The following is a 57,671-nucleotide window of genomic DNA, read 5'->3' as shown; positions in this document are numbered from 1 at the left end:
TCTGGGACCGTAGTATTGGTAGTAATCCGTTTTGATCTTGCCGTTGTAAAGCTTGCGCTTTCTGTCCGCCTTCTTGCCGAAGCCCCGTTCAAAGCCTTCGTCCGCCGTAATAATGTAGTGGCTCCAGGTCGGCAATGACTTCGCCAATTCTCCGAGCTCGCGGTTTAGCGCCATAACCGATTCCCTGTCTTCGATCCGCACACCATAGGGCGGATTGGTAATGATCACGCCGTAGTCTCCGGCCAAATCCAGCTGCGCAATGTCTTTTTCCCTTAAGGTCACGTCGTCTAAAAAGCCAAGGGAATCTAAATTGATCCGCGCTGCTTCCAGGGCCTTGGGATCCACGTCGAAGCCGTAGAGCTCCAGCTTGCTGTCGTAGTCGATCATTTCAAAGGCTTCTTTTCGCACGGCCTTGTCCTGGGCGCCCTCTAAATTCCAGTACTCAAAGTCGAAGCGCCGGTTCAGCCCCGGAGCGATGTTTCGCCCCAAGAGGATCGCTTCGATTAAAATGGTACCGCTGCCGCAAAAAGGATCCACGAGCATGCGGCTTTTGTTCCAAAAACTGAGCTGCACCAGACCCGAAGCCAGGGTCTCCGTCAAAGGCGCCTTCACCGAGCGCTTTCTGTAGCCCCGATCGTGAAGGCCGTCGCCGGACGTGTCCAAATAAATCGTGGCCAAGTCGTCGACGATGCGCACGCCGATACGGTAGCGCGCTCCGTTTTTTTCAAACCATTCCGTTTTGTAGCGAGTCTGAAGCTTGTTGACCACGGCTTTTTCCGTGATTCTTTGAATATCCGACAGGGAAAAAAGCTGCGATTTCCTGCTCTTGGCCTCGGTAATAAAGTTTGCCGTCTTGGGCATAATGTCCGGCCAGGGCAAATCGTAGACGCCGTCGAAAAGCTCCGTAAAGCTTCGCGCCTCAAAGCGAGCCAGCACCCAGTGCACCCGCTCCGCCGTGCGCAAATGTAAATTTAATCGACTGATGTCTTCCGTTTTTCCTTCCATAGACACGAGACCGTCTTGCACGCGAATGTTTTTCATGCCCAAGGCCTGAGCTTCTCGTTTCAAAACGGCTTCCATGCCGATGTTTGCTGTCGCTTCCAAATAAATCATAGAACACCTCCACTCTATTATACTAAATTACGCCCTGTTTGAACATGATTCCCTCAAAAGCTCGGAATAAAAGATCGAATGACTGTTGTTTTTTTGAAATAGTGGGTATATAAACATCGTAAAGTAACATTCAGAATCACTGGGAGGTATTCATTCATGACAAAATTAACCGAAACCGTCAAATCCGGCGACTTTAAAAACGAAAAACACGTTCCCGAAATCGAAGCATCCTTCGAAGGCGGCTTAGTCAAAGTATCCGTTGCCGTAGGCAAGGAAATCGAACACCCCAACACATTGGAACACCATATTTCCTGGATCAAAGTCTTCTTCAAGGCTGAAGGCGCTGCAGCTCCCGTCGAAGTTGGCAGCTACGAATTCAACGCACACGGTGAAAGTGACGTCTTCACCGTTCCCGAAGTAAAAACCTGCTTCAAGAGCGAAAAGAAAGGCACCGTTTACGCACTGAGCATGTGCAACATTCACGGCCTTTGGGAAAATGTCGTCGAACTTTAATGATCGACTTCTGAATTGATCCCTCGCCCCCGCTTCGGGGGCTTTTTTTATTTGTACACAAATTCAATTCATAAAAATAGAAAAAGACCCTTCGGCTCGATCTTCCGAGCGTCTGAGGGTCTTTCTGCTTTCCCGTCGTCTTTCGATGCGGGATTCCATTCTATTGCTTCAGTTTTTTCTCGATCCACCCGAGCACCAGATCCGACACGATGGCCATGAGGGCCGTGGGAATGGCGCCGGCCAAGATAATGGCGGAGCCGTTTGCCACCACGGTGCCTCTGGTAATAATATCGCCGAGGCCCCCGGCGCCGATGAAGGTGCCGATGGCGGCGACGCCGATGCCCACGACCAATGCGTTTCGAATGCCGCCCATGATCACGGAAACGCTTAGGGGAAATTCAACCTTCATAACCTGTTGCACTTGGGTCATGCCCATGCCCTGTGCCGCGTCGATAATCCCCGGATCGATGGCGTCGATTCCGGTGATCGTATTTTTTATGATTGGCAAAAGGGCGTAGAGAAACACGGAAAGGACCACGGTATTTGCGCCGATTCCGATCACCATCATTAAAATGGCCAGCATGGCGAGGCCCGGTATGGTTTGAATGACGTTGACGATGCCGATGACGATGTTTCGGCTTTTTTCCTTACCTGAAACATAAAATCCCAGGGGAATGCCCACGATGCAGGCGAAGAGCACGCCGTAAATCGCGATGAGAAAGTGGCGGGAAAATTGTTCCGCAATGTAGCTGAAGTTTGCAGCGTAATAATTTATGAGCTCACTTAGCATTTACTTCACCTCTGATTCGTTCCAGTTCTTTTTGATCCACTTTTACATCGTCGAAATAATGATTCGCTTCCAAAAATTCTTTGGCCACGATATTGGGCTCGATTCGATCTTCCGACGCCAGTTTGTTTAATTCCTGCATCTTTTCGGAAGAGATGGTGCCCTTTAATTTCAACAGGATCTCGATAAGCTCCGGATGCTTCTTCAGTATCTCCACCGACGCCGCGGGAGAGCAGTCGTAGGCGGGGAAAAGCTGCAAATCGTCTTCCAAAAGGACGAGATTATAAGAATTGATTCTCCCGTCGGTGGAATAACCGAGAACCACGTCCATATTGCCGCTCGATAGGGCCGAGTATACCAGGCCGATGTCCATGGAGTAGAAGTTCGGGAATTCAAAGCCGTAAGTGGCCTTGAAGGCTTCGTAGCCGTCGCCGGGCCGATCAACCCAGGAGGAATCCACGCCGACTTTAATGTCTCCGGCGATGTCTTTCAGCTGAGACACTTTCGTTAAATTGTGGGCCTCGGCAAATTCTTTCGTCGCCATAAAGGCGTAGGTGTTGTCGAAACCGTAGGAGGGGAACCAGATCCGGTCAAACTTCTTTAAATAGCTTTCCCGAACCAATTCCATGGCTTTTTCGGGATCCCGCTCCGGTTCCATGCCGCATTCCCCGGTAAGGGAGGTTCCGGTATACATGCCGCCCACCACATTGAGGGATTTTTTCTCCATGGCGATGTGCGTCATGGTGGTGGATCCCAGGTTTTTAATCTGGGTCACCTTCAAATCCGTGTTGTGCTCCACCATTTGCGTCACGATCTCCGCCAACACCTGCCTTTCCGTGTAGGTGCCCGAAGCGACGATGACGTCATTTTCTACGGAGGAGGAAATCCCCGGCAGAGAGCATGCCGTTAACAGGACAGTGAAAAAAACGAGAAGAATTTTTTTGATTTTCTTCATTTTACTCACCTCCCTTGTATGGAGACAGGCGTTTTTCCAATCGGCCGAACAGGTGGTCGGTTAAAAGAGCCAAGGCCGTAATGGGAATCGTGCCCCATAAAATCATGGGCGGCACGTAATTGTTCAGTCCGTTGAAAATAAAGTCTCCCAGTCCCCCGGCGCCCACGTAAGCGGCGAGAGTGGTCCACGCCAGCACATAGACGGCGGACAGGCGAATCCCCGACATAATCACCGGCAGCGCCAAAGGAATCTTTACTTTCGTCAAAATTTGTCGCTCTTCCATGCCCATGCCCTTGGCCGCGTCGACGGCCGACGGGGTAACGGAGGTAAGGCCCAGAAATGTGTTCCGCAGAATCGGCAGTAGGGAGTAGATGAAAAGGGCGGCGATGGCCGTCTTTTTCCCGACGCCGAATACGGGAATCATCAGAGCCAGAAGAGCGAAAGAGGGAATGGTTTGAAGCACCGATGCCACGCCCATGACGCCGTTCGAAATCTTTTCATATTTGGACAGCAAAATACCCAAGGGCACGGCGACGACGATTCCCATGGCCAAAGAGACCACGGAAATGTAGAGATGCTCCAGTAGTTTTTCCCCGATGAGAAGGTAATTTTCTGCGAAGAAATTAAACATCCCCATCACCGCCAATAATGTTGTTATAAATCGTATCCACGACGGAAGCCCGCGTGACGATGCCGACTAGTTTCCCCTTCTCGTCTACCACCGGAAGGTTACGATAACCCAGCTCCACAATCAAGTGAATGGCCTCGATGATTTTCGTCGTGTTTTTTATGGAGACTGCATCGTTCATAATTTCTGAAACGTAAGTATCCACGCGGCCCAATTTCCCCAATTCGAAAATGCCCACGACGCCTTCGAGCACATTTTTCGCATCGGTTACAAAGAGGGTATCGACCCGCATCTTCCGCATTAATTTCAGCGCCTCGCGGGTGGTTTTTCCCTCGTTAATGTAAACGGGGTTTCGAATCATAATGGTTTCCACGGAATTATAGGATGTCTTCGCCTTGTTTAAGTTCTCCTCGCCCAAGAGTCCGCGGACGTAGTCGTTGGCCGGGTTTTTCAAAATATTTTCCGGCGTATCGAACTGCGCCATGTGCCCCATGTCCATGATCAAAATGCGATCGGCGAGATTTAAGGCCTCGTTCATGTCGTGGGTCACGAAGACCACCGTCTTGTTCATTTCTTTTTGAATGCTCTTAATTAAATTTTGAAGGGCTTCCCGGGTGATCGGATCCAGTGCGCCGAAGGGCTCGTCCATCAAAATAATGTTTTGATCCGCCGCCAGGGCCCGCACGACGCCGATCCGCTGTTGCTGACCCCCGCTCAATTGACTCGGATACTTGTCCAAATACTCCACGGGAAGATCCACCTTTTTGATCAGTTCCTCGGCGATGCTCCGCTTTTTCTCCTCGTCCCACTTTAAGAGGGACGGAACCAAGGTGATGTTTTCATAAATGGTCATATGGGGCAAAAGGCCGATTTGCTGGATCACGTATCCGATCTCTCGCCTCAGCTTCACAGGATTTTTCTCCATGATGTCTTCGCCGTCGATGAGTATTTTTCCCTTGGACGGTTCGGTCATGCGATTGATCATCCGCATAATCGTCGTCTTCCCCGATCCCGAGGTGCCGATGACACAGATAAATTCGCCGTCGTTTATTTTAAAGCTTATATTTTCAACTGCCGTTTGGGTTTTATAGATTTTCGCCACGTCGATAAATTCAATCATGCGTTCCCCCTTCTGATCGTTTGGATCTTGTCATTTAATGCTATCACAAAAACAGGTTGATTTGTATATTGCATTTTTTCATTCTATTACAATTATTTAATTTTATGCCCTCTTAAGGCCCTTTCCGCGACGCAAAAAACCCTCAGCCTTCGGTTGAATCCAAAGGTTAAGGGTTTTAAGAGAGTTCCTTTTTGTCATGTGAACAGTTTTTAAGCCAACGCGTAATTTCGCATATTTTCCATGCCTATGGCCACAGTGGACGAATTGTGCAACAACGACGACGTGGTGTTGGAGATCACGCCGAAATAGCCCAAGGCGATGAGCAAGGTATTAAAACCGATGATTTGGTTGTAATCCTTTTTAATCCGCTTGTCCAATTCCTTGGCGATTTTCACCACATCTACGATCGAAGCCAAGTCGTCGCTTCCGATGGCGATGTCTGCGATTTCTCGGGCGATGTCCGCGCCCTTGTGCATGGCGATGCCTACATCAGCGCCGGACAGGGCCACGGAATCGTTGATCCCGTCGCCGATCATGACAACTTTTCTGCCCATGGCTTTTTGCGATTGAATGTACTCCGCCTTGTCCTCGGGAAGGACTTGGGCGCGGTAGTAGTCCAGGCCCAATTCATTTGCCACGAAGCGGGCCGAATTTTCCGCATCGCCCGTCAGCATGGCGATGTTGGTAAAACCTAATTGACGCAGGGCATCCACCGTTTCTTTCGCATCATCGCGAATGGGATCGGCAATGCACAGCACGGCAATTAACTCGCCGTCATACGCCAGGTACAGAAGGGAATAATTTTCCTTGAGCTCTTCGATAACGGATTCTTTCGCCGGGGGCAAGTGCACATTTTCGTCATCGAAAATAAAGTGCGCCGAGCCGATGAGGGCGGTTTTTCCGTCGATCTTCGAAGAAATGCCGTGTGCCACAATGTATTCCGTCTCGGAATGCATTTCGTCGTGACGCAAATTCCGTTTAATGGCTGCATCTACAACGGCATTGGCGATGGAATGGGGGAAGTGTTCTTCCAGGCAGGCGGCAATTCGAAGGCATTCATCTTCCGAACGGCCGTCGAAGGCAATGACTTTTTCAACCGTCGGCGTAGACTTGGTCAACGTCCCGGTCTTGTCAAAGACAATGGTATCCGCTTGAGCTAAGTTTTCCAAATACTTGCCGCCTTTTACCAAAACGTCCATTTGTCCGGACTGGCTCATGGCTTTCATAACGGCAATGGGGATCGTAAGCTTCAGTGCGCAGGAAAAGTCTACCATTAAGAAGGCCTTAGCCTTATGCACAGAGCGGGTCAGGGCATAGGAAATAATCGCTCCGAGGAAGGAATACTTCACCAGAGAATCCGCCATGTTCTCCGCTTTTTTCTGTGCCATGGATTTATTCTTTTCGCTTTCGCCGATCATCTTAATGATGTTGTTGATGCGGCTTTCATTGTAAAGTTTTTCGGTCTTTACGTGCAACATGCCTTCTTCAAGGACCGTGCCCGCAAAGACGGTTTTGCCTTCTTCCTTTTTAACCGGCACACTTTCGCCGGTGAAGGAGGATTGGTTTACCGTACCCACGCCCTTGACGATGGTGCCGTCTACGGGAATGGTGGTACCCATGGTCACTTCTACAACATCGCCGATGGCGACGTCGCGAAGGTTTTTGACGTATTTTTCTTCTCCGTCTACGACAAAGACCTTGTCGATGTTTAATTCCAAGGTGCGAACCAAATCGCTTTGGGATTTCTTCAAGGTCCAATCTTCCAGTTTTTCCCCTAAATTCAACAGGAACATAATGGAAGAGGCCGCGCCGAAGTCGTTTGTAGCCAGGGATACACCGATGGCTGCAGCGTCTAAAACTTCCACATTGAGCTTACGTTCGTAAAGTGCGACCAAGCCACGTTTAATAAACCTGGATGCCCGTACCAAGGTCACGATGGTTCCTAAGGGGTAGGGCAAAAAGTTTTTCATGACGAAACGCACTTCGAAGGCGTCGCGCACGATGTGGAACAATTCTTTTTCTTCAAGGGGAATGTAGCTCGTGTCCTCGATTTCGAAATCATCTATGGACGCGAGCTTCAAATCTAACAGGGTGCGACAAGCTCTTTTTAATCCGGCGTCATCGTCGTGATTGACGATGATGCTGCCGGATACGGGAGATACTTTCGCATAAGATACCCCGGGCACTTGCTCCAAAAGATACTTGATCTTGTTGGCCCTTTCATAAGACAGTTGGTACGTCGTAGAAAAACGCGTACGACCCGGGATACGATGGGCAATGGCGACCTTCATCTTATTCCACTACGTCGCAAGCGACACAGTCAGATTCTTCTGCCGCGTTTGCTAAATCTTCAGCCGTTTCTTTTGCTTCTTCAGCTTCTCTTTTTGCTCGTTCGTCTTCTGCTTTTTTGACTTTTGCTTCAGCAACGACATCTTCGGCGTTTTCTTTCGCCTTTTCGATGGTCTTGTCGATGCCTTCTTTGACCTTCAGGCCTCCACTAACGGTGGAAACTGCCAAGTTCTTTACTGCATTGGATTTGAGAATTTTGTCTCCGACTACGCCAAGCACAACGCCGGCGCCTAAACTGATTAACTTCTTTTTCATAATAATCACCTCTTTGTTCCGTATCATATCACCTTTATTATCATTTATCAATACTATTTTTACAATTTCTTAAAATAAATTTTGCCCGCTATGTACAACTCTTGGTAATCTACTTATTTTCAACGTTTTCTTATATACGATTGTTTTGCGTTTTTAGGAATAATTGCCTTTAATGAATTACTAATTGATATTGATAAGCGTCTTCCTATATGATTTTCGGCTTTTTGCCTTTATTTCAAACGAACCCGTATCCGGTGTACGCTCGTCCAAAGGATCGTAAAATTTATATTAAAAGATAAATGTGACCGTTTAGCCCTTTTTGCTTCTGTACGTTTTTCCGCACCCCCGCTTCTTTTCTTCTTCCCCTTCGCAAAGTTTCATCTTATGAAATTTTTTAAACGATAATTATACTCATCTTATCAATTAAAAAATCGACGATTTCTCGTCGATGCTTTATTGGCCGTAGGTCTTCAGTTTTTCGAGAACTTCCTCGATTTTCTCTTCGGGAATGAATTGAATGGGCTTTTGCGTCGCCAGGGCGGTCATATACATAAAGGCGCAAAATTCCAAATCCCGGGTCAAACTCAGGGCTTCTTTTAAATTTCTTCCTCCGGCGATCAATCCGTGGTTGGCGAGGATCACTGCTTTGGAGCGCTCGCCCATGGCTTTTACCGCCGATTGAGCCAAGGCGTCGGTGCCGAAGGTTTCGTAAGGGGCCAAGGGTACGGATGCGGCCCCCGCCGATGCGATTAAATAACTCACCGCTCCCAAATCTTCGCCCAATGTAGAGAAGGCGCTGATGTAGTGACTGTGGCAGTGAATCAATGCGCGAATGTCGGGGCGCGCCCGGTAGATCGCCGCGTGCATATGCCACTCCGAGGAGGGTTTTCGCGAACCGCCGATCATGTTTCCCTCCAAATCCATGCGCACCAAATCGCTCTTTTTCAGGCAGTCGTAAGCCATGCCTGAAGGCGTGATAAAAAAGCTCTTGCTGTCGTCGCTCCTGACGGATAGATTTCCGCCGCTGCCGAAAGTAAGTCCCTCTTTCACCAGGGCCAAGCCGTATTGAATGAGGTCATTTCTGTCCTTTGTTTCCATAATTATTCCAGTCCTCCTTGCCACATTATACGCGGGCGATCATTCACCTGCAAGACAAAAAGCGTGTATAATAACGGTGGTGATACTATGAAAAACCATTGGTCCGTACGAAAGCTTGTCGCCCTCACCCTTCGAAGTGGCGACATCGACAGCGGCTTTTTGTCTCACAAGCGGGCGCAGGAAGGCATTCGCCTCCATCAAAAATTGCAAAGGGACTATCCCCCTTCTTTCCAATCGGAGGTGGAAATCACAGGCACCGTGGCCTACGACGGCGGCGAAATCCACTTGGAAGGCCGTATCGACGGCGTGGACGAAGACGCCAACCTTTTGGACGAAATCAAGTCCACGGTCTATACGAAAGAAGCCATCGACGCCCGGCCCGACGAACTCCACTGGGCTCAGCTCAAGTGCTACGGCTACCTTTACGCCAAGGCCAAAGGGCTGGATGAAGTGCATCTGCGTCTCACCTACATTCGCATCGAAGACGAAGACGTGTTTCGCTACGAAAAAACCATGGCCTTCGCCGAGTTGGACGCCTTTATGGACGAAGTGATGGCGCGGTTTCAGCGCATTCAAAAGCGCCTCGCCGATTTTGAAGCCCTGTCTCTCGCCTCGGCAAAGGCCCTCCGATTTCCCTACGACTATTTTCGCCCGGGCCAGCGGGACATGGCCGTGGCCGTTTACAACATGATTCAAAGCGAGGGCACCCTCCTCGTTCAGGCGCCGACGGGCATCGGCAAGACCATCGCCACCTTGTTTTCATCCATCAAGGCCATCGGCGAAGGATTGATCGGCGGCGTTTTTTACGCCACGGGCCGCTCCACGCAAAAAACCGTGGCCACGGATACCTTGGCCCTTTTAAAGGAGAAGGGCCTTCGCATCAAGAGCACGGAGCTCGTGGCCAAGGAGAAGGCCTGTTTAAACGATACGCTCAACTGCACGCCCGAGGCCTGCCCCTACGCCAAGGGCCACTTCGACCGCCTCCTCGACGGCATCGTGGATATTTACGATCACGCCGATTTATTCGACGGGCCCACCGTGGCCCGCTACGCCGAGATGCATCGCCTCTGTCCCTTTGAATTCGCCTTGGATCTCAGCAATCTTTCCCCGATTTTAATCGGCGACTACAATTACATCTTTCATCCGAAGAGCTATTTGGAGCGGCTCATGGAAGATCGGGATCGACTGAAATCCACCTGCCTTTTGGTGGACGAGGCCCACAATTTAATCGACCGGGGCCGGGACATGTACTCCTCGAGCCTGTCGGCGGAGGAGCTCGAGTCCGTGGATTATCCCACGAAAAAAATAAAATCCCTCGCCGAGGATTTGGCAGAGAAGATCCGCGCCGTGGCCGCCGTAGAAGATACGACCTACGATCGCTTGGATGACGAGTTTTCAGAAAGTGTAGAGGATTTCATCGACGCCGCGGCAAACTACCTCGCCCGGCTGAAGGCGGAGCCCGAGGAGGATTTTCTCGAGCTGTACTTTCGGCTCTTGGACTGGCAGAATTTAAATCTCTACTACGACGAGGACCGCTTCACTTTTTTTGTGCCGGAGAAAAACAAATTGCGCCTCGTGTGCTTGGATCCGTCCCGCGTCCTTTCCGCCCGTCGAGAGCTGTTTCGATCAGCGGTGTATTTTTCCGCCACCCTCTCTCCCATGGACTACCACAGCTACTGCTTGGGCGCCGGGGAGGATCGAAAGACCATGGTCTTGGACAGCCCCTTCGATCCCGCCCATCTGTTGATACTGCACCCACCCGGTCTTTCCACCAAGTACAAGGATCGGGCCCGCACCCTTCCCGAAATCAGCCGCTACTTACAGGCTTTTTCCACGACGCGAGAGGGAAATTTCATCCACTTCTTTCCCTCCTACGCCTACAAGGATCAGGTTTATGCCGCCTGCACGGAGTGGGAGGAATGCGGCCACGATCAAGCCCGCTCCATGACGGAAAAAGAGCGGGCCGATTACATCGACCGGTTCAGAAACGAGCGCCCGGTCCACGGCTACGGCGTCATGGGCGGCGCCTTTTCCGAAGGCGTGGATCTTTCCGGCGAAGCCCTTATGGGCGTAAGCATTCTCACCTTGTCCCTGCCGGGCCTCTCGAGGGAGCGTGAGCTCATTAAAAACCGCTTTAATCGCTTGGGAAAAGACGGCTACGCCTATGCCTACACCTACCCGGGGCTCACGAAGGTGGTGCAGGCCGCCGGGCGCATTATTCGCTCCCATAGCGACCGGGGCCAACTTCTTCTCTTAGACGACCGCTACCTGCGCCCCGACATTCGCGCCCTGCTCCCCGCCCATTGGCAAGTGGAAACCGTCGCGTCGGTGGACGACATGATAGAAAAAATAAACGCATTTTGGAGGTAATTATGACACTGCACATCTGTTTAGTTGAACCCGAGATTCCCCACAACACCGGCGCCATCGCCCGGAGCTGCGGCCTGACGAAAAGCGTCCTGCATTTGGTGCGTCCCCTGGGCTTTTCCGTGGACGACAAGCATTTGAAGCGCTGCGGCCTGGACTACTGGGATCTCGTGGACATCCGCTACCACGACAGCATCGAAGAGGTCATGGAAGAATACAAAGACCATCGCTTCTTTTTCGCTTCCACCAAAGCCCACAAGCGCTACTGCGACATCGAATTTCAAGACGGCGACTTTCTGGTCTTCGGCAAAGAAACCAAGGGCCTGCCCGAGCCCTTGTTAAAGGCCCACGACGAGACGGCCATTCGCATTCCCATGCTGAAAGATTTCGGCCGTAGCTTAAATTTATCCGTGTCCGTGAACATCATTCTCTTCGAAGCCCTGCGCCAATTGGATTATCCGGGGATGGCATGATGAAAAGCAAAGACTACATCTTAAAAGCACTGAAAGAAGCCGACGGCTACCTTTCCGGAGAAGACTTGGCACGGACACTGAACATTTCCCGCGCCGCCGTGTGGCAGGCAATTAAAGCCCTTAGGCAAGAGGGCTACCACATCGACGCCGTCACCAATCGAGGCTACCGCTTAAACGAAAACTACGAGGCATTAGATGCCGAGCGCATTCGAAGCCGCCTCACAGATGAATTAAAAGACGTGGCCGTGTCGGTCCTTGACCGCGTGGATTCCACCAACGACGCCATTTTCAGAGAAGATGCCGCCTCGCCCCTCCCCTCCTTTTCCTTTATGACGGCGGAGGAACAGACGGCGGGGAAAGGGCGCGTGGGAAAATCCTTCCTCTCCCCCTACGGCACGGGGCTTTATCTCTCGACGATCATTCATGCAGACGACGCCCCCGATCCGTCCCTCATCACCATGGCCGCCGCCGTGGCATTAAAAGAAGCGTTAATGGAGCAGACCTCCGACGACGTAAAGATCAAATGGGTCAACGACCTGTACTGCAATCATAAAAAAATTGCCGGCATTTTGACGGAAGCGGATTTCTCCCAAGGCAAGGCCCGCTACGTCATCGGCCTGGGAATCAACACCCACACACCTCAAGATCTCTTTGAAAAACAGGCCCTACCAACCGCCGGCTCCCTTACAGGCGATATTTCCAGAAATAAATTGGCGGCGGATTTAATGAATGCGCTCTATCGTTGGATTCAAAGGCCCGCCGATGAAATCTTAAATGCCTATCGGAAATACAATCTCACCATTGGAAAAACCATTCGCTTCGCCAAAGGCGACATCGAATACACCGGCGTGGCCGAGGCCATTGACGACGACGGTGCCCTTCTCGTCGCCGTGGAAGGGCGCACCCTTCGCCTATCAGCCGGCGCCATTTCCATCGAAGGCAGCTGGTGATTTTACAAATTAAAAACTTCCCCTTGACAAAAAACCGATTCGCCCGTATAATCATATACTGTAATCCAATGGAGAGATGGTTGAGTTGGTTTAAGGCGCTCGCCTGGAAAGCGGGTATACGTTAATAGCGTATCGGGGGTTCGAATCCCCCTCTCTCCGCCAGGAAAAGTTTGCCATGCTAGATGGGGAATTAGCGGCACCCTGTAACTTGTAATCCGCTACAACAAGATTGAATTCCCGATCCAGCGCATTTCTTTTGCGGCCTGCCCGAGAAAAGTGATGTTGAGGAGTGGGTCCTACGCAATAAGCCCTTGCGAACCGTGTCAGGTCTTGACGGAAGCAGCACTAAGTAAGTCCGCTTATGTGACGTAGATTCGCCTGCTCTGAGTTAACTCTCTCGGTAACGCGTGGAAGACTTGTGCAAAGTCGGGTGCATGGCTACATATAAAATTGCGGTTCTTCGGAACCGCTTTTTCTTTGGGCTCTATAATATCCATTGGGGAGTAAGCTCCTCAATGGATATTTTTGTGCAAAAAGATAGCACTTGTTTTCCCTATCACCTAAAATTAAATCACCACAAAATAATAAAGGAGGGCAAACAAGTGCAAAACAATATTACCACATTACTTTTAGGAATCCAAGATGTCGAGGTAACCGGTGCTACAAAAAAACGTTTTATAATAATAATGTGTGCCATTCACGAGCGGCTATGTCCCCATTGTAGTACCTTCCACATTCAAGGGGTGCAATTGCTTCAAGATGCCCGATGCGATAAAAACACGTGCTCCTGCTCACGGAAAAGTTACATTATTGTTCTAAAACTTTACAACCCTATCGCAGACTGACTCAAAAAACTCAACATCATGGGATATTATTAAAATCAGCTTGTCTTTTTCCTTAACTTTCTTTATGTTTTTAGCTACTATTTTCATATTTCTGTAGTCCAATCCACTGGTTGGCTCATCGAAAAATAGGATTTTCTTGTCGGATAGTAAAGCGGATAAAATAATCACTCTCTGTTTTTGTCCTCCTGACAAGGTGTGAGGATTTCTATCACCAATGTTTTTTAACTCCATGTCTTTTAGCCAAGTATCTAAAACATAATCATCTTTAATATTTGATGTTAATACTATTTCATCTTTAACGCTGTCTGTGAATAACTGATAGTTCACTTCTTGCATAATAAGCAGGCTCTCATTTAGCCTACTTTTTATATTTAAATTCTCACCATCTCTTAAAATTTTCCCTTTATTTTCTTTGTATAAGCCACATATGATTTTTGCTAATGTAGACTTCCCCTACAATGTCAAGCAATTGTTACATAAAATTAGACGATATTTCTATCGCCTAATTTATAAACAAAACTTTTATTTTAACTTTTTTATACGTTCACTTTCTGTTAGAATCCTCATTTGTTCAATAGCAATTGCATTTAATTTTTCTATCCTTTCAGTTGCATCCATTCCCTCATTTATAAAAACAGCATTTAAGTTCTCAAGATTTGATAAACACACTAATTGTGATATATCAGCATAGTCTCTCATATTTCCTTTTAACTCCGAATTACTTTCACGCCATTCTTTTGCTGTCATTCCAAACAAAGCTACATTTAATATATCTGCTTCACTTGCATAGATATAGTTTATTCTTTCCTTTGATAATTTTTCAGGGACAAGTTTATTCTTAATTGCATCTGTATGAATTTTGTAATTTATTTTAGCTAAATTCCTCTTGATATCCCACCCTAATTGTTTTTGTTCTTCTTCTTTTAAGCGCTCAAACTCTTTAATAAGATAGAGCTTAAAATAAGGTGATACCCAAGACGCAAATTCAAAAGCTATGTCTTTATGTGCATATGTTCCACCATATCTTCCTGCTTTGGCAATAATTCCGATAGAATTCGTCTTGTTGACCCATTGTTTAACCGATAAAATAAAACGATTAAAACCTGCTTCATTTTTAATTCCCTCGAATTCGGTGGAATTAAAATTCGCATTATACATTTCTTCCCATATTCCTAAAAATTCAATTGTATTTTTATTCCTTAGCCATTTTTCTATCAGTGCCACACCATTTTCAACATTTCTAACCATATCGGTTAAAGAAATATAATCTCTATTATCTATGGCAATAATGCTAATTTCTGATCCTTCTACATTTATTTTAGACACAAAAATCACCTCACAATATCTCATTTTAACTATAATTATATCATTTTTTTGTTTGTTCCTAAATATTTACCCTATCGTCTCATAATAAACAGTACTATTTATTTTCTCGAATTTTCTCGTCATTATTTTCATTTTGGCGTATTAAAATTAAAGTTGGCGAGATTATGAGTTACTTTTAATGCTATTCATCTATTTTTCTACAATTTCTATTTCTCCACTTCTTGATACAATTATCTTATCAATTTTATTGTCTAAATAAGCCTTCAATAAACTTTCTTCGTCTAAGACTGTAATATCCGTTTCTTTCCTTGGATCAATCTTCTCTGACTTCAATTTTTCCAATTTACTCTCCAATAATATCTTTTTATCTTGGATAAAAGTTTTTTTCTTTAAATAGTCCTCTTTTGAAATATTTTTCTTTTTATAGTTTTCATAGATGATTTGTAAATTGCTGTTTAATATGGATATTTCCTTTAGAATCTCTTCTTTTACATTTTTGTGTTCTATAACTTTCTCTTTATTTAATGTGTTTTGAATCTTAAAATCTTTTAATTTAGGTTTTATAAGTTCAATAATATCTTTCTCTTTGATATTGTTTGGTTTTTTCTCAGCTTTACATAAATTACAATAATAACTTTTATACTTGTATATTTTATCAGAATTCTTCTTTTGTCTACTGTCACATCGAAAACTCATAGGTCTACCACATTCTTTACAAAATATCTTACCAGAAAAAATAGAGCGATTTTTCTTTCCTGTATAAACATAAAATTTCCTTTTTTCTTTTATTGACTTAACCTCATCAAAGACCTCTCTTGAAATAATTGCTTCATGAGTATTATGGATTACTTTCCACTCTTCTTCAGGAAGTAATATCTTTTTTCGCCTACCAATTCTTGTTTCTTTATACTTGTTATATACATAATCTCCTGTATATAATTCATTTCTTGTAATTTGTGATATGCAAACACTTGTCCAAACTCTTTTCTTTACTCTACTTCCTGTAATTAAATTTCCAGTATAATCAGAAAGTTTCAGTTCTTCTTTTCGCTCAGAGCGAGTTATATAGCCTTTTTCATTAAAAATATTAGCAATTTTAGTACAAGAATACCCTCTTAAAATTAAATCAAATGCTTCTTTTACTATAAATGCTGTCTTTTTATCAATGATGATATGATATTTATTATTTGGATCTTTGATGTATCCAAAAGGTGCTGCCCAGTTTGTATTCTTCCCCTGTGATTTAATTTGTTTTAAAGAATTGCTTACCTTCTCAGATAATTCTTTACTGAATAAATCATAATACAAGGTCTTAAACTGCATATCCATATCTAAGCCATTTCCATTTTCGTTTATGGAATCATAACAATCATTGATAGCTATAAATCGTATTTTTAAAAATGGAAATATATTGCTCAAATAATCCCCAAGCAAGATATAATCTCTTGAAAACCTCGACATATCCTTTACTATGATAGTCTTTACTCTTCCTTCTTTTACATCATCAATAAGTCTTAAAAATGCAGGTCTGTTTGTATTCGTTCCCGAATACCCATCATCTACATATTCCTTTATTTCACAACTCTTTAAAGATGATTCATTTTCAATATAATTTCTTATATAATCTCTCTGATTTACTATGCTTATACTTTCATCCATTTTGTTATAATCTTCGTCTGAGAGTCTTAGATAAATAGCCACATTATTCATACTCTACCTCCAACTTCTCTTTTATATCTTTATCAAGATTAAACTTAAAATTTATGGTTACTTTCTTATTATGTGAAATTTCTATATGGTTAATGAGAGTATCAACCAATCCTTTATCCACTTCTATACTCTTATCAGCATCTAAGCAGCAAAAGAGAGCTTCTATGAATTTTTTAAGTTCCCTTTTCCTTTTCTTTATATTTCTTTTATTCTCCTCCAAAACTTTTATTTCATTTTTTATCGTTTTTATTTGTCTATCTACCTGCTTACTTTCTGCTTTAAATTCACTTAAAAGAATCTCTCCCTTAACATAGCTTTCATAATGTGCTTGTAATTTAACTCTAAGAGAATCTATCTTTTTATTATCTGTATCTATTTTTAAAGAAACTTGATTTAGCTTTTCAGCACTCACACTATTCAGATAGGTTTTAAGGTGGTGTCTTTTATCCTCTTGATAAACATTTGAAAAAATTCGTTTTAAAGTATCCATTAAAATCTTATCTAAGTCTGTTTCGTATATTCTTACATGAGATTTTTCTAAGTTTAATCTGTCTCCACCTTTACAATAATAGCAATAGCAAATCTCATCATGATATTTCAGTCCTCGTGGTCCATATCGTTTTTTCAAATATCTGCCACAAACACTGCACTGTATGAGGTCGTCATACTTTCCTTCTTTTTTATAATCTCTTTGAATTTTTACTCCAACATTTTCTTTTCCGTCTTTTATTATGTTTTTCAGTGAATGGTAAGGTAGATAGTTTTGTTTTTTCTCCTTTATCTCTCTGATATTTTCAAATGTAGTTTTGTCTATCAAACCTTCGTGGGTGTTCTCTGTTATAATCCACTCTTCTTTATCACGAAACTTACTTTTCCTACTTGGATCATGTCTATTTGAGTATACTCTTTGAATCAAATTCCCGATATATACTTCATCAGAAAGCATTTTTGATATATGAGAAATATCCCATTGTTTTGTATCTTCTTTATCCTTAAAAATTTTACCTGTTCTCTTATATTCATCAGGTGTCGTATATTTTTTAGTCAATTCTCTTGCTATTTGCATATTGGATTTTCTTTGACTTGCCATATAAAAGATAAGTCTTACTACATCTGCTGCCTGTTCGTCCATCACCAGAACTCTTTTACCATCAATTTTATCAACCTTATAGCCATACGGAGCCATTGCTCCTATAAAAGACCCTTGTTTCATTTTTATTTCTTTAGAGGCTTTTATTTTCTTTGAAATATCTTTTGCGTATAAATCATTGAAGATATTTTTTATTGCTATTTCATAACTCTGATCTGATTTTATACCGTCTTTAGTATCCAGATTATCATTTACGGAAATAAATCGAACTCCCAAAAATGGAAATACTTTTTCGATATAGTTTGCGATTTCTAAATACTCTCTACCAAACCTTGACATATCTTTTACTATGATACAATTTATCCTGCCTGTTCGGATATCTTCCATCATTTCAATAAATGCAGGTCTTTTAAAATTTGTTCCAGAATATTCATAGTCCTTGTATACTCTTAAAATCTTTATATCTTTTTCTTTTGCAGCATTTATACAAAGTTCTTCCTGCATTTCAAGTGAATTACTTTTATCCCTGTAAGCTTCCTTTCTTTCCTGTGATAATCTAGCATAAATACCGGCAATGTATATTTTTTCAATCACTTTTCCAACTTCTGTTTCTGATTGTGATATATGCCTATTTTTTGTTCTAGCCATAGCATACCTCACTTTCAGCGCTTACAAGACTTTTATTCATAACAGTAGGTATAGTTTTTGACTTCCTGCTTATATCAATACTTTTCTTTCTTTTGGTGTTGGATTTAATGTCAGGCTTATCCGTTTTTGTCATTTCTTCAAGTAATGACAATTCTTCGGTATGATTAAACCTAACATCTATCGTCTTATCTTCAGAAATAAAAATTTTATCAATAAGCATCACAACAGACAATCTATCTATTTCCGATAAATTTTTATACTTGTTAATGTCGATGATCCAACTCTTATTTTTGTCAATCTTCTCCTTAGTATATTCCTGTTTTTTCAATCTATACTCGATACTTTCATCTAATTTAGTCAGTTTCTCTGTATAGTTTTTTCTAAAAAGTTGATATTCTTCTTTACTAATAACATCTTCTTTTAGGTCAAGGTATAGGGAAGATAAGAGTTCTTCTGTCATTGCTTTTTCTCGTTTTAGTATAGGAATTTGATTGTCTTTCAAATTTTTATTTATATCTATACGCTGAACTTTAGAATATAGATTTTCATTAAATTCAATGTAGGACTTCATTATTTTAGATACTGCTTTTATCAAGGTTTCTTCTTTTATGCTGTGTCTTGTGCAAGATTTTTCCTTGTTGTACTTTGAACAAATATAGAAAATCTCTTCTCTTTCTTTATACTTTACAGTCCTTCTAATCAAAGAACTTCCACATTCTTTACAAAAAAGCATTCCTATAAAAATATCAATTTTGTCCTTTCCACGAGAGTTATTCAAATCCCTTTTTAACATAGTATTTGCAATAGTAAAAACTTCTTTACTTATAATTGCTTCATGGGTATTTTCTACTCTTATCCATTCTTCTTTCTCTTTTTCTATCTGCTTTTTATTTTTATAACTTAAAGTAACACTCTTTCCTTGTAAAGTATTTCCAATATATACTTCATTTTCTATAATTCTATTTACTGTCTTTGCTGACCAAGTTCCACCTTTTGTATTTTGAAATCCATTACACTTAAATCCTTGACTTTCTTTATATTTTCTTGGAGTTAAAACTCCTAAATGATTTAGTTCATCTGCAATTGCCTTTGAGGAATATCCCAAGAGTTTCATATCAAATATATTTTTGATAATATCCGATATCTCTTTATCAATCACTAACTTGTTTTTATTCTCCTCAGACTTTTTATATCCATAAGGTGCAAAAGCACTGATAAAGTCTCCTTTTTCTCTTTTTATCTTTTGAGAGCTTTTTACCTTATTGGAAATATCTCGGCAATAACTATCATTGATGAAGTTTTTTATAGGAAGTATAAGATGTGTATCGTTTATATCTGCACTTTTACTATCGTAATTGTCATTTACTGATATAAATCTTATACCGTTTTCCGGAAATATTCTTTGAATATATTTTCCAGCTTCTATATAATCTCTTCCGAATCTCGATAAGTCCTTTACAATAATTGTATTGAACTTTCTATCATAGGCAGCCTTTATCATTTCTTTAAAATTGGGACGATCAAAATTTGCACCTGAATATCCATCATCTACATACTCTTTGACTATTGGAATTTGATTTCTTCTTGCATAAGAGTTTATAATTTCTCTTTGATTGGATATAGAGTTACTTTCTGTTTTTTCACCATCTTCTTTTGATAATCTTAAATACATAACTGCCAAATTTTCTTTTGGTAAATTGTTTTTAAACATAAAAAAGCCTCCTTTAATTCGATTTACATACAATAAATCAAACCAAGGTTAGGCTTCCACGAAAATATTATAACGCTCCTTATATTTTTTGTCAGCCCCTAATAGACAGAAAATTTTTCTTTGATGTATTCCTCTACTAAATTTTCTAAGCTAAATCCATTTTCATTAAATTTAACTTCTATATTCCAACCATCAATTTGATTTAGCATCTGTTTATCTTTTTTATCTGTTTTCATTTCTGTATTTATATTATGTTCATCACACATAATATCTTCTCCTTATCTTTAATTTTTTTAAGTTTTTTGACATTAACAGGCGTGTAGGTCACGACATTGGAATTTCACCACCGCCCCTTTTCAAGATGAGCCGGCAACAACTGTAGAAGTATCATTGTCCCCATTTGCTTCAATGCATCAGTTTCCTAGGCTGAATATATAATTTCTTTTTGTCGCTCGTTTTCTTTTATCCTTCTTTTAAACTAGAGTATTTATTTAAACCGAAATCCTTATCAGCAGAAAAGTTATGGCGAAGAAATTATAAAGCTCCACAAATGGTTAATGTCCTGTCTTGGTCTATTCAGTTGTCAAGGTTCAAATTTCTATTAATTTCTTTTTTTATATAAAAGAGGACAAAATTCCCCTTCACTTTATAAAGGAAAATTTGCCCTCTTTGGTAACCATAATTTATAGTTCTTCTATAAATTTCTTTAGTTTTTCTAAAATTTTATCTCGTCTTTTAATTAAAGTTGGATGTGAGATATTTTTAGTCTTTGCTACTGCACGAAGTGTTTCATCATTGAAATATAATCTTTCTATGATTTCCCGCTCATCCCTATTTAACTTTGACAAAGCACTTTTTAGTGCTTCAATCATCATTTGTGTAGCTACAACTTTTTCTACATCAACGTTTTTATCCTCTAAATTATCTTCGAAATTCCCATCATGATTTAGGGACGAAAAAAAGAGCAAGTGGTTTTTCTTGTCCACCTGCTCTAAATATTTTTCATGTTCTCTTTCTTGCCAGTAGACTTTGTATATCTGCTCGCTTACTTTGATTTTTTGCCCACCGACATAAAGGTAATATTCTTTTGTCATTTATGTTTCCTCCATTCTTTTCTTTTTTGTCTTTATGTTTTCAGACAAAAAAAGGAGGACTCCTGCTCTTGGGCATGGTTAGTCCTCTAGAATGAAAAAAACTCTTTCTAATAGTAATTGTATTTAATTTTTTAACTGAGTTATCTAACTTGTAAATAGCGTAAACCAAAGAAAAAAGGTAAATGTACTTTAATTATATTTATTTGCATATTTCCCTCCATTCTTTTAAATAAACCCACTTATTATTCATTACTTGAATTTTTCAAACTAATTTTATCCATCCTATTTAATTCCCCAAACATCATTACTACACCAACTATTATCATAATTAAATCTACAAGGGGTTCTGCAAACCATACTGCTTTAACTCCAAATATCATTGGTAAAATAATCATGGCAGGTATGAATAAAAATAACTGCCTTAGCATGACTATTATGCCAGCTTTTTTAGCGTTTCCTATTGATTGGAAGAATGTTATAGTCATTACCATTACTCCATATAGGATAAAGATAGAATAAAATAGTCTAAAGTTCCCTATTCCCTGAGTTATAATACTTTCTTCTACTCCAAATAAAGAAAGAATATTCTTTGAAAATGCTAATGCTGGTATCCAAAATATTGATGCAAGAACTAATCCTCCGATAGAAAATACTTTCATAGCTTCTTTTACTCTGTCGTATTTTTTCGCTCCAAAATTTGTACCAACTACAGGTTGTAAACCTTGACTCATTCCCCAAAGTGGAATGAATGAAAAGGCATATATTCTAAGTGTTGCTGCCATCAAGATAGCATTTGTATCTCCGCCATATTTAAATGACATTTTATATAGCATTGTTTGTTGAATCATAAATAAAATTTGCATCATCATAGCAGATGACCCTACGCCAAACATTTCTTTTTTTATTTCCTGATCAGGTTTGATTTTATTTATTTTTACTGCTTTACTTTTATATTTGAAGTAATGGAGTGTTATTATCGCTTGAACAAATTGTGCTGTAATAGTTGCAAGTGCAGCCCCTTCTATTGCGTATTTTCCCATTAATTTCATTAGAATTGGATCAAGAATTATGTTTAAAAAAGCCCCTAGCCCCATAATGAGCATTGCTTTTTTCATTAATCCTTCTCCACGCATAACCATGTTTGCTGATTGAGTAAAGTTTACAAATAGAGAACCAATGAAAATTACTCGTAAATATCTGATACCATATTCTTTAATTTCTCCACTTGCTCCAACCATATCTAAAAAATGTGGTGCAAGTAAAATTCCGCCTATTGTAATAATTGATGAGAATAGAATAACCCAAAAGATTAAATTCCCCATAATTTTATCAACTGTTTTTTGGTCACCCTTTCCTATAGCTCTTGATAAAACTGATGCTGAACCTACACCTATGAGTGTAGATACTCCACTATTGAAAAAGGTAAGTGGCATAGCTACACCACAAGCTGTCATTGCCGTTTGTCCTATAATATTTCCTGCAAAAATTCCATCCATTAGTGGATAAAGACCTATTACTATCATTCCTATTACAGCAGGGATAGATAATTGAAAAAGTAAATCTATGGGTTTTTTTGTTAATAATTGTTCTTTCATATCTTGTTTCATAAAATTACCTCCTTTTTTCATCCATATTTTTTAAGCAAATTTTAAGTTTGATCGAAGAATTCCCTGATTTTTTCCATATCCTTTTTATCTTTAATACCATGCCATTTGACTTTTCCATTCTCCATAAACATAAAATAATCACAACAGCATTCTACTAATTCCGGGTTATGTGTAATAATAAAAATAGTTTCTCCGTCCTCTTTAAGCCTCATCATTTCATTAGAAAATTCTTTCATATTCCTAAAATCCAAACCACTTGTAGGCTCGTCAAAAATTAAGATTGATCTATTACTCAAATTTAAATCTTCCACTTTTCAGATTGTTTTCTGATTTCAATAAAATCCTTATATATTCCATGTTTAGATGCAAGTTCACTATGTGTTCCTACTTGTTTTATAACACCATCTTTTAAAACAACTATCTGATCAGCATTTTTTACAGTAGAAAGCTTGTGTGCAATTACAATAACAGTTTTGCCTTTTAATAAGTTTTTCAAAGCAATCAATAATTGTTTTTCATTTTCTGGATCTACGCTCGAAGTTGCCTCATCAAGAACTACAAACCTACTCGGTTTTAACATGGCTCTTGCAATAGAAATTCGTTGACGCTCACCACCCGATAGATTTGAACCCCCTTCTTGCAAAACAGTTTCATAAGCTTGTGGCAATTTCATAATAAAATCATGGCACTGAGCTTTTTTGGCAATATCTATCATTTCTTCATCTGTTGCATTTGGATTACCAAACTTAATATTGTTTTTTATGGTATCATCAAAAAGATACACGTCTTGAAAAACAAAGCTAAAATTTGAAAGCAATTCATCATACTTGTACTGTTTAATATTTAGATTTCCAACTTTTACTTCGCCAGAATTTACATCCCAAAACCTCGCCATTAAATTGCAAAGTGTTGTTTTACCACTTCCTGAAAATCCAACAAGAGCAGTAGTTTTCCCATCTGGAACAAGCATACTTAGATTATTGAAAAGATTTTCTTTTCCATAAGAAAATGAAATATTGTTCATTGATATTTCTGCTTTATCTACTTCTGTCATTTCACCTTCTTCAATTACAGGCAAATTTCTTAAATTTATAACAGTATTAAGATTTCGTACAGCAACACCCTTAATACTCTGCATACTTCCTGCTAATTCAAATCCAGAAAAAACAACAAAACTCATAACAATTAATATAATAGCTTTAGTAACTTCAATATCCCCTGATAAATATCTTATTATAGAACTAAAAATTATCACACAAATACCAAGTTTAAATACTAACAAGAATAAAAACTGTGTTGGAACTAAAATTTTTTCTACAGCAAGGAAACCTTTGCGACTTTTTGTAATACTTTCGTTTAGTTCCTTAACTGTATTTTTATCTTTTCCAAATGCTTTAGTTATTCCTATCCCATTTACATACTCAAGCATTTTTTCACTTAAATCCAATTTAAGTCCTAACAATCTCTCTGTTAGTTGATCTGTGCTTTTTTGTGTGAATAAGTTTACTAAGGTTCCAACAATCAAAGTCAACAATATAATTATAGCTGTTGCAAAATCATAAGGTAGTATGAAAATAACCATAATTAGTGTCTGTATTGTACCTACAAGCATTTGCTCAATAATAAAAACTCCTATTGTTTCAAGTTCACCTATAACAGTTGACAATGCTCCTGCTATATTCCCTAAAGAATTTGTGCTGAAATATCCCATGTTTACATTTTTTAAACGATCACCAATATATAATCTATTTTCTGCTCCTAAATTGTACGAAGCAATATATTTGTTTTTATCAGCCAGATATCCAAATATAATTTTTCCCACCACACTTATAGCTGCAATAATAAAAACAATATACACATCTTTCATTAAAATGCTTTGGTTCGTGAATATATTTTCACAAATTTTGGTCAAACATAATAGAATTGCACCTAAAGAAACTCCTTCAAATACTCCCTTAAATACATCAAAAATAAGCATTTTTGTTATTTTATTTGAATATGACCATGACACCTCATATAAAGTTTTTATCAATTCTCTCACTTTATATCACCTCGATTTCTTTAGATTCTGTATATACATCCCACATTTTTTTGTATCTCCCATTTAACTCTAGTAATTGTTTATGAGTGCCTTCTTCAATTACTTCTCCATTATCCACCACAATTATTTTATTTGCATTTACAATTGTAGATAACCTGTGAGCTACCATAATCACTGTTTTATCTTTAATTAACTTATCAATAGACTGTTGAATAACTGATTCATTGTCAGGATCAGAATATGCTGTTGCTTCATCAAGTAGTACAATAGGACTATTCTTTAAAAAACACCTAGCTATTGCAATTCTTTGCTTTTCTCCTCCAGAAAGATTTGCTCCTCCCTTTCCTACAATAGTTTCATATCCATTTGGTAGGCTCTTTATAAAATTATAGCAACTCGCTTTTTCACAAGCCTCTTTAATTTCATCCATACTCGCATCTTCCTTCGCCATCTTTAAATTTTCTAATATTGTTTTATTAAAAAGAAAGTTTTCTTGCGACACATAGCTAACAAGCTCCATATTCTGTTTTAAAGGCAATTCGTTCAAATTTGTTTTTCCAATTAAAATTTCTCCATTAGAAACATTCCAAAATCCTGCGATTAGTTTTGTAATAGTAGACTTTCCACTACCTGAATTTCCAACGATTGCAGTTAACTCATTTTCATTTGCTTTAAACGAAATATTATTTAATACATTCTTTGACTCTTCATATGCAAATGTAACATCTTTAAACTCTACATCATAAGATTTTATATCTCTTACTTCTTCTCCTCTTTTTAAGTTAGGAATTTCCATTATTTTTTTTATTTCTTCAAATACAACTTTTATATTTGCTATTGTTTCCATATGACTCATAGCTTTTATTAATGGTTTATATGAAGCATATGATAGCAATATACACGTGATAAGAGTCCCTACTTCAACACTACCCTTCATAAAGAAATACAAGGAAGCTGGTAAAACGAATACCATAGTTGACGGGATAGTTTCCATAGTTGCTGTCATTGAAAAACAAACACTCAAATACCAATCAAGCATTGCGTTCTTATTCTCTTCAACAGTCTTTCTAAATTTCCCAAATGATGATGCTGATTTATTAAATGCTTTTATAACTTTAATACCATTTACATATTCAACCATTGTCGTATTCATAGCTTTAGCTGCTTCTTGGTATCTTTTAGATTTTTCTTCATAACCTCGCATCATTAACATTGAGAACAATAATCCCAATGGAATTGTAAGTAAATTTGCAATTCCTATTCTCCAGTCCATTATAAAAATTGTTATGATCAATACTATAGGAATGAATATATTAGCAATAACTTCTGGAATCACATGAGCAATCGGTTTTTCCATTTTATCAAGTGTTTCCACCATAAATTGAGACCACTGTCCGCTGCTCTTTCTTTCAACTTCTCCCATAGAAATTTTACTTAATTTGTCAGCTAATAACTTTCTTTTATCTTCAATAATCCTGTAGGCAAGATTATGAGAAATAATAGTAGATATTTCATGAAATAATATACTTGCCAAAAATCCCAGAAATACAGCAAAAATATATGGATAATAATTATTTAAATTTGTATTTTTTGCAACCAAGTTATTAATAATGGCTGCTACAGAAAAATAAGGTATTACACCAAATCCTACTCCTATTATCGCAATGAATACAGCTGCGAAAATCTTGCTTTTATGTCCCTTTAAGATATCCATCTTTTACCTTCTTTCATAAAATCTTTTTATTCTGCCATCGCAAATTTCCAATAATTTATTACATGTACTATCAATCAATTCATTATCATGCGTAACAATAAATATAATTTTATTATTTGAAAATTCTTTAATGACTTTGCTTATTTCGAGCATATTTGTATAATCAAGTCCACTCGTTGGTTCGTCCAAAATAATAATTTCTCTATTCATTAACATCCCCAATGCTACAGAAAGTCTCTGCATTTGACCTCCTGATAAGCACATAGGATGACGATTATCTAATTTTTTAAGATCTAATTTTTCTAGAATATTATCTATTTGCTTTTCATCTATTTTAGAATCAAATAAACTAAATTCATCTCTTACAGATTCCGAAAAAAACTGATGAATTACATCTTGCATAACCATATAACAAAGTTTTCTTCGTTTTTTATATTTTATGGGACTTCCTTTATAGCTTATTTTTCCTTCGTTTTCTTTCAACAGTCCACACAAAATTCTCATTAATGTTGTTTTTCCTTGACCATTTTTACCTGTTATTGCAATAATATCTCCCTTGTTTCCGGAAATATTTATCTTATCTAAAATTTTTTGTTTCTTATTTTCATATTCTAAATTTGAAACTACAAAGTCATCAGATTCACAAAATGTGACAGGATTTGCAAAATCATCATTTTTCTTTCTTACAAAAGTTCTAAGTCCTAGTTTCTTTCGTGAGTCATCACTAATTGAAGAAAATTCCACATTTGAAAAAACATATTTTATTTTTCCGTCTTGTAAATAAATAGCTCTATCAATTAAATCCATTAAATAATAGAGTCTATGTTCAGAAATAATAATTGTCTTGCCCTGAGTTTTAAGATTTATAAGCATCTCTCTTATTCTTTCAATGCCATACTCATCAATATTTGCAGAAGGTTCATCAAACACATATACATCTGGATTGGTAGCATAAATAGATGCAATAGCAAGTAATTGCTTTTCTCCACCTGACATCATAAAAACATTTCTGTTTTTTAATCTTTCAATTCCCAAATCACGTACCACTTTAAAAACTTGTCTTTTTATTTTATCAGAGTTTTCACCTAAATTTTCTAATCCAAATGTTAGTTCACTATCTGAATCTAAATTAAAAAACTGTGTTTTGGGGTTTTGAAAAATTGTTCCCACTTTTTCAGAAATTTCATATATCTTCATTTGTTTTGTGTTTATCCCATTTATAAAAATATTTCCTAATAAATTTCCCTCTAAAAAATGAGGAATCAATCCATTGATTAATTTTGTTATAGTTGTTTTCCCAGAACCAGATTTTCCGCATAATAAGATAACTTCTCCTTGATTAATCTTTATTGAAATTTTCTTTAACTGATCTTCTAAGCTTCTCTTATAGGAATATGAAGCTTCATTTATATTAATCATGTTTCGTACCTCTTATAAAAATAACTTGAACTTTACATTAAAGAACATCAGAATACATAATAGAATAATTATTAGATCCCAAATGTTAAATCCTGCATTATCCATAAAAGTCTTTCTTGCAGGATTTTCTATCCCTCTTACTGTAATAGCTTGAGCTAATTCATCTGCGGTATTAGAAGCTGTAACTATTAAAGATATTAGTCCTAATTGTATCTTTTTAAATCCAGTCACGCCTCTTATTTTTATTGCATCTGAGATTAATATTTTTTCTTCTCTTAAAGATGGAAAATATCTGATGCCTATTGCTAGGGAAATAATTAGGCTTTTTGGAAAATGCATCATTTTTAAGGCATACATAATATTTCGTATAGGATTAGTTTTTACAAGAATTTGACCAACTAAAAAAATCGGTATTAACTTAGGAGCATGAATCACCAATAATCCAAAATGTGCTGATATGACATCTGGTAGAATCGGCAAAACAAAATATTTCAATCCCTGTAATAATACAAACATAGATAATGCCTTTAAAGATATTTTAACAAGTCCCATAAATAACGCTATAATAGCAACCATTAAAAGAATAAAAACATCTAATTTTAAGCTATTATTTGCAAAGCTAATAATACTAACTGAAATCAAAAAAATGATTTCAGTTAGTGGATTTAGCTTTATAATGCCTCTTACAATACCCTCCATTTACATAATTCCAGCTTTCTCAAAACGTTTTTTGAACATTGCTTTACCTATATATGCACCAATGACTCCTCCAATAAATGCAGTAATGATCATACCGATAAGTGTTGGAATTGAAATTAAAGTTTGTAATTTATTTACATATTCTGGACTCATTCCCATTTTAATAATAGATTTCATATAAGATTCTTGGAACAACCACATAGGCAATGGTGAGCCAATCAACCCAATGCAAATTAATCCTGAAGATACTATTACGCTTTTTTGACTTTTATATCCCAAAATTTTTCTAGTAATTTCTGCTAAAATCCCTGCAATAACGCAAGTTATGACAATTGTAAAAGTGCATTCTCCTATAGCAAAATATATAATCCCTGTAATTGCTATCAAAAGTAAAGCCGTTCCTGGTTTTGGCACCTTAGAGACCAACAACATGTAAATAAAATTACATATTATGCCTGTCATTGCTGGCCATAATAACCAAAGTATCGGAGAAAACACAGGAATAAACATTACCGCCATTGATAACGCCATGTATATCACCGAAAAAATACCGATGTTAACTAAATCTTTTGTTTTTAATTTTCTTTCATTCATTTGAATACCTCCATTTAAATTTTTATATTTATTTACCAGTTGCAATATGATTGATTCAAAATAATCTTTACTGGTAAATTTTTCTTATTATTGTTTACTTTCCATAAAACGCAGAAAATCGGGATTAACCCGATTTCAAAATTTATTATTTTTTAATTTTATATTATGTTTTCATTTAATAATCATCCTCCAACCAAAATTCATTGCTGCCTCCATCATATCGATAAAATTTAAGGCTTCATTATATGGATACCTATGTGTGATTACCTCAAATAAAGGCGTACATGCCATTGTATAAAGAACATGAAGTTCATCATCATTCAAATCATTTACTTCAATCTTTTTTTCTTTAAGAATCTCAATTAATTTCTTAGCGCCCTGCACTTCAAGATTCACTAAATCATGACGAATTGATTCAAATTCCGTACCATGAGAACAGTTAAACAGAAGATTAACTATAGGATCGTTTTGGTAAATAAATTCCAATAATTCCCTATTACTATCATCAGATTTTTCTCCAAAAGCTTGTAAACCATTTACTTTAATTTCTTCAATCGCTTGATTTGTCAATTCTTTACTTCTTCTGTATAAGTGATTAAGTATAGGACTTACAAGTACTTTAAAAATATCTTCTTTAGATTTAAAATGCTTATATATTGCACCAGGCGTAATTCCTGCATTTTTAGCAATAGTGCGAATAGAAGCCTCTTCGAATCCATGCTCTGTAAACTCGCTTTTTGCACTTTTTAATATTTTCTCTATTGTAACATCTTTGTCTCTCAGTAAGTTTCACCTCCCAAATTAAGATAACACCGTTTACTATATTTTAGCATAAAGAAGCTAATGAAGTCAACAATCACTATCAATTACATTTTTTTATGATAACATATTATTTAATTATCTATAAATTCTCTTGTTAGGTCCGCTACTAGTTTCCATTCGGGATCAAGCATACAATCATGACACACATCGTCTAAAACAACAATTTTTGATTTATACAACTTAGCTGATTCTATTACTGATTCTCCGAGTAAACAATTGTCATTTTTAGAACATATGGTTAATATTGGAACATTAAATTCTATTTTTTTAATTGAGGAATAAATAACAGGCAACATTCTTATGCTTAGAGGTTCCTTATTCATTTTATCAATATACTTTTTAGCGTTATTAACTCTTCCAGAAAAAAAGAATTCTTCCCTTGTCAACTTAATATAATTCTTATTAGTAAAGAATAAATTTTTAATCCTGTTTTCAATTGGAAATGGCATTAAAAAAACCATTGATTTCGGCACACAATCTTTATAAGTTTTTAAAAATTCATTTATAAACAAATTACCCATAGAATGTGTTATAAAAATAAACTCTGTATCAATTTTTTTAATATTTTCCCTTAATATTTTCATAGAATCTTTTAAATTTTTAGCTTCTTTTGATAATGCATGCACATGTAAATTGTATCCTTTTTCCTTAAAGTATGGTATAAAATGTTCATTCCAGCACCATTCATAATGAAAAGCTCCACATACTAAAATAATTGTTTCTTTCATGACTACTTATTTATCTCCTTTTTTTATATTTTAACAACAAATAATTGTTGCCCAAATTCATACAAGGCGTGTGTATTTTTAGGATAAATAAGAATTTGTTTTTTATCAAATGTATCCTTTAATAAATCAAGCCATTCTAATCTATTTAAAAATGTTCTATTTTTCTCTAGCCTAATATCTGTTGGTTTTGTCATCATAAAAACTTGTGAAACAAGCATTTCAGGAGGTTCCTTAACTGGTTCTGCAATTAATATAAGACTATCTTTTTTTACAGTATTATATATCTCTCTCAATACTGTATTTAATTTTCCAGAATTATTTAATACACCTACAGCTATCACTATATCAAAAGTTTCCTTTCCTAACTTTTCCAAATCTTTATCTATATCAATCTTTTCATATTCAATGTTACTAACTACATTTTCATATTTGCTTTTTGCACACTGGATAAAAAAATTCGATATATCTGTATATTTATATAATACTTCATCAATCAAATTTTCATCTATTAATCTTTTTAATACACTATCTGTAGTAGCTCCTATTCCAGCTCCTATTTCTAAAATTTTTATCTTATTAATTCCACTAGAATATTTTTTTACATAATCAGATATAGTTATTGCTACTAAGTCATTAATATATCTATATACCATGTTGTTCTTATATAATGCCTTTGCATATTTCAGGTCTCCCTCAGGAAATAATATAGAATTACATTTTTTCTTTCCATCAAATAATTCTTGTAAATATTTTATATTTTGATTTATATAATCTATAGACAACGGATCTCCTAATTTCCAATCCCATAAGTTCTTTGCATCTTCATAATATCTATCAATATTATTTTTATTCACGACTTTACGCAAATAACAATTATTATTTTCTAGATGTATAAATTCATTTTCGAATAATATATTTAACCATCTTAATATAATATTTTTATTTCTACTATTAAAGTTTTTTTCAATAATCTCATTTATATTATATTTGCGATTACAATCAATAAAAACACCATTATTTTGAAAAAACAATATCATGGACAAATATATATACATATTTATCGATTCTAAAAATTTATTTACATGAACATGATCTATAAATGAGTACCTTCTTTCAACATCTTGTATAGAATGAATATTCATTAAATTAGGTGTTTCATACAACCACTCATTTTTTTCTAAATTTGAGGATAAACATGAGTTTTGTTTTATTGTAAGGTCATCTTTTAAATCAAACTTTCTTACTAAATATTCAAATTCATCAAATAATTGAACATCTTTAATAATCTCGTGTACCTTTGGCAAATATTTTCTTCCATCATTCTTCATATTATTTAAAAAAGTGATCTGTTTTTTTACCAAAAGTAATAATTCATCATTTAAATCTGTTTTATTTTCGACTGTAAAAGATGTTTTTAAATTTAGTAGTTGTTCTGCATTGTATAAATTTATATTTATGTTATCTTTATCAAAAAATAAATTTCTTCTATTTTTCCAGATAATTATATTTTTAAAAATTTCTAAAATCAAACTACCATCTTCAAATACAAACTCCAATTTATTTTCATAGTATTTGCATCTTTTATTAATATTTATAGGATCATATACTTTAAAGCAAAATGTTATTTCCGATATTTTCCCACTAATAGTAATAAATTCATCATGACTAAATGTTTTTATATCAAAACAAAAATTCTCATTAAGGCTTGACTTAATAATTTTAAAAATAGAAAATAACATATCTTTAGATATAAACGAATCAATATATATTATTTTTTGTTCTTGCATTATTTGTTTCGCTTTTCTTATAAACATTTTTGAAATTTCTGTTTCTTCATATAAATTTCTAATAAGATAGTAACAGTTTTTACTTTTTATTTCCTTTAAATATTTTATTGTATCTTTTTTACTTTTAGGAATTTCTTCAATTACGTTTATTCCTCTATTTAATAGATAGCGAACAATATCTACATCTCTATTAATTTCAGAATTAAATGGAACATATGCAAGTTTAGTATTATTAGGGATATTTTTTATATTTGTAAAAAGTGGCAAATTATTAAAATATGCATCTCTAATTGTTGTCTTAGAATTAACTTCAAAAATTCCTGATATTTCAATTATATCTTTTAATTTAAATAAAGATTCTACAATAAAATTTCCTGATACTTTTCCACAAATAATTGTTTCTATCATTTTTTCACCCCCACAAAACGATATACTTTCTTTTTTAAATATTTATTATAATATATACTTTATTCTCTATATTTCGCTCGACATATTTTCATTTAACATATTTGCTAAAACTTTTGAGTTTGACTTTCCTTGTACTGAACTATAATGATTGCCTGGTATATAAAATTTTCTAATATCGCCAATAATTATATTCTTCCAATTTTCAGCTAGGATATTAAAGTGCTTATATGCCCCAACATTATCTTTTGCTATATAGTAATCTATATCCCCAAAATATATTTCAGGCATAAATTTTTGAGCATTAAATGACTTTATGAAAATTTTATACATATCTAAAAAAGATTTTTTTGTAATTGAATTTCCCTTATTTTTTACTAAATTATAATATAATTCAAATCTTTTTTGTTGAGATAAAGAATTTAATTTTTTTACATAAAGTATATCTTCTTCGAATCGCATTTTACTCAATATATTATTAACCGTCATTGCATTCTCATAATTATTATCCATATTAGAAAATGCTATATCTAATATATTTGTTTCTTTAAATCCTATATCTGAAATTTCAATATTAAATGCTTGTAAGAAATTAAATTCCAATAATAATTCATCATAATTATAATTTAACAAGCTTCCACCTTCTATAACTGCTAAATTATCTACTAAAATTCCTGCTTCTAATAATCTCCTAGAAACTTCTATTGCAACTACCCCGCTAAAGCTATATCCTATTATTTGAACATTTGTTGGAGAAAATTTTTGTATTTCTTTATAATACTCATTTGCCAATTTTTCAACTAATTCATCTGAATTTATATCTAGATACTTACCTATATCTGATACACCCATCAATAATATATCTCCCTTATTTTGAGAACATAATTCCATTGCTAAATTTTTTAAATTTTCAAGATTTCCAAAAGCTCCATGTAATATAACTCTTAATCTTTTATCCTCGATGGCTGCACTATATTTTTTTGAGTATATAAATTCATCATTAGAAATATTATGCTCTGTACCGTTTCCGCCTTTCAATAACTCAGAAATCCTATAAAAAGTTGGTTCATCTATTAATTCTCTAAGTATAGATTCAAATGTGCTACTTGATTCAATGCTTTTTATAATTTCAGCTGCTATTTGAGCTAAAATCAATGAATCAGCTCCACATTCATATAAATTCTTATTTAAATTTAATTCTTCTTCATCTAAAAATTTAGCACAAATATTCAATACTTCTTTTGGTATAGATGTTTTTTTTGAATCAAAATTAATAGATTCATTTTCTGCACATCTCAAATAATCCGTTTCATATGAAAAATTTTTCTTTATGTCAACTATACCATTTGAAGTCAATTTGAATTTTTCTAAAAAAGTTATTTTGTCAGGCACCAAATCAATAGGTAAACATATCTTAAGATTATTATATATTTTCTCTCTATTGATAAAAGAATAATCACTTTTAAACTGTTTTATAAACAAAACCATTCCTAATTTCTCTATAACAGATTCTTCTCTTGGTAAAGTAAAGATTTTTTCATTGTTTTCATATAATATATTTTTCCATTCTTCTATTGATAAGAAAAATTTGTTTTTCCTTAATGAATCTAATGGTTTTTCCATCATAAATACTTGAGATGAAATTATCCACGGTTCATTACGTATAGGCTCAGAAAATAGTAAGTATCCCTTAGGCGCACATATATTTCTTATATAATTTAAACTACTTACAACATCTTTAGCATTTTCTAAAACATAAGCGCCAATTATTATATCAAAATAATTGTATTCTATTCCAATTTTTATAGGATCTTCATTAATGTCCAATTGATAGATCTTAACATTTTTATTATCTTCAAACTTCTTTTTAGCTTTAGATAAAAAATATTTCTTTCCATCTGTAAAATGATATTCATAATCTACACCATTTAATAAATCTATTATTTTTTCAGATGTTGCCCCAGTTCCGGCACCTATTTCTAAAATTCTTATTTTCCTATGATTATTATTTTTAATATACTCATTAATAAAATTACAGTAAAAATTATTAATAACAATAGAATTTATACTTGTATTATACATTGCATCAGTGTAAATATCAGAACCCTCAGGATATAATATATTTACTGGATCAATCTTCCCATTTAAAATTTCTACTAAATTATCCGTGCTGTCTTTGACATACTTTAAGTACTTCAAACTATTATCATTTTTAACATCCCATTTTAAAAAAACTTTTGTCCATAAATTAGCAATATCATCATATGTCAAAATAGACTGAATTTTATAATCTCCATTTTCAGCATATATCATATTTTTTTCTATCAGTTGATATAACCATCTGTCAATTATCCAATTATATTTATTATCATTTAATTTCCTTTTTCTTTTATATAAGTCAGAATTTGGTTCTTTTTTTAATATGTCTGTATCTATCATTGCATTTAGTATAGCATTTAAACATATTTTATCTCTTATATCGCATAATTCCCTATATTTGTTACTAAATAAGTATTCCTTATTTTTAATATCTATACCCTCATTATTATTAAATAAAGTTTCATAATGCGAATCTAATTTATCATCTCTGTCTTCTCTAGCAATTGTTACTACTGATTCAATAGGAAATTCTTTTTTATTTTCATTTACCATTACAATAGCATTTGAAATTACTTTTTGCTTAATTAAAGCATTTTTTATCTCCTCAAGGTCTATTCTATTGCCTCTTATTTTTACCTGAGTATCTTCCGTACCTAAAAATTCTATTTCTCCACTTGATAAATAGCGACCCAAATCTCCAGTAGAATAAAGTCTGATCTGCTTTAGAGGATGAATAAAGAACTTTTCTTCTGTTAATTTTTTATCTCCTAAATACCCTTCCGCCAAGCCTCTACCAGCTATATATAAATTACCTTCGCAATAAACTGGACAATCTTCAAAATTTTTATCTAATACATAAATTTGTTGATTAGTGAGCGGTTTCCCATACGGAATGCTTTTCCATCCCTTTTTAATACCTTTATATTCATGATAGTTAGACCATATAGAGGCTTCTGTAGCACCTCCCAATACTATTATTTTAGATTCTACAAAAGTTTTTTGCACTGCATTAGGCATATTTAAAGGAATCCAATCTCTTGATAGCAATATTAGTTTAATAAAATTTTGTTTTTTTGATAAATTTTCTAAATAATTTAAATATGGTTTCATTAATTCTGGTACCATATTTAATATAGACACAGAATTTTCTTCAATCAATTTATCCCAATGAGCAGGATTTAAATACTCACTTTCATCAGGATATACAATAGTTCCTCCAACTGATAGCATTCCAAAAATATCATAAACAGATAAGTCAAAATCTAATTTTGATATTCTTAATATGCAATCTCTCTCAGATATTTCAAATTTTTGATTTATATCATATATAGTATTAAATACTGCGCCATGATTTATTACAGCACCTTTTGGATTTTCAGTAGTCTCTGACGTAAACATGATATAAGCTGCATCAGTCGAATCGATATGTTCTATATTAAACATATTTATCAAATCTAACCTATAATTTACATCATCAATGTTCACAAAATTTCTTTGTCTACTATCATAACAACTGACATTTGTCAAAATAACTTTACAATTACATTGTTTTAAAATATTCTCTAATCTTTTTTCTTCTATATTAAAATCTACCGGAACATATATAGCTCCTACCATAAGTATTCCAAGAATAGTATAAACTTGACTTTTATTATGTGGTAGTTTTACAATTATATGCTCACCTTTTTTTACATTTTTTTCTTTCAATGCTAAAGCTATAGATACAGACTTATTATATAATTCTTTATAAGAAATTGAACCTCTAGAGTCTATAACAGCCGCCTTATCTGGATAAGATTTTACTTTTTCTATAAAATCTTCTAATAATGTCTTATTATTAATTTTTTTATTTGTAGCATTAACTTTTTCTCTAATTTCACGTTGCCACTTAGGTAGATCAATTTCAAGACGTTTCTCCCAAAATTCTTTATTGTTCGATAAATTTATTAAAATCTTCTTAAACTCACTAAACATATCCTCCAACATATCATCTTCAAATATTCCTTCACGAACATCCCAATTAATCTGTAAACCTAATTCAGTATCCATAGCTTGACAATCAATAAATACTTGCGGTGTTTGAGATATTCCATACACATATCTTCCTATCAACCTCTTTTTAATTAACCCTATTGCACTTGTAAATACATACGGTGCTAAAAATTCTTTGGAGTTATGCAGTTTAGCAATATCTCTTAATATATTAACTCCAGGATATGCACTATTATCTATTGAGCTGAATAATTCTTTATTAACTTCTCTTGCTAACTCTGAAAAAGATTCTTTTATGTTTTTTATCGAAATTACCGATGTATTTGTAAAATCTCCTACTAAATATTCTATATTTTCCCCTAAATTTTTCTTGTTAAATAAAGTTAAATTTATAAGAAATTCTTTTTCTGTACTCCATTTTTTTAGTACTTCACTATATACAGTCAATACTGACGCTGTCGGTGTTAAAGCATGGTTTTGAGCTAAAATTTTAAATTTATCCCACATATCCTTATCTAATGTTAAAGACAATCTTTTAAACTTACAAACATCCGTTTCTTTTAGCGTTTTTAAAGGTATTACTGGAGATGTCTTTAATTTTCTAGTCTTTTGACTCCAATATGCTTTCGCCTTCTTGTATTCCGAGTTTTCTTTTGTCTTTTCTTCACTTATTATATAATTCCTAAATGATATCTTAGATTGTCTATCATTCTCTATTCCTTTAAAATACTTCATCTCAAACTCTAATAGAAGTTGCCATATACTTGACCAATCACATATCATAAAATCCATCGAAAAGTGTAAAATTGATTTTTCTCCATAATTTGATACTCCAATATCAAACATTGGCCATTTTTCTAATTGATAAACTTTATCCTCTAACTGTTCTCTAATAGATATCCTATCTCCTGTAACAACCTCATATTCTGGAACTTTTTGTAGTATTTTTTGATAACCTTCTTTAAATATAACTGCCCTCAGCATTTCATGTTTATTTATCAAGTAATTCCATGTATCTTGTACTTTTGAAACATCTAAATTATCATATAAAAATTCTTGATAAATGTGACAAGATACATTTCCATATGAATGTAAGTCATCTCTTCCATAAAGATATGATTTCTGAACTGGAGATAATGGAAATGGTGCATAATCATCTTTAACATCATATTTATTCTCAAGTTTTTTAATGTATTCTTTAAGTCCATCTTTATTTAATTTTAATTCCATTAAAATATCTTCATCTAACTGACCATTTATGGATTTATATTTTAACTTTTCACCATCAACATACAACTCAATACCTTGCTTAGAATATTTTTCAATTATTTCTTTATAACCGTTCTCCATTATTTACCTCCTTATTAAATTATTCATCAAAAATTTTTATATCACTCAGCAAAAGCAGCTTCTCTTTACTAGTCTCCATAAACTTTGCATATCCCGCTTTTTTCTGCAAAATTTCCCATTTTTTAGATGTTGATAGTTCCCTGTTTACTCGACGAATATCAAGTTTGCCTGAATTCATATATTTCTTCATTTTAATCAATTCTGCTGTTATTGAATCAATCCAGTATGTTTGAAAAAATTTTGAAGTACTCGTTTCTTTTAAAGAATTCAAAACCTTGTAGATTGACTCTTTACCTATATTTAAATCGTCTTTAGCTCCTTTTAAATATGTTCTTGGACGCCAAGCAACATCTCCATACGCATCATTTAGCGATAATACTCCATCTTCATAATAAAGTTTAAAACTATACATTAATTGCATATTGTAATCAGGTGTTTTGGGATTTAATTGATTATTGAATTCTATTAAAATAGGTAATTTCCCTATATTTCCATATAATATATCAAATGGGCCTAATCCCTTTATTATATTATTATCCAACTCCAAATCACCTAAAATTCCAGAAATAGCTAATAAATCCAAAGCTACATATGATAATTGTGTAGAAAAAGAAACGCTTATATATTCTAACTTAGAATATATATTTAATTTTTTTGCATACACTGCAAAGCTCTGCATATTTGATAAATTTGAATATAGATTTGCAGTCAAGTAAATAAGGTTTTTCTCTCTTGCTAGCTTATAACATTTATATAAATGTTCTTGATAAACAGGTTGCTCTTGAATTACGTTTATTCCTTTATTTAGTAAATCTATGCACAATTCTGTTCCATCCCCACCTGTTCCCTCACTTCTAACAATAACGCAAGCTAAATCTATATCTGATGGCAATTCTTCAACATTAAAATACAGTGGTACATTATATTTCTTTGAAAGTGTCTTTGACCTTTCACTTCCTCTTCCGATAATACCTGCAATTTGAAAATCTGATTCGGCACTCTTTAATGCTTTTAAATAAAATTCTCCAAAATTCGTGCCACAAACTATGGCTTTCAATCTTTTTTTCATTTTATATTTCTCCTTCAAAGATATTATTCAATTTCAAATTTGTTCCTTTCATCAATTTGTAATAAAATGTTGTATCCATTTCCATCATCTTATCAAGTAAACTATTTAATAAAGGAAACTCACTCATATCTTTGATTTCAGTTTTATTACCATGTTCTAGAGCTAAAATAGAAACAGCTGCTACTGTTAGAGCCGTTAATCTAGTTGGTGAAATGCTTTTTAAAATCATATTAGCATCTATAGTATTTTTATTTTTTATTCCTGTTGCCTCTAAGATAAATCCGCCAAATTCTTTTTTTTCAATATTATCCAAATTGGATAAATCCACTAATTTTTGTGCCATTACATTTATATTTTCAATGTTATCAGAACGAATATTCTTTAAAAAATTGCAAACATATCCGTTCTTTATGCACATATAGAATATGGCATTTTCCACACCTATTTGCCTACAAACTTTAAGAGTTCTTTTATCAATATACGGAAATGGCACCCATCTTTCGCTGCTTATTGGCAATGTTATTGTTTTATTTCCTGCCAAATAGGGTTCTATCTTTCCTGAATTTAAGATTGATCTTGCATAAAAACCATCTTCACTTAAATATCTCAAGTATTCTTTGGCTGCATTATAAGTAAATTCCCCATTAGAGGCGTAATACATTTGAAAACTAAGGGTTTTATCAAAAACTCTAGAAATAATAACTGGCAATGCTTCTATTAATCCTGGCGATGAACCAACTCCATGATATATTGTTCCTCCTTCAAAAACAGATTTCTCATAGAAATTATAATAACTTAAGTCAATGAGAATACATTTGTTTTTATTAACTGTATCTATTAAATTAAATATTGATGAATCTGAATACCCTGAACAGTTTATAATACAGTCACATCCATCAACAAACTCAATACAAGTATTTATATCATCCAAATCTATAAATGCAAAAGTATTCTTACTCTTATAAACTTTTTCTTTTCTTCTACATCCCAACTTTATATCTTTGATTCCATAATCATTCAAAATTTTAGTACATTCTGAACCAATATCTCCAGTAGCTCCAATTATTCCTATCATATTTCACCTTCTACTACCTCCATACCTAACTGTTTTGAATTTATCAAATTTAACATTTTTTCAAATTCAGGATTTGAAAAAATTTCATTTAATGTGAGTTTGCATTTTAATCTTCTTTCTATCTCAACTAGAAGCTTTGTTGCAGATAAGCTATTTCCTCCAATCTTAAAATAATTAGAATTTCTATCTACATCATCTATATCCAAATTTTGCATCCATATTATTTTTAAGATTTCTTCTAAATTTTCATTATATTTTTTTAATTGTTCTTTTATTGTTGTTTTATCAGAGACATCCACATTAAAAGAGTCCAATGACAGCAAAACAATCTTCTTATCGAAATCTAACCCAATTTCATTTTCTAAGTTATTTATCAACTCAATATGATCTGTATAGTTTTCTGATTCGAGATAATAAGCAATATTATTTTCTATCAAAAACATAGTATTTTTAAAAAAATATTTTTTGGCTATTTTCTTAATGTAATCAACTTTATAAAAAAACTGCGTACGTTTTTCAGTTTCTACATCAAGATTTTTTTCTTGAAAAAATATGGCTGTAAGTACAGATATTGGATCCATTTTACCAAAATCAATTACATGAATTTTTCCGTTTCTTTTTAACATTAGTTTTGAGGTTTTGAAAAAAGATTCAACGTCTTCAATTTGATGTAAAAAATTAACAGAAATAATGTGATCAAATCTACTTAAGTAATTATCTTTCAAAAATTTCTTATCATTGCAATCATTTAATAAAATTACATTGTTTAAATCTTTAATTCTGCTGACTAAGTTATCTTTTATTATGCAATCTACATCATTAACAATGCCTATTGTTAACCTTTTAATATCTTTACTTTCATTATTGATGTTTTTAATTAATTTATCTAATAAGCCCTCAGTAAACTCACTTCTAATGCCTAGTTTTGCTGGGGATATTTCATTATCTAAAAGCAAAAGCTCTTTTTTATTATTATTCTCAAGTATATCTACAAATAAATTCTTTTTTAGTTGTAGTTTTCTATATAAAGAATCCTCTGCGATTTTTACTTCATTCATCTCATCTGCTTTAAAATCTTTCACATATTTCAACCAGTATTTAATTATATTTTCATTCTTGTTGTCTATTTTTATTTTTTTAACATTAATTTCAGTTAATAAATCTAATAAAAATTTTTGGACAAAATACTTTCTCTTTTTCACTTCATTGTCTGTATTAATATTATCAATATAATTTATCTTAAATTCCGATTTATCTTCCTCTAATTCTGGTTCAACCAGGAGCGTTTTAACATTTTCTTGTGAGATTATTGTTTTATATTTACCACTATAAATTCTTTTTTGATACTCAATATTAAACTTTTTTCTTTTCATATTATTCCCTCCATAGTTGATTTATCAAAAATTAGAGCATATTTCATTTGAAACATCAATATACTTACCTACCATCCAAATAATATCCTCTTCATATAATAACTCATCTATATAATCAAAAGTAATGACAATACTATCATCAATCATTCTTATATGATGATCTAGATAAACTTGAGGTGTTTGACTTAATGAACATATTTCATGAAATCCATTTTTACAATTGCTATAACTCTCTCCAATCATGCAAGTAACTACTATTGGAAACAATTTATTTATTCCATTCTCTTGCCTAGCTTTATTTATAACATTAATCCCATCAAAACATCTATATTCTAATAACTTAAATATTTGTTTTTGGGTTTTTTTGATGGACTCTAATATAGATTTATATTCATCTTTATAGCTAATTAATCCTATATTTGTAAATTCTCCCAACAATTCATCTGCATTTTTAACTACTGGTAATTTCCCAAATAATGTTGTTGTTATTGTTAATTCGTCAGTCTCAATTAAGTCAGACAATACTTTCATATAAATAGTGATTAATATAGCAGACAACGTTACACCTCTTAGTTTTGAATAATGTATTAAATTGTCAGTTTGTTCTTTACTAAAACGATATTCTTTTCTTTTAAAATTGTATTCTTCTAAGTCATTAATCGGCATTTTTGTTCTTAAATTCGGTGCTTTTGGTAGTGTTTTTATCATTTTATTCCAATATTTTTCAGCCTCATCTAAAAGTCTCTTATTAAATGCAAGTTCCTTATATATTCTTAAATTCATTACATAATCTTTATAAGATACATCGGAAAAACTTATTTTTTCTCCTTCGTATAACGCAAAAAGCTTATATATCATATTACCTGCACTCCACGCATCTAATATAGAACAATCAAAACTTATGTGGAGTACATCATTTTTATTCTCGCCATTAATTTTCTTTCCAACTACGAATTTAAACATAGGCCATGTTTCGATATTATACTTCATATGCGATAAAATCTTTCGCATTTTATACCTATCCTCTTTAGAATTATATTGATATTTAAAAACTTTATATTCAGGAACTTTTTCCAGAATAATCCCTCTACCATCCGATAATAAAATCAATCTTAAAATATCATTTTTTCTAATCATCAAATTAATGTTTTTTTCAAGATTAGCAATATTTAAATTTTGCTTTTCAAATTCAATATAATAATGAGCATTAACTTTATTTAAAAATTCCCCATCTACTTGTCCAGCCATATATGCCAACTGAAGTGAACTCAATTCCAAAGTGTTTTCTTGTGCTTTTGATAAATATCTGAGTAAATCCTCTTTGTTAACTTTAATTTCGTTGATTACCTCTTCATTGTATAATTCTTTTTTGATTCTATATTTTAATTTTTTATCTTCCACAAACAAAAACATTCCCTGTTTTCTCAGCTCATTTACATAATCAAATAATTCTAAGTCTGTACTATCATTTTTTAGTTTCATTTTTTCATCCCTAAATTTTTTAAAGCTTGTAAATGGTTAAGATGTTCTTCACCAAATTTAACATTTTTAGGAAACCCTATTTCTTTCATTATTTCTCCCCATTTTTTCGAAACTATTATTTCCTTTTGCGTTCTTGTAATATTATTTTTTCTTTGTTTAACATTTTCAATAAATTTTTCAATTTCTTTCCTTATGGCATTCGGAAAAACATCATAAAGTATAGTTTCATATGTCAAGTTACTGTAATTTGCCAAGCTAAATTTTATTGGCTTATTTAAATAATTAACATCAATTTGTTTTGAATCTAACACAATATTATCAGATATATTCATTCTATCCCTCCATATTACAGATCCAAAGGTATCTTCAAGATCTAATCTTCCACTTTTATAAAAAAAAGTAATTTTATGAAGAAGATGCATATGGTTATTCCCATCCACATCAGAAACCTCATTATGAATTTGTAAGTTTACATCCAATTGCCCATTTGACAAAACAACACGATTAAAAGGGTATCTTTTCTCTGTTAACGTTGGAATTATATTAAAACTTCTAAGAAGAGGTAATGCTTCGTTCAGAATACCTATCAAAGAATAAAGAAGTTGCGAAGATGTCATGATATCTACATGTTCAAGAACATCTTCTTTATTTAAATATTTTGCAGCTTCAATAAATTTTTCAATAGTTTCCAATGAATTATATAAATTCCCTACTATATAACATGAGTTGAATTCATGAGCCAACTTTAAGCAGTTCTCTATCTCCCTATAATGAATTGGATGTTCCTGTATCACATGAATTCCTTTTTTTAAGAGACTCTCTGACAATTCAGTTCCCTTACCTCCCAATACAGAAGATTTAATTATAACAAATGCAATATCTATATTTCCTGGAATAGAATCTACATCAACATATAGTGGAACATTATGTTCTTCTGCACACCTCTTAGAACGACTACTTCCAAAAGCTAATATACCTACCAATTCAATATTATTTATTTTTTTTATCGCATTTATATAGGATTGACCAAAAGTTGTTCCACAAACTATCGCTTTCATCATAATGTTCCTCTCTCCAAATACATCATTTCAAAAAATCCATCAACTTTATTACCAAATTTTCAATATATGGAGTTTCCATAAATTCCCCTAATTCTAAATGAAAACCATATCGTTCCATTAATGTATTAGATAGTTGTATCATATTTAAAGAATTCCCTCCTAGTTTAAAGAAGTTATCTTCTTTTTTTATTTCTTCAATTTTTAAAATTTCTTTCCAAATTTCTGATATAGAATAAAGTAGCTCAGTGTTCAATTTATCTTCTGTTTTCTTGTTTGATTTATGAATATCTTCATCAGGTTCATTATTTTGATAAACTGATAAGTCTTCTCTAATACATACATTATTTTCAGTATCTTTATTTTCCTTATAATTAATTTTAGTGGAAAACGCATTGGTATTATTTATTATAGTATCCAATAAGTTTCCATAAGACTCAAACATCCTATCTAGCAACTGTGCCGTAAATATTTCATCAACGGAATCCCAAATTATTTTTAATTTGCCGTCCATTTCCATAACTTGATGATCAAGCCAAACTTGTGGTGTTTGAGAAATATTATATACAAGTTCTCCTAGCCAAGCATCTTTCCTGCCTTCAGACAAACCTAATCCACTTGTAAATACTATAGGCATTAAAGAATATCTATTGTTAGAGTGTTTATTTCTTAATTCTCTTCCAAATTCTACAGCACTATATGAATTGTGTTTTGTATCTTCTAATAATTGTTTTTGCAACATTTTGGATTTTTCTAGCAATGAATCGCTAGTACAATTTTTTACTTCAAGAAATGTTAGGTTAGTAAAATCTCCTATGATTTTATTTATATCCGGATGAATTTGTTCCTTGTTAAACTGTGTAATATTTAATACAAATTCATCATTTAATGAATATTTCCTAATTATTTCAGAAAATAATGTTATTAATAAAATTGTCAATGTTATGTTATTTTCTCTTGCGATTCCTTTTAATTTATTCAATCCATAAGAATCAATAATTTTTTCTCTTCTATTAAAAGTTTGTTCTTCTATATCACTTTCTAACTTTGCTATTTCAAATTTAGGGGCTTCCAAAAATCCATTCAATCTATCCAGCCAATATTTTTTATCAACTTGATATTTAGATGTGTTTTTTACTTTTCTAATTTCTAAAACATAATCTCTAAATGAAACATCTGGTAATTCCTTATAAAAATTTTCATCATTATATCTTAATTTCAATTCATCTAGAATATAGAACATACTCCAACCGTCTAAAATAATATTATCTAAACTAATATGGAGTCTGGATTTAATTTCATCTAAAATGCTAAGTTTGAAATTAAATATAGGCCATTTATCTATCTTTAATATTTCGTGAGACATAATATCTCTAGTCAGTTTTAAAGCTTCCTCTTGTTCAACCTTATTAAGACATGATAAGTTATTAATATCTAACATAAATGGTGGAACTTTTCCCAATATCTGTTGTGTTCCATTGTTTAAAATTATCGCCCTTAACATAGAATGATACTTAATCATATCATTTATTACCTTTTGAAGTTTATTAGGCTCAATATTCAAACAATCTAATTCGAAGTAACAATGTGTTGCTACTGAACCTAAAGAATACATTTTGTTTCTTCCTATCCAATATGCAAATTGCACATCCGTTAATGGAAATGGCTCGTTTATGTTTTTAAAATCATGTACAATTCTTTTATATGGTAAATGTCTATCTTTTTCGATTTTCTTAATAAACTCTGAAAAATCTCTTAAAATAGGATATTTAAAGATATCGCCAATTGATACTTCTACGCATAATTCTTTTTGAATTTTTGAAACAACCTTTGTTGCTGTAAGAGAATCTCCCCCTAATTGAAAATAATTAGAAGTAAACGATACATTTTCATTATTTAAAATTTCTTTGTATATATCAATTATTTTTTTTGTAATTTCATCATACTTTTCTATTTCATTTGTATTATTAATCCTTTTTCTGACATTGATAAAATTATGATTATCATTTCTTTCTATCAATTTTCTTAATGATTTTCTGTCAATTTTCCCATTTTTATTTAATGGCATTTCTTCTACAATTATAAACTCAAGTGGAATCATGTATTCAGGAAGCTTGTTCTTTAAAAATTTAATTAATTCATCTTGTTCAACATCTATTTTGTTATTTTTAAGAACATATATCATACTTCCCATTTTGTTAATTTCAGTCTCATTAGATAAATACTCAATTTTATATTTACAATTTTCACTTGCATTTTTAATGTTTTTAATATTTGGAATAATTTTTCCATTTCGCTCTAACAAATCAAAATCAATAAAACCACGTTCTAATACAGATGCACTAATTTCTGGTAATAATAATTCATCATTTATTTCAGTTCCAATCACAACGCCCATAGGAGATAATATGGTTTTTATATTACGCAACATATCTGAAATATTATGAGAACGATGTAGCGAATTATATAATATGACAATATCAAAATTTTCCGTTTTAAAATTTTCCAAATACTTACTTGAAGAATTTATTTTTATAAACTCGAAACAAGTATATTTATTTTTTATGCCTTCAAACTCATTTGAAAAATATAGCGAAGTGTCGGTATAAACATATTTTTCGATTTTATCTTCAAAGTTTGTAATTACCTCTTCTGTTAATTCGCTATTTCTTCCACCTATTTCTAAAATCTTAAGCTTTTTATTTTTGCTATCAAATACCATCTTTATAATTTCAATAAGTTCATTTATATTTTCTTTATAATTTTTCAGTTTTTTCAAAAGTCTGGAAGGACTAAGTTTAGATTCAGAAGCATAAAACACATCAATAGCTTGTTTCTTACCCTGTATAATATCTACCACATTATTTTTGAAATTATCTAGGTTGACTGTTGTGTCTAATGCTATATCTATTTTTTTAAATAAGTAAATACCATCTTCTAAACTTATCATACTATGCTCTTGCAATAATAATAGCCATCTTTTTACGAGCAATTCGTATCCTATATCTATTTCTCCAAATTTCATTATTTCATCAAAAGAATACCTTTTTCCTTGACTAATACCCAAATCCATGAAAATAGAAAATATCAAACCTAAAACCATATTATTTTCACTATTTAGATACTCATCATAATCAATGTATTCAGATTTCAGTTTATTAATTTTTTCATTACTACTTAATCTAGTTAATGCATGATCCTTACTCTCATTACTTTCAATAAATGCGACCAATTGATTATTAGTGCCTATCTTAATAACATCAACAACAGCTTTATTAATTTTAGGATTTCCAATTAATGCATCTTCAATTTCTCCAAGTTCTATTCGATGCCCTTTAACTTTTACCTGATTATCAAGCCTTCCTAAAAATTCAATAGTTCCATCATTCCATGTTCTTCCAGCATCTCCAGTTCTATACCATTTAACTCCATCCGATTCTACAAATTTCTTTTCTGTTAATTCCTTATCTCCCCTATATCCCTTTGCAACACCAACCCCACCAATTAACAATTCTCCTTTAACATAGTTAGGACATATTCTTCCTAAACCATCAACTACTCTATAGACTTGATTCTTTAACGCTTTTCCATACGGAATAGAAATCCAATTTTCAGGTATTTCTTTTGGAATATTGATATAGTTTGACCATATGGATGCCTCCGTTGCTCCACCCATTCCAACTACAAGAGAGTTTTTACTTCTGCTATAAAATCTTTTAGGTAATGTTGTTGCAATCCAGTCTCCAGAAAGAAAAACTAATCTCAATGGAATAGAAACATCTTTACCCTCTGCCATAGTTACTAGCATATCAAAAAGAATTGGCACCGAATTCCACATTGTTACTTCATATTTTTCAATAAGTTTTAACCAAAGTTCCGGATCTTTGAAATTATTATCACCTAAAGTAATGATGGTTCCTCCAGCCGATAATATTCCAAAAATATCATAAACTGATAAATCAAAATCAATTGCTGATACCATTATTACGCTATCATTGGCATTTACTTCATATCTTTCATTTAAGTCATTGATTGTATTAACAGCACTATTGTGTGCAATTTCCACACCTTTAGGAATTCCTGTCGTTCCTGATGTCATAATTACATAGGCTGTATCAAACGGACTAATATTGACAGGTTTTTCAATTATACTTTGAATAGTTGATTGATCTATATCAACAAATGTGATATCTGTATCATCTAAATTAAAATCCCTTATTGTATTTTTATTGGATAAGACATGTTTTATTCCTATCTGTTCATATATTTTCCTTCTTCTTTCGTTGGGTTGATTAATACCGATAGGAACATATGCTGCGCCGGCAAATAAAATTCCTAAAATACCAACTATTTGACTATATCCCCTTGGCAATGTTATTCCCACGTAGTCATTCTTTTTTACTCCAAAAGATATTAAATTTGTTGCAATAATTAACGCCTTTTTGTATAAATCTCCATAAGTTAATTCGATACCGGATTGTGCATCCACAATAGCAACTTTTTCCGGGTTTACTTTAATCCTATCAAGAAATTCTGTATAGAGAGTTTGTTTAGGGTAACTCAAAGGCAAAATATTTTTTAATTCTTTTTCTCTATCTTCAATCTGATTCAACGGAAGAATTTCAGGCAATCTATACCAATTTTCATTATCACTTAATGATTGTAATAAAGTGTATAAAGAGTCGAACATATCATCAATCATTCCATCTGGATATAATTCATCAACCACATCCCAGCATAATACAATCTCATCATCTACTAAATAAGTTTGAAAATCGAGCCAAACTTGTGGAGTTTGTGATACCATATAGTTTATTTTCCCGAATATTTTTCTTGTTTCCTGAGTCTCTAAAGGATAATCTATATTACAAGCAAACACCACAGGTGCAATATTGATAGTTTTTCCAACTTCTTTATAAACATCTCTTTGTACCTGCACTCCAGAGTATGAGCTGTGAGAGGCATTTTCTAAAAATGTGACAGATATAGTTTTCACTCTATCTAAAAATTTTTCATTCTTTCTTTCACACTCAACTAATAGAAGATTAGTAAAATCTGCAACCATTCTTTTAACACTATTATCATTTACATCTCTATTGAATAATGGCACATTGATCACAAATTTTTCTTGATTTGTCCATCTTTCAATAATCATTGAATATGCTGATAACAGAACCATTGATGGGGTAACTTTATTTTTATATGCATTTTCTTTAATCTTAATCCAGTTTTCTTTGCTAATAATTTTCTTTCTTCTTGAAAAAACCACTTTTTCAATCATTTCCGGTTTTGTGTTAATGGGTAAGTTAGGTGCCTCTAAAGGAAAACTGGATTCAATTTTTTTCTTCCAGAATTCCTTATCTTTTTTGTATATTTCGTCATCTATTTTTCGTTCCTCCAGATAATTTTTAAAAGTATAATTGCTATCTATTGAAACTTTATCTTCTCCGCAGTACAGCTCTACAAGTCTACTCATTATAATGCCTATGCTCATTATATCTGCAACTAGAATATCAATATCTAAAAATATTCTATGTTTTTTATCCTTTAGTAACGCAATGCTAAGGCTAGCTACTTCTCCAACTTCTATATCAAATTTTCTATGAGACATTTCTTTTCTCATTTCCAATAGTTTTATGTCTGCATCTTCTTCAGATAGTGAAGTATAATTAAAAATTTTAACTTCTTTTGAGTATGGTTCTTCCATAATTTGCTGAGTACCATTACGGTTAAATTTTGCTCTAAGCATTGGATTTTCCATTTGCAAACAGTTCCAAGCAGCAGTTAATTTATCTGTTACAATCTCTTGTCCATCAATTTCTAAGTATGCGTGACACCCAACACCACCTAGAACCTGATCTTCTTCTCTCCCTACAAAATAAGCATACTGTACATCCGTTAAATGGAACTCTTCCGAAATATTCTTTTCTCTTGATTCAGTCTTTTTATCAATATTTTTAATATTTGCTTTTTCAATAAGTCTAATCCAATCTTCAAGTGTAGGATTTTCCATTAGTTTTGCAAACGATAATTTTATCCCTAATTTTTTAAGCTCTGAAACTATTTGCATGATTTGGATAGAGCCTAAACCCTTTTCAATCAAATTGTCTTTTTCTGAAGGTTTAACTCCATCTAAATCTTCTTGTAAAACTTCATCAAGAAGCTTTATTGCCTGTTGCCTGATTTGATATTCTTCCATGCGATATTCTCCTTATTTAATCATTTGTTGCTTCAATTTATTTTTATCTATCTTTCCAACACTTGTTAATGGCCATTGATCAATATACTGTAATTCGTCTGGTAATTTAAAAGAAGCAAGTCCTCTTTCTACCAAGTAATTCCTTATATCTCTAAGTGTAAGAACAGCACTTCCCTTCAAAATAAATACACCTATTTTTTCTCCAAGCGTCTCATCGGGTATGCCAACAATTTGCACTTCTCTAATATTCTTATTTGTAAGCAAAATATTTTCCAACTCAGAAGGAACTATTTTTTCTCCAGCACGATTTATCATCTCCAACACACGACCAACAATTTTATAATTGTCTCCATATAACTTAGCGGCTCTATCTCCTGTTCTTAAAAAACATTCTTCTGTAAACTGAGTATCATTTAGTTTTGATGAATCATAATATTCCAAAATAGTATATGGTCCCCTAACTATTAGCTCTCCAAAATCTCCATCAGGAACCTCTTTCCCGTTTTCATCAACAATACGAGCTTCGTCAAACTCACTTAACTTCTTCCCTTGAGTATGTAATCTGTCATAATCATCGTCCAAAACCCTAGAGCAAGTAATCAACGACTCACTCATGCCATACAATTGCAATAATTTACAATTAAATTCTTCCTGAATCTTTTTTGCTAAGTTAGAATCAAGAACAGATCCACCTATCTGTATATACTTCAAACTGCTGATATCAGCATCATCATTTTTAAGATATTCTATACACATATTAGCTAAAGTAGGTACCAATGCCATAATGCTAACTTCCTGTTCCTCAATCAAAGGTATTATTTCATCAGGACTGGATACTCTACAAGTAACCACCTTACCACCTTTTGACAATGTCCCAATCATTCCCGGACAACAAAGTGCAAATTTATGGCTCATAGGTAAAGCTGCCAAATACACTGTATCTTCATTCATATCTGTTGCATTTGCCAGTTCTTTTGCTAAATATATAAATTCACAATGCCTATTAGGTATTAGTTTCGGAAAGCCTGTTGTTCCTCCTGACAATAAAAATATAGCAGTCTCCTTATAATCTAACTCTTTGGCAAATTTATTTTTTCTATTTTGTCTTAAAGCACATAATTTCTCATATTTCTCTGTTTCGCCAATCAAATAAACTTGTATATCTTCTTTCGTATCTTCTATAATATTAGACACCATATCTTCATATGAAAATCCTAAGTACCTGTTAATTCCAATATATGCTTTTGCATTTGTTTTATTTAAAATTCCCTTAACTTCAGAATATCTATGACCCATCAAGATAATTACAGGAATCACTCCTATACTCATCATTGCAAATAAAATTATAATGAATTCTTTACTATTAGGAAGTTGAAATAATACTTTATCTCCCTTACAGAATCCTTGATTTAAAAGTCCATTAGCATAACAATCCACTTCATCTTTAAGTTGTCTATATGTCAATTCTTCATTTTCATCTACAACTGCTACTCTATCGGCGTATGTATTTGACCACATTTTCAAATGTTCGCCAACAGTTAGATGCTCCCAAACATCTTTATCATAAAAGTTGATTAATTGTCTCTTAATCTCTAAATTCATAATATTTGCCCTACTTTTTTAATAGCATAACGCAAAAACAAATTTTTCTTTTTCAAAAATCAAAATCTCCTTTTGAATATTATTTTCTTTATCTATAACTTTCATTACATTATTATTTTTATTAATAACATCGACTGTTTCCAAATTTTGAATTAAACCGACTCCTTTATATTTTAAATAAGCTTCTTTAGAAACCCAATATTTGTAAAAGTCTTTCAAACCTAATATTTTTTCATTGTTAATAAAAAAATTATTCTTAATTTCACTATAATCTATATTTCTTTCTATATTTTCAATATCAACTCCTATATCATTTCTTGAGAAGGCTACTATTGAAAATCCTGTGGTATGTGATATATTAAAATGTAAATTCAAATGATTTCTAATATATGGTTTATTATATTTACCGTAACGCCATCTAATCTCTTCGCATTTTAGTTTCTCAATTTTAGAAAATAGCAAGTTTACTATTGCTTTTGTTACAGCATAATTAATTCTGTCACTTTCTTTTCTATACTTCCACATAATTTCAATTTGATCTTTACTTAAATATGGAATACATTCACTTATAATTCCGTAACTATTTGTCTCTACAGCAACTACTGCTATACAATCATCATGTATAAATTGAACTACCTCATTAATGTCAAATTTTGTTAGTTCTGTAATTTTAATTATTTTTAACGTTTTCATTAATATAGCTTTTTATTTCCCTTATAACCATTTCAGGAGATGTATTAACAAACATATGCTTGCCATCTATATATTTATAGACGAATCCTTTTGTTGTATAATCTTGCCATTTTTTAAGTTCTTCTAATTTCATTTCTTGATCTTTATCTCCCATAAGTCCAAGTATGGGACTTTCTAATTTTTCATGTTTTGTATCTTGATAGTCTTCGTCTATTACAAAATCTGCTCTAAGTGTCGGTAAAAAAATTGAAATCAATTCTTTATTATCTAATATCTCTTTCGGGGTTCCCTCATATCTTCTTAGCCCTTCTATAAAACCTTCGTCATCAAGGTAATAGATTGGGTTTGGTTCTTTATACACTGGAGCACGTCCACCTGAAATTATTATTCCTCTTGGATTTTCATATCTTGAATTTTTGATCTTTAAGGCTATTTCATAAACTATTTTTGTTCCCATACTATGTCCAAATAAATAGTAAGGTTTTCCAAAATCAAAATTTTCTTCCATATCATTGAATAATGTTTCAACTAAAATATTAATATCACTTATAGCTTTTTCAGAAAATCTATTTTCTCTTCCTGGATATTGAGCAACAAATATCCTTACATCTTCAAATTCATATTTCCAATTTCTAAATGCAGATACTCCACCTCCTGCAAACGGAAATATAACAAGACTAGCTTTAATATTGTTTTCGTCTAATTCTTTATTTAGCATTTCAAAATTTTTTGACATAAATTCACCTTTTAATATATTTTTTGTTAGCAATAGCTAACTTTTATTCATTATATACCATTTGATAACATTTATCAATGAGTTTTTGAACTTTTTTGTAAAATAATTAAAAAAAATAGCATAAAAAACTTATTTAAAAGTTATCTATGCTATTAATTATAAGGTTTCATTAAAATGTTTTTTTAATTTTTTAAACGTTTCATCTGATATAACGTGTTCTATAAGACAAGCTTCACTTTCTGCTTGTTTAGGATTAACTCCAAGTTTAATGAATACGCTAGTAAGATACATATGTTTTTTATACATCTTTTCACAAAATTTTTTTGATTCGTCTGTTAAACGAATTATTTTATCATCTCCATAAGTTATCCTGCCTTTATTGTCAAGTTTTTTTAGCATTCTTGTAACCGTCGGTCTTTTGTAATCCAAATAGTTAGCAATGTCTATATTTCTAACCTCTTCATTTTCCAAAGATAAAATATATATGGCTTCTAAATAATTTTCTTCAGCAAATTCCCTGTGTAAAATAAATTACTCCCCCCCCTCTTAAATTGTTATTAACTAATAATTTAATTAAATATCTTTAAATATGATAATTTAAAATATTTTTTAATATCATACATATTATTATAGTTGTAAAAATATCTATTTCAAAGTAATTTTTTTAATTTTTTAAAATTTAAGTTATCATAAAATAGTGTATTTTTATTAAACAAAAATAGCAAAAATAGCAAAAATAGCAAGCACAGTAAGTGCATATGCACTTACTAAAAATGAAATAAGAATACTACTATTATATCACTTATTTTTTTCCATTTTACTTGTTGGGGAATATCCCCAAACCCCTAAATTTATAATGATTAAATTCAGTACAAACTCTTATAATAGCCCCAACGCAAACTTGAATATTATCTCAAAAAGTGATAATATATAAATACTAAAAAATTAAATCAGGAGATTTCCAGACGAAATATATAGAATAAATTAAACCTGTAAGTCAAGTTATCCTACTTGAATTTACAGGTTTTTCTTTTTTATTTCGATTAAGAAATTTATTAAGGAGGTCAAATTATGACAAGTAGATTTAGAAATAACGGAATTTATTTAATGTTATCTGACGAGGAGTTAGAATTGCTAAATGAAAAACATAAAGCATCTAAGTGCAAAACTCTTAGGCAATTTATTATGAAATGTATTTTAGAAAAAGATATTTATGTATTAGATATGGATGTCTTTCGTGAAATGTCAACAAATATAAGTCGTATTTCAAATAATATAAATCAAATAGCTAAAAGAGTAAACACTACATCAATTATATATAAAGATGATGTAGAAGATTTAAAAAGCTTATTAGAAAATCAAGCAAAAGATATTTTCTCTATGCGTAAAAAAATATACTCTCTTACTAATTCTAATAGCATAAATACTGAGAAAGAATAATGGCAATTACTAAAATTCATCCTATAAAATCCACTTTAAAAGTAGCACTTGATTACATTATGAATAGTGATAAAACAGATGAAAAAATTCTAATTTCCTCCCTAAACTGTAACCCTATAACTGCTCATTTAGAATTTGAACAAACAAAAATAGAATGTAATTCTAAAGCAAAAGTTTTAGCAAGACATTTAATTCAATCTTTTTTTCCTGGAGAAACTACTGCTGAAGAGGCTCATCAAATAGGTATAGAACTATGCGATAAAATCTTAAAAGGAAAGTATGAATATGTTCTTACTACCCATATAGATAAGGGACATATTCACAATCATATACTATTTAATAATGTTTCTTTTGAAACTGGTAAAGCATATCAAAGTAACAAAAAAACTTACCACCAAATTAGAAATCATAGTGATGATTTATGTAAAAAGTATCAGCTCTCTGTTATAGATGAATATTATGTAAAATTTAAGGAAAAGTATAAAACCAATGGTAAATCCTACAAAGAATATATTGAATTTAAGAAAGGAAAATCTTGGAAACATAAACTTCAAATCGCTATTGATCATACTATTAATAAAGCAAATAGCTATGAGAATTTCTTAAAGCTTATGGAAGAATATGGCTATGAAATTAAACTTGGAAAATATCTTTCTTTCAGACATAAAAAACAAGGAGAAAAAGGGCGATTCATTCGTGCGAGGGAAACTACTCTTGGAAAAGATTATACAAAAGAGAAAATAAAAGAAAGAATTGAAAATAAGGTAAATGAAAATTACAAAAATAGTGAAGTACATTATGCTAAAAAATCTTACAAGAAATTTGATAATATAATAGACATAGAAAACAATGAAAAGGTTAAATCTTCTAAAGGTTATGAAATATGGGCTAGAAAACATAATATGAATACTATGGCGAAGACCTTAAATCAGCTTAGAAAATACGGTCTATCATCTAGTATGGATTTGGAAAATAAACTCCAAGAAGAAGCTGTTAATAGGCAAGAAATCCTAAATAAGATTAAAGATGTTGAAAAAGTTATGAGCGAAATTTACGCAGCTATTGAATACATTAACACTATAAAAATAAATAAAGTTATATATAAAGCCTATAAAGAAAACCCAAATGATAAAGATTTTTATAGTGAATATAAGCCTCAAATTATCGCATATGAAAAAGCAATAAATACTTTAGAAAAGTGTCAATATAAAAATCTAAGTATAAAAGACTTGTCAAAATTATATGATGAATACAAAAATAAAAAAGATATTCTTATGGATGACTACACCAACGAGAATATATTGATAAATGAATTGACCCAATTAAGAAAGAATACTGATAAGTATATTTATAATGAATTGTATAAGTAAGGATCTGGTGTATCAGCTTCTCCGGTAGTGTGGAAAGTTTTGTTTAGGGGAGACTGTATAAAATTTTGTGTATCAGCTCTCCTGATAGGATGTGGCTGATATTTTTTCAATAACCCATCATTTTCCCATAAAGACAACCAATAAAAAAATACAGGAGGCAGACTAAAACCTGCCCCCTATAATCTTTTATCTTTCTATGCTATTATCCTTTTTCTTCTTTTCATCCACTTTCATATCCCCTTTAGTCTTAAATTCCTTTAATTTCCCTATTGTTGATGCTTTTGCTTTAGTATGCTCTTTAGCTTTTAATAACTTTGCAGAGTATACTTTTAAATTTGTGTATTCCTTATTATCCTTTCCTATACTTTTCTTTTCTTTGCCAAATAGGTGTACAAAATCTCCTTTTTTCAAATTTTTTACTTGATTGATTTTGTCATTATAGGCGTAGCAGCTGATGAATTTTGCATTTCCTTCCTTGTCATTTTCAGCAATAGAAAAGGAGGCTACTTTAAAGTCCCTCCCATCTTTTGATTTTAAATCTTTAATTTCTATATCAGTTGCTATATTTCCATCTATATTTAATGTATCCTTTTCTTTATTATCTATATCTTTCATCTCTTTATCTCCTTGTTCTTGATTAACTTCTAAATTTTCTTTTAACTCTTCTTCGTCTATATATTCAATAAACTTTTCATCAATAAGACCCATAACTGAATCGTTCATATAATTATCATAGGCATTATTAAGAACATTTTCATTTTCTACTCCTGTTTCAAGAGATATAATACCTTTTACAAATTCTTTATGATTATATTCTGCTAAAAAATCTATTGTATTTTTCATGCTTTCAAAATTTGTATTTTCCATATTTGCTATTGTTTTTATATCACTTGCGTATCTAACAGAATCCCATTCATACTTTCCACTTTCTTTGTTAAACTCTACTCCTGTGGCTAAAATAAATTGCTTCCCGTCAAATAAGGTAGCTTGATTATCTTTCACATCCAACACCATAGTGTCTCCAAATTCAGTTTCAATTACATTTCCCTTTTTTATATTCATTTTTATTCCTCCATTTCTATTTTTATCTTTCTTATCTGTTAAATCTTTTATTTCTTCTTCCTTTCCATCACTAATAATAAAATGTTTTATTTCTTCAACTGTTGGATCATCAATTGTAGTCTGAATAAATTCAACTAATTTATCTTCTGAATCGGCAAAATTTTTAATTCCATATTCAACTATATTGTTAATTATTCTCTGAGTAGCACCATCAAAAGAAAA

General features: G+C 33.1%; 42 protein-coding genes, 1 tRNA gene, 1 other RNA gene and 2 pseudogenes (2 of these 46 running past the window's edge). 8 read left to right on the top strand and 38 right to left on the bottom strand.

The genetic code is table 11. The annotated features are described in order from the left end of the window. Positions 1 to 1,113: the 5' portion of a THUMP domain-containing class I SAM-dependent RNA methyltransferase gene (locus tag DG046_RS00790; RefSeq protein WP_108830698.1), read on the bottom strand. The gene continues 6 nt to the left of window position 1, outside the view; 1,113 of the gene's 1,119 nt are visible here — the first part of the coding sequence; it begins with the start codon at positions 1,111 to 1,113; the stop codon falls past the left edge of the window. Positions 1,114 to 1,269: 156 nt separating this feature from the next. Here DG046_RS00790 and DG046_RS00785 point away from each other — a divergent pair, with 156 nt between their 5' ends. After that, on the top strand, positions 1,270 to 1,626 hold the full coding sequence (locus DG046_RS00785; RefSeq protein WP_108830697.1) for a desulfoferrodoxin family protein: 357 nt from the start codon (positions 1,270 to 1,272) through the stop codon (positions 1,624 to 1,626). A gap of 160 nt (positions 1,627 to 1,786) precedes the next feature. Here DG046_RS00785 and DG046_RS00780 read toward each other — a convergent pair whose 3' ends face one another. From DG046_RS00780 to DG046_RS00750, 7 genes are all read right to left on the bottom strand, one after another. Continuing rightward, on the bottom strand, positions 1,787 to 2,416 hold the full coding sequence (locus DG046_RS00780) for an ABC transporter permease (RefSeq protein ID WP_108830696.1): 630 nt from the start codon (positions 2,414 to 2,416) through the stop codon (positions 1,787 to 1,789). Then, complete coding sequence (locus DG046_RS00775; RefSeq protein WP_108830695.1) at positions 2,406 to 3,368, bottom strand: osmoprotectant ABC transporter substrate-binding protein; 963 nt, start codon at positions 3,366 to 3,368, stop codon at positions 2,406 to 2,408. The genes DG046_RS00780 and DG046_RS00775 overlap by 11 nt, the downstream gene beginning before the upstream one ends. A 1-nt stretch (position 3,369) precedes the next feature. Next, positions 3,370 to 3,999, bottom strand: a complete 630-nt coding sequence (locus DG046_RS00770) for an ABC transporter permease (protein ID WP_108830694.1) — start codon at positions 3,997 to 3,999, stop codon at positions 3,370 to 3,372. Then, positions 3,992 to 5,116 (bottom strand): ABC transporter ATP-binding protein, encoded by a 1,125-nt coding sequence (locus tag DG046_RS00765; RefSeq protein WP_108830693.1) that lies wholly within the window; start codon positions 5,114 to 5,116, stop codon positions 3,992 to 3,994. Before DG046_RS00765 ends, DG046_RS00770 begins: the two co-directional genes overlap by 8 nt. Before the next feature lie 209 nt (positions 5,117 to 5,325). Further along, the gene (locus DG046_RS00760) at positions 5,326 to 7,407 is read right to left on the bottom strand and encodes a heavy metal translocating P-type ATPase (RefSeq protein ID WP_108830692.1); all 2,082 of its coding nucleotides are present in this window, start codon (positions 7,405 to 7,407) and stop codon (positions 5,326 to 5,328) included. 1 nt (position 7,408) lies between these two features. Then, positions 7,409 to 7,720 (bottom strand): DUF6110 family protein, encoded by a 312-nt coding sequence (locus DG046_RS00755; protein WP_108830691.1) that lies wholly within the window; start codon positions 7,718 to 7,720, stop codon positions 7,409 to 7,411. 453 nt (positions 7,721 to 8,173) lie between these two features. Beyond that, positions 8,174 to 8,818 carry a class II aldolase/adducin family protein gene (locus tag DG046_RS00750; RefSeq protein WP_108830690.1) on the bottom strand — a complete coding sequence of 215 codons (645 nt, stop codon included), beginning with the start codon at positions 8,816 to 8,818 and terminating at the stop codon, positions 8,174 to 8,176. A gap of 87 nt (positions 8,819 to 8,905) precedes the next feature. Here DG046_RS00750 and DG046_RS00745 point away from each other — a divergent pair, with 87 nt between their 5' ends. From DG046_RS00745 to ffs, 5 genes are all read left to right on the top strand, one after another. Then, entirely contained in the window at positions 8,906 to 11,188 is a 2,283-nt protein-coding gene (locus DG046_RS00745; protein ID WP_108830689.1) for a helicase C-terminal domain-containing protein, read from the top strand. A gap of 2 nt (positions 11,189 to 11,190) precedes the next feature. Next, positions 11,191 to 11,658, top strand: coding sequence for a tRNA (cytidine(34)-2'-O)-methyltransferase (locus DG046_RS00740; RefSeq protein WP_108830688.1), 468 nt, complete (start codon positions 11,191 to 11,193; stop codon positions 11,656 to 11,658). Next, positions 11,655 to 12,608 (top strand): biotin--[acetyl-CoA-carboxylase] ligase, encoded by a 954-nt coding sequence (locus DG046_RS00735; RefSeq protein ID WP_108830687.1) that lies wholly within the window; start codon positions 11,655 to 11,657, stop codon positions 12,606 to 12,608. Before DG046_RS00740 ends, DG046_RS00735 begins: the two co-directional genes overlap by 4 nt. A gap of 70 nt (positions 12,609 to 12,678) precedes the next feature. Beyond that, positions 12,679 to 12,770: transfer RNA gene (locus DG046_RS00730), tRNA-Ser, on the top strand. Between the two features lie 11 nt (positions 12,771 to 12,781). Beyond that, an RNA gene (ffs, locus tag DG046_RS00725) (signal recognition particle sRNA large type) lies at positions 12,782 to 13,046 on the top strand. A 377-nt stretch (positions 13,047 to 13,423) separates the two neighbouring features. Here ffs and DG046_RS00720 read toward each other — a convergent pair. From DG046_RS00720 to DG046_RS00585, 29 genes and pseudogenes are all read right to left on the bottom strand, one after another. Then, positions 13,424 to 13,894: pseudogene (locus DG046_RS00720) on the bottom strand (ATP-binding cassette domain-containing protein); the annotation flags it as partial. Between the two features lie 81 nt (positions 13,895 to 13,975). Then, positions 13,976 to 14,779, bottom strand: a complete 804-nt coding sequence (locus DG046_RS00715) for a KilA-N domain-containing protein (RefSeq protein ID WP_108830685.1) — start codon at positions 14,777 to 14,779, stop codon at positions 13,976 to 13,978. A gap of 189 nt (positions 14,780 to 14,968) precedes the next feature. Continuing rightward, the gene (locus DG046_RS00710; RefSeq protein ID WP_108830684.1) at positions 14,969 to 16,489 is read right to left on the bottom strand and encodes a recombinase family protein; all 1,521 of its coding nucleotides are present in this window, start codon (positions 16,487 to 16,489) and stop codon (positions 14,969 to 14,971) included. After that, a complete protein-coding gene (locus DG046_RS00705) occupies positions 16,482 to 18,227 on the bottom strand; it encodes a recombinase family protein (RefSeq protein ID WP_108830683.1) in 1,746 nt (581 codons plus the stop codon). The genes DG046_RS00710 and DG046_RS00705 overlap by 8 nt, the downstream gene beginning before the upstream one ends. Then, positions 18,220 to 19,938: a recombinase family protein gene (locus DG046_RS00700; RefSeq protein WP_108830682.1), complete on the bottom strand. Its 1,719-nt coding sequence runs from the start codon at positions 19,936 to 19,938 to the stop codon at positions 18,220 to 18,222. The genes DG046_RS00705 and DG046_RS00700 overlap by 8 nt, the downstream gene beginning before the upstream one ends. 98 nt (positions 19,939 to 20,036) lie before the next feature. Beyond that, positions 20,037 to 20,204, bottom strand: coding sequence for an aminoacyl-tRNA hydrolase (locus DG046_RS00695; protein ID WP_108830681.1), 168 nt, complete (start codon positions 20,202 to 20,204; stop codon positions 20,037 to 20,039). Positions 20,205 to 20,621: 417 nt separating this feature from the next. Further along, entirely contained in the window at positions 20,622 to 21,032 is a 411-nt protein-coding gene (locus tag DG046_RS00690; protein ID WP_004838472.1) for an RNA polymerase sigma factor, read from the bottom strand. Positions 21,033 to 21,274: 242 nt separating this feature from the next. After that, positions 21,275 to 22,639, bottom strand: coding sequence for an MATE family efflux transporter (locus DG046_RS00685; protein WP_108830680.1), 1,365 nt, complete (start codon positions 22,637 to 22,639; stop codon positions 21,275 to 21,277). A 41-nt stretch (positions 22,640 to 22,680) separates the two neighbouring features. Then, positions 22,681 to 22,935: an AAA family ATPase gene (locus DG046_RS00680; protein WP_234411432.1), complete on the bottom strand. Its 255-nt coding sequence runs from the start codon at positions 22,933 to 22,935 to the stop codon at positions 22,681 to 22,683. A gap of 2 nt (positions 22,936 to 22,937) precedes the next feature. After that, positions 22,938 to 24,680, bottom strand: a complete 1,743-nt coding sequence (locus DG046_RS00675) for an ABC transporter ATP-binding protein (RefSeq protein WP_108830678.1) — start codon at positions 24,678 to 24,680, stop codon at positions 22,938 to 22,940. 1 nt (position 24,681) lies between these two features. After that, positions 24,682 to 26,394 (bottom strand): ABC transporter ATP-binding protein, encoded by a 1,713-nt coding sequence (locus tag DG046_RS00670; RefSeq protein ID WP_050198508.1) that lies wholly within the window; start codon positions 26,392 to 26,394, stop codon positions 24,682 to 24,684. Between the two features lie 3 nt (positions 26,395 to 26,397). Continuing rightward, positions 26,398 to 27,813, bottom strand: coding sequence for an ABC transporter ATP-binding protein (locus tag DG046_RS00665; RefSeq protein ID WP_108830677.1), 1,416 nt, complete (start codon positions 27,811 to 27,813; stop codon positions 26,398 to 26,400). A gap of 12 nt (positions 27,814 to 27,825) precedes the next feature. Beyond that, positions 27,826 to 28,512, bottom strand: a complete 687-nt coding sequence (locus tag DG046_RS00660) for an energy-coupling factor transporter transmembrane component T family protein (RefSeq protein ID WP_005957898.1) — start codon at positions 28,510 to 28,512, stop codon at positions 27,826 to 27,828. After that, a complete protein-coding gene (locus tag DG046_RS00655) occupies positions 28,513 to 29,106 on the bottom strand; it encodes an MptD family putative ECF transporter S component (RefSeq protein ID WP_108830676.1) in 594 nt (197 codons plus the stop codon). It lies immediately after the preceding gene. A 171-nt stretch (positions 29,107 to 29,277) separates the two neighbouring features. Then, positions 29,278 to 29,676, bottom strand: a complete 399-nt coding sequence (locus tag DG046_RS00650; RefSeq protein WP_234411431.1) for a hypothetical protein — start codon at positions 29,674 to 29,676, stop codon at positions 29,278 to 29,280. Positions 29,677 to 29,736: 60 nt separating this feature from the next. After that, positions 29,737 to 29,859 (bottom strand): annotated as a pseudogene (locus DG046_RS09975) (TetR/AcrR family transcriptional regulator); the annotation flags it as partial. A gap of 140 nt (positions 29,860 to 29,999) precedes the next feature. After that, on the bottom strand, positions 30,000 to 30,656 hold the full coding sequence (locus tag DG046_RS00645) for a lipase family protein (protein WP_108830674.1): 657 nt from the start codon (positions 30,654 to 30,656) through the stop codon (positions 30,000 to 30,002). 23 nt (positions 30,657 to 30,679) lie between these two features. Then, positions 30,680 to 32,851, bottom strand: a complete 2,172-nt coding sequence (locus tag DG046_RS00640) for a class I SAM-dependent methyltransferase (RefSeq protein ID WP_108830673.1) — start codon at positions 32,849 to 32,851, stop codon at positions 30,680 to 30,682. 66 nt (positions 32,852 to 32,917) lie between these two features. Next, positions 32,918 to 38,290 (bottom strand): AMP-binding protein, encoded by a 5,373-nt coding sequence (locus DG046_RS00635; protein WP_108830672.1) that lies wholly within the window; start codon positions 38,288 to 38,290, stop codon positions 32,918 to 32,920. 19 nt (positions 38,291 to 38,309) lie between these two features. Then, the gene (locus DG046_RS00630; RefSeq protein WP_036762259.1) at positions 38,310 to 39,359 is read right to left on the bottom strand and encodes a Gfo/Idh/MocA family oxidoreductase; all 1,050 of its coding nucleotides are present in this window, start codon (positions 39,357 to 39,359) and stop codon (positions 38,310 to 38,312) included. A gap of 1 nt (position 39,360) precedes the next feature. Continuing rightward, entirely contained in the window at positions 39,361 to 40,434 is a 1,074-nt protein-coding gene (locus DG046_RS00625; protein ID WP_108830671.1) for a saccharopine dehydrogenase family protein, read from the bottom strand. Next, entirely contained in the window at positions 40,431 to 41,807 is a 1,377-nt protein-coding gene (locus tag DG046_RS00620; protein WP_108830670.1) for a phosphopantetheine-binding protein, read from the bottom strand. The genes DG046_RS00625 and DG046_RS00620 overlap by 4 nt, the downstream gene beginning before the upstream one ends. A gap of 24 nt (positions 41,808 to 41,831) precedes the next feature. After that, positions 41,832 to 43,289, bottom strand: a complete 1,458-nt coding sequence (locus DG046_RS00615) for a condensation domain-containing protein (protein ID WP_108830669.1) — start codon at positions 43,287 to 43,289, stop codon at positions 41,832 to 41,834. Further along, positions 43,286 to 44,350 (bottom strand): Gfo/Idh/MocA family oxidoreductase, encoded by a 1,065-nt coding sequence (locus tag DG046_RS00610; RefSeq protein WP_094210132.1) that lies wholly within the window; start codon positions 44,348 to 44,350, stop codon positions 43,286 to 43,288. Before DG046_RS00610 ends, DG046_RS00615 begins: the two co-directional genes overlap by 4 nt. 22 nt (positions 44,351 to 44,372) lie before the next feature. Then, complete coding sequence (locus DG046_RS00605) at positions 44,373 to 50,546, bottom strand: non-ribosomal peptide synthetase (RefSeq protein WP_108830668.1); 6,174 nt, start codon at positions 50,544 to 50,546, stop codon at positions 44,373 to 44,375. Positions 50,547 to 50,558: 12 nt separating this feature from the next. After that, positions 50,559 to 52,148 (bottom strand): AMP-binding protein, encoded by a 1,590-nt coding sequence (locus tag DG046_RS00600; protein ID WP_108830667.1) that lies wholly within the window; start codon positions 52,146 to 52,148, stop codon positions 50,559 to 50,561. Positions 52,149 to 52,166: 18 nt separating this feature from the next. Continuing rightward, a complete protein-coding gene (locus tag DG046_RS00595) occupies positions 52,167 to 52,841 on the bottom strand; it encodes a 4'-phosphopantetheinyl transferase family protein (protein WP_036764335.1) in 675 nt (224 codons plus the stop codon). Next, positions 52,819 to 53,577 carry a thioesterase II family protein gene (locus DG046_RS00590; protein ID WP_108830666.1) on the bottom strand — a complete coding sequence of 253 codons (759 nt, stop codon included), beginning with the start codon at positions 53,575 to 53,577 and terminating at the stop codon, positions 52,819 to 52,821. The genes DG046_RS00595 and DG046_RS00590 overlap by 23 nt, the downstream gene beginning before the upstream one ends. Before the next feature lie 156 nt (positions 53,578 to 53,733). Further along, the gene (locus tag DG046_RS00585; RefSeq protein ID WP_073998359.1) at positions 53,734 to 54,105 is read right to left on the bottom strand and encodes a metal-dependent transcriptional regulator; all 372 of its coding nucleotides are present in this window, start codon (positions 54,103 to 54,105) and stop codon (positions 53,734 to 53,736) included. 543 nt (positions 54,106 to 54,648) lie between these two features. Between DG046_RS00585 and mobC the strand changes: the two genes are divergently transcribed. Further along, positions 54,649 to 55,017, top strand: a complete 369-nt coding sequence (mobC, locus tag DG046_RS00580) for a plasmid mobilization relaxosome protein MobC (RefSeq protein ID WP_108830665.1) — start codon at positions 54,649 to 54,651, stop codon at positions 55,015 to 55,017. Further along, complete coding sequence (locus tag DG046_RS00575; protein WP_108830664.1) at positions 55,017 to 56,387, top strand: relaxase/mobilization nuclease domain-containing protein; 1,371 nt, start codon at positions 55,017 to 55,019, stop codon at positions 56,385 to 56,387. The genes mobC and DG046_RS00575 overlap by 1 nt, the downstream gene beginning before the upstream one ends. 186 nt (positions 56,388 to 56,573) lie before the next feature. Here DG046_RS00575 and DG046_RS00570 read toward each other — a convergent pair whose 3' ends face one another. After that, positions 56,574 to 57,671: the 3' portion of a single-stranded DNA-binding protein gene (locus DG046_RS00570; RefSeq protein ID WP_108830663.1), read on the bottom strand. The gene runs 45 nt beyond the window's last position; only the last 1,098 of its 1,143 coding nucleotides appear in the window; its start codon lies off the right edge, out of view; its stop codon occupies positions 56,574 to 56,576.

Origin of the sequence: Aedoeadaptatus coli (assembly GCF_900343085.1) — a bacterium.
Classification (GTDB): Bacteria; Bacillota; Clostridia; order Tissierellales; family Peptoniphilaceae; genus Aedoeadaptatus; species Aedoeadaptatus coli.
The sequence above is the reverse complement of the archived record's forward strand: the minus strand, read 5'-3'. Positions and strand labels throughout refer to the sequence as shown.

What these genes read in the sequence shown, in the direction of transcription:
- DG046_RS00735 (WP_108830687.1), top strand. Translation starts at nt 11,655, where the DNA reads ATGATGAAAAGCAAAGACTACATCTTAAAAGCACTGAAAGAAGCCGAC.
- DG046_RS00670 (WP_050198508.1), bottom strand. Translation starts at nt 26,394, where the DNA reads ATGGATATCTTAAAGGGACATAAAAGCAAGATTTTCGCAGCTGTATTC.
- DG046_RS00645 (WP_108830674.1), bottom strand. Translation starts at nt 30,656, where the DNA reads ATGAAAGAAACAATTATTTTAGTATGTGGAGCTTTTCATTATGAATGG.
- DG046_RS00760 (WP_108830692.1), bottom strand. Translation starts at nt 7,407, where the DNA reads ATGAAGGTCGCCATTGCCCATCGTATCCCGGGTCGTACGCGTTTTTCT.
- DG046_RS00590 (WP_108830666.1), bottom strand. Translation starts at nt 53,577, where the DNA reads ATGTCAAAAAATTTTGAAATGCTAAATAAAGAATTAGACGAAAACAAT.
- DG046_RS00595 (WP_036764335.1), bottom strand. Translation starts at nt 52,841, where the DNA reads ATGAAAACGTTAAAAATAATTAAAATTACAGAACTAACAAAATTTGAC.
- DG046_RS00710 (WP_108830684.1), bottom strand. Translation starts at nt 16,489, where the DNA reads ATGAATAATGTGGCTATTTATCTAAGACTCTCAGACGAAGATTATAAC.
- DG046_RS00605 (WP_108830668.1), bottom strand. Translation starts at nt 50,546, where the DNA reads ATGGAAGAATATCAAATCAGGCAACAGGCAATAAAGCTTCTTGATGAA.
- DG046_RS00610 (WP_094210132.1), bottom strand. Translation starts at nt 44,350, where the DNA reads ATGATGAAAGCGATAGTTTGTGGAACAACTTTTGGTCAATCCTATATA.
- DG046_RS00750 (WP_108830690.1), bottom strand. Translation starts at nt 8,818, where the DNA reads ATGGAAACAAAGGACAGAAATGACCTCATTCAATACGGCTTGGCCCTG.
- DG046_RS00640 (WP_108830673.1), bottom strand. Translation starts at nt 32,851, where the DNA reads ATGATAGAAACAATTATTTGTGGAAAAGTATCAGGAAATTTTATTGTA.
- DG046_RS00765 (WP_108830693.1), bottom strand. Translation starts at nt 5,116, where the DNA reads ATGATTGAATTTATCGACGTGGCGAAAATCTATAAAACCCAAACGGCA.
- DG046_RS00635 (WP_108830672.1), bottom strand. Translation starts at nt 38,290, where the DNA reads ATGGAGAACGGTTATAAAGAAATAATTGAAAAATATTCTAAGCAAGGT.
- DG046_RS00700 (WP_108830682.1), bottom strand. Translation starts at nt 19,938, where the DNA reads ATGTTTAAAAACAATTTACCAAAAGAAAATTTGGCAGTTATGTATTTA.
- DG046_RS00665 (WP_108830677.1), bottom strand. Translation starts at nt 27,813, where the DNA reads ATGATTAATATAAATGAAGCTTCATATTCCTATAAGAGAAGCTTAGAA.
- DG046_RS00785 (WP_108830697.1), top strand. Translation starts at nt 1,270, where the DNA reads ATGACAAAATTAACCGAAACCGTCAAATCCGGCGACTTTAAAAACGAA.
- DG046_RS00705 (WP_108830683.1), bottom strand. Translation starts at nt 18,227, where the DNA reads ATGGCTAGAACAAAAAATAGGCATATATCACAATCAGAAACAGAAGTT.
- mobC (WP_108830665.1), top strand. Translation starts at nt 54,649, where the DNA reads ATGACAAGTAGATTTAGAAATAACGGAATTTATTTAATGTTATCTGAC.
- DG046_RS00630 (WP_036762259.1), bottom strand. Translation starts at nt 39,359, where the DNA reads ATGAAAAAAAGATTGAAAGCCATAGTTTGTGGCACGAATTTTGGAGAA.
- DG046_RS00740 (WP_108830688.1), top strand. Translation starts at nt 11,191, where the DNA reads ATGACACTGCACATCTGTTTAGTTGAACCCGAGATTCCCCACAACACC.
- DG046_RS00695 (WP_108830681.1), bottom strand. Translation starts at nt 20,204, where the DNA reads ATGTGTGATGAACATAATATAAATACAGAAATGAAAACAGATAAAAAA.
- DG046_RS00780 (WP_108830696.1), bottom strand. Translation starts at nt 2,416, where the DNA reads ATGCTAAGTGAGCTCATAAATTATTACGCTGCAAACTTCAGCTACATT.
- DG046_RS00615 (WP_108830669.1), bottom strand. Translation starts at nt 43,289, where the DNA reads ATGAAACTAAAAAATGATAGTACAGACTTAGAATTATTTGATTATGTA.
- DG046_RS00755 (WP_108830691.1), bottom strand. Translation starts at nt 7,720, where the DNA reads ATGAAAAAGAAGTTAATCAGTTTAGGCGCCGGCGTTGTGCTTGGCGTA.
- DG046_RS00575 (WP_108830664.1), top strand. Translation starts at nt 55,017, where the DNA reads ATGGCAATTACTAAAATTCATCCTATAAAATCCACTTTAAAAGTAGCA.
- DG046_RS00775 (WP_108830695.1), bottom strand. Translation starts at nt 3,368, where the DNA reads ATGAAGAAAATCAAAAAAATTCTTCTCGTTTTTTTCACTGTCCTGTTA.
- DG046_RS00685 (WP_108830680.1), bottom strand. Translation starts at nt 22,639, where the DNA reads ATGAAACAAGATATGAAAGAACAATTATTAACAAAAAAACCCATAGAT.
- DG046_RS00770 (WP_108830694.1), bottom strand. Translation starts at nt 3,999, where the DNA reads ATGTTTAATTTCTTCGCAGAAAATTACCTTCTCATCGGGGAAAAACTA.
- DG046_RS00745 (WP_108830689.1), top strand. Translation starts at nt 8,906, where the DNA reads ATGAAAAACCATTGGTCCGTACGAAAGCTTGTCGCCCTCACCCTTCGA.
- DG046_RS00690 (WP_004838472.1), bottom strand. Translation starts at nt 21,032, where the DNA reads ATGACAAAAGAATATTACCTTTATGTCGGTGGGCAAAAAATCAAAGTA.
- DG046_RS00600 (WP_108830667.1), bottom strand. Translation starts at nt 52,148, where the DNA reads ATGAATTTAGAGATTAAGAGACAATTAATCAACTTTTATGATAAAGAT.
- DG046_RS00620 (WP_108830670.1), bottom strand. Translation starts at nt 41,807, where the DNA reads ATGAAAAGAAAAAAGTTTAATATTGAGTATCAAAAAAGAATTTATAGT.
- DG046_RS00625 (WP_108830671.1), bottom strand. Translation starts at nt 40,434, where the DNA reads ATGATAGGAATAATTGGAGCTACTGGAGATATTGGTTCAGAATGTACT.
- DG046_RS00655 (WP_108830676.1), bottom strand. Translation starts at nt 29,106, where the DNA reads ATGAATGAAAGAAAATTAAAAACAAAAGATTTAGTTAACATCGGTATT.
- DG046_RS00660 (WP_005957898.1), bottom strand. Translation starts at nt 28,512, where the DNA reads ATGGAGGGTATTGTAAGAGGCATTATAAAGCTAAATCCACTAACTGAA.